At 58.7% G+C, this 56,179-nt stretch carries 53 protein-coding genes, 1 other RNA gene and 1 pseudogene (1 of these 55 cut by a window edge); 36 read left to right on the top strand and 19 right to left on the bottom strand.

Annotated elements, in window-relative coordinates:
- Positions 1-684 carry the final stretch of a 4-hydroxy-3-polyprenylbenzoate decarboxylase gene (ubiD, locus tag E3W21_RS15630; RefSeq protein ID WP_056738783.1) on the top strand. The gene continues 783 nt to the left of window position 1, outside the view, so the window shows 684 of its 1,467 coding nt (coding positions 784-1,467); its start codon lies beyond the left edge, outside the window; it ends in the stop codon at positions 682-684.
- The gene (locus E3W21_RS15625) at positions 684-1,652 is read left to right on the top strand and encodes a CDP-6-deoxy-delta-3,4-glucoseen reductase (protein ID WP_134420833.1); all 969 of its coding nucleotides are present in this window, start codon (positions 684-686) and stop codon (positions 1,650-1,652) included. The genes ubiD and E3W21_RS15625 overlap by 1 nt, the downstream gene beginning before the upstream one ends.
- Positions 1,653-1,666: 14 nt before the next feature.
- On the opposite strand, the gene E3W21_RS15620 is transcribed toward E3W21_RS15625, so the two are convergent.
- Entirely contained in the window at positions 1,667-2,143 is a 477-nt protein-coding gene (locus tag E3W21_RS15620; protein ID WP_166793830.1) for a sn-glycerol-3-phosphate transporter, read from the bottom strand.
- A 351-nt stretch (positions 2,144-2,494) separates the two neighbouring features.
- Here E3W21_RS15620 and E3W21_RS15615 point away from each other — a divergent pair, with 351 nt between their 5' ends.
- Positions 2,495-3,163 carry a gamma-glutamylcyclotransferase gene (locus E3W21_RS15615; protein WP_129440131.1) on the top strand — a complete coding sequence of 223 codons (669 nt, stop codon included), beginning with the start codon at positions 2,495-2,497 and terminating at the stop codon, positions 3,161-3,163.
- On the opposite strand, the gene glpT is transcribed toward E3W21_RS15615, so the two are convergent.
- The gene (glpT, locus tag E3W21_RS15610) at positions 3,139-4,488 is read right to left on the bottom strand and encodes a glycerol-3-phosphate transporter (RefSeq protein ID WP_129440133.1); all 1,350 of its coding nucleotides are present in this window, start codon (positions 4,486-4,488) and stop codon (positions 3,139-3,141) included. The two genes, E3W21_RS15615 and glpT, sit on opposite strands and share 25 nt — an antisense overlap.
- 327 nt (positions 4,489-4,815) lie before the next feature.
- Between glpT and E3W21_RS15605 the strand changes: the two genes are divergently transcribed.
- A complete protein-coding gene (locus E3W21_RS15605) occupies positions 4,816-5,430 on the top strand; it encodes an energy transducer TonB (RefSeq protein ID WP_134420831.1) in 615 nt (204 codons plus the stop codon).
- 61 nt (positions 5,431-5,491) lie between these two features.
- On the opposite strand, the gene E3W21_RS15600 is transcribed toward E3W21_RS15605, so the two are convergent.
- Positions 5,492-6,469, bottom strand: a complete 978-nt coding sequence (locus E3W21_RS15600) for an NADPH:quinone oxidoreductase family protein (protein ID WP_134420829.1) — start codon at positions 6,467-6,469, stop codon at positions 5,492-5,494.
- Positions 6,470-6,619: 150 nt separating this feature from the next.
- On the opposite strand from E3W21_RS15600, the gene E3W21_RS15595 reads away from it, so the two are divergent.
- Complete coding sequence (locus tag E3W21_RS15595) at positions 6,620-7,027, top strand: flagellar basal body-associated protein FliL (RefSeq protein ID WP_033060630.1); 408 nt, start codon at positions 6,620-6,622, stop codon at positions 7,025-7,027.
- Between the two features lie 106 nt (positions 7,028-7,133).
- Here the strand turns inward: E3W21_RS15595 and E3W21_RS15590 are convergent, their stop codons facing one another.
- Positions 7,134-7,583 (bottom strand): EVE domain-containing protein, encoded by a 450-nt coding sequence (locus E3W21_RS15590; RefSeq protein ID WP_134420827.1) that lies wholly within the window; start codon positions 7,581-7,583, stop codon positions 7,134-7,136.
- A 201-nt stretch (positions 7,584-7,784) separates the two neighbouring features.
- On the opposite strand from E3W21_RS15590, the gene E3W21_RS15585 reads away from it, so the two are divergent.
- Positions 7,785-7,937: a hypothetical protein gene (locus tag E3W21_RS15585; protein WP_008024268.1), complete on the top strand. Its 153-nt coding sequence runs from the start codon at positions 7,785-7,787 to the stop codon at positions 7,935-7,937.
- A gap of 34 nt (positions 7,938-7,971) precedes the next feature.
- Here the strand turns inward: E3W21_RS15585 and E3W21_RS15580 are convergent, their stop codons facing one another.
- The 4 genes from E3W21_RS15580 to E3W21_RS15565 all read right to left on the bottom strand — a co-directional run bounded on the left by E3W21_RS15580 (position 7,972) and on the right by E3W21_RS15565 (position 9,396).
- A complete protein-coding gene (locus E3W21_RS15580) occupies positions 7,972-8,577 on the bottom strand; it encodes a 5-formyltetrahydrofolate cyclo-ligase (protein ID WP_129440141.1) in 606 nt (201 codons plus the stop codon).
- Between the two features lie 86 nt (positions 8,578-8,663).
- Positions 8,664-8,842: non-coding RNA, 6S RNA (gene ssrS, locus E3W21_RS15575), on the bottom strand.
- A gap of 30 nt (positions 8,843-8,872) precedes the next feature.
- A complete protein-coding gene (locus tag E3W21_RS15570; RefSeq protein WP_007942435.1) occupies positions 8,873-9,190 on the bottom strand; it encodes a cell division protein ZapA in 318 nt (105 codons plus the stop codon).
- Positions 9,187-9,396, bottom strand: a complete 210-nt coding sequence (locus tag E3W21_RS15565) for a TIGR02449 family protein (RefSeq protein ID WP_007982902.1) — start codon at positions 9,394-9,396, stop codon at positions 9,187-9,189. Before E3W21_RS15565 ends, E3W21_RS15570 begins: the two co-directional genes overlap by 4 nt.
- 128 nt (positions 9,397-9,524) lie before the next feature.
- Here E3W21_RS15565 and E3W21_RS15560 point away from each other — a divergent pair, with 128 nt between their 5' ends.
- From E3W21_RS15560 to gcvH, 8 genes are all read left to right on the top strand, one after another.
- On the top strand, positions 9,525-10,085 hold the full coding sequence (locus E3W21_RS15560) for a YecA family protein (RefSeq protein ID WP_129440143.1): 561 nt from the start codon (positions 9,525-9,527) through the stop codon (positions 10,083-10,085).
- A gap of 27 nt (positions 10,086-10,112) precedes the next feature.
- On the top strand, positions 10,113-11,447 hold the full coding sequence (gene pepP / locus E3W21_RS15555) for a Xaa-Pro aminopeptidase (protein WP_134420825.1): 1,335 nt from the start codon (positions 10,113-10,115) through the stop codon (positions 11,445-11,447).
- Positions 11,444-12,631 (top strand): 2-octaprenyl-6-methoxyphenyl hydroxylase, encoded by a 1,188-nt coding sequence (ubiH, locus tag E3W21_RS15550; RefSeq protein ID WP_033060622.1) that lies wholly within the window; start codon positions 11,444-11,446, stop codon positions 12,629-12,631. Before pepP ends, ubiH begins: the two co-directional genes overlap by 4 nt.
- 66 nt (positions 12,632-12,697) lie before the next feature.
- Entirely contained in the window at positions 12,698-13,915 is a 1,218-nt protein-coding gene (locus E3W21_RS15545) for a 2-octaprenyl-3-methyl-6-methoxy-1,4-benzoquinol hydroxylase (RefSeq protein ID WP_166793838.1), read from the top strand.
- A 221-nt stretch (positions 13,916-14,136) separates the two neighbouring features.
- Complete coding sequence (locus E3W21_RS15540) at positions 14,137-15,141, top strand: extracellular solute-binding protein (RefSeq protein ID WP_129440151.1); 1,005 nt, start codon at positions 14,137-14,139, stop codon at positions 15,139-15,141.
- Positions 15,142-15,283: 142 nt separating this feature from the next.
- Positions 15,284-16,900: an iron ABC transporter permease gene (locus E3W21_RS15535; RefSeq protein WP_134420821.1), complete on the top strand. Its 1,617-nt coding sequence runs from the start codon at positions 15,284-15,286 to the stop codon at positions 16,898-16,900.
- Positions 16,901-17,056: 156 nt separating this feature from the next.
- Positions 17,057-18,139 (top strand): glycine cleavage system aminomethyltransferase GcvT, encoded by a 1,083-nt coding sequence (gcvT, locus tag E3W21_RS15530; RefSeq protein WP_134420819.1) that lies wholly within the window; start codon positions 17,057-17,059, stop codon positions 18,137-18,139.
- Positions 18,140-18,189: 50 nt separating this feature from the next.
- On the top strand, positions 18,190-18,573 hold the full coding sequence (gcvH, locus tag E3W21_RS15525) for a glycine cleavage system protein GcvH (RefSeq protein ID WP_111448365.1): 384 nt from the start codon (positions 18,190-18,192) through the stop codon (positions 18,571-18,573).
- A 129-nt stretch (positions 18,574-18,702) separates the two neighbouring features.
- On the opposite strand, the gene E3W21_RS15520 is transcribed toward gcvH, so the two are convergent.
- Positions 18,703-19,842 (bottom strand): DegT/DnrJ/EryC1/StrS aminotransferase family protein, encoded by a 1,140-nt coding sequence (locus E3W21_RS15520; protein ID WP_134420817.1) that lies wholly within the window; start codon positions 19,840-19,842, stop codon positions 18,703-18,705.
- 141 nt (positions 19,843-19,983) lie between these two features.
- Between E3W21_RS15520 and gcvP the strand changes: the two genes are divergently transcribed.
- The gene (gene gcvP, locus E3W21_RS15515; protein ID WP_134420815.1) at positions 19,984-22,857 is read left to right on the top strand and encodes an aminomethyl-transferring glycine dehydrogenase; all 2,874 of its coding nucleotides are present in this window, start codon (positions 19,984-19,986) and stop codon (positions 22,855-22,857) included.
- A 67-nt stretch (positions 22,858-22,924) separates the two neighbouring features.
- Here gcvP and E3W21_RS15510 read toward each other — a convergent pair whose 3' ends face one another.
- The 4 genes from E3W21_RS15510 to E3W21_RS15495 form a co-directional block, all read right to left on the bottom strand.
- Entirely contained in the window at positions 22,925-23,590 is a 666-nt protein-coding gene (locus E3W21_RS15510) for an outer membrane protein (protein WP_129440162.1), read from the bottom strand.
- Positions 23,591-23,803: 213 nt separating this feature from the next.
- Entirely contained in the window at positions 23,804-24,121 is a 318-nt protein-coding gene (locus E3W21_RS15505; RefSeq protein WP_134420813.1) for a DUF2388 domain-containing protein, read from the bottom strand.
- Positions 24,122-24,194: 73 nt separating this feature from the next.
- Positions 24,195-25,979, bottom strand: coding sequence for a GspE/PulE family protein (locus tag E3W21_RS15500; RefSeq protein ID WP_134420811.1), 1,785 nt, complete (start codon positions 25,977-25,979; stop codon positions 24,195-24,197).
- 90 nt (positions 25,980-26,069) lie between these two features.
- Positions 26,070-26,408, bottom strand: a complete 339-nt coding sequence (locus tag E3W21_RS15495; RefSeq protein ID WP_134420809.1) for a hypothetical protein — start codon at positions 26,406-26,408, stop codon at positions 26,070-26,072.
- A 126-nt stretch (positions 26,409-26,534) separates the two neighbouring features.
- Here E3W21_RS15495 and E3W21_RS15490 point away from each other — a divergent pair, with 126 nt between their 5' ends.
- A complete protein-coding gene (locus tag E3W21_RS15490) occupies positions 26,535-26,999 on the top strand; it encodes an Lrp/AsnC family transcriptional regulator (protein ID WP_046045137.1) in 465 nt (154 codons plus the stop codon).
- A 115-nt stretch (positions 27,000-27,114) separates the two neighbouring features.
- On the opposite strand, the gene E3W21_RS15485 is transcribed toward E3W21_RS15490, so the two are convergent.
- The gene (locus tag E3W21_RS15485; RefSeq protein ID WP_129440168.1) at positions 27,115-28,482 is read right to left on the bottom strand and encodes an inorganic triphosphatase; all 1,368 of its coding nucleotides are present in this window, start codon (positions 28,480-28,482) and stop codon (positions 27,115-27,117) included.
- 156 nt (positions 28,483-28,638) lie between these two features.
- Here E3W21_RS15485 and argE point away from each other — a divergent pair, with 156 nt between their 5' ends.
- Together argE and argA are read left to right on the top strand one after the other, a co-directional pair.
- The gene (gene argE / locus E3W21_RS15480) at positions 28,639-29,808 is read left to right on the top strand and encodes an acetylornithine deacetylase (RefSeq protein WP_134420807.1); all 1,170 of its coding nucleotides are present in this window, start codon (positions 28,639-28,641) and stop codon (positions 29,806-29,808) included.
- Positions 29,809-30,074: 266 nt separating this feature from the next.
- Entirely contained in the window at positions 30,075-31,373 is a 1,299-nt protein-coding gene (gene argA, locus E3W21_RS15475; protein WP_134420805.1) for an amino-acid N-acetyltransferase, read from the top strand.
- Positions 31,374-31,484: 111 nt separating this feature from the next.
- Here the strand turns inward: argA and tauA are convergent.
- Positions 31,485-32,205 (bottom strand): annotated as a pseudogene (tauA, locus tag E3W21_RS15470) (taurine ABC transporter substrate-binding protein).
- A gap of 350 nt (positions 32,206-32,555) precedes the next feature.
- Between tauA and E3W21_RS15465 the strand changes: the two are divergent.
- The 9 genes from E3W21_RS15465 (at position 32,556) to E3W21_RS15420 (ending at position 41,560) form a co-directional block, all read left to right on the top strand.
- Positions 32,556-33,884: an OprD family porin gene (locus tag E3W21_RS15465; protein WP_134420803.1), complete on the top strand. Its 1,329-nt coding sequence runs from the start codon at positions 32,556-32,558 to the stop codon at positions 33,882-33,884.
- A gap of 354 nt (positions 33,885-34,238) precedes the next feature.
- Positions 34,239-35,618 carry an OprD family porin gene (locus E3W21_RS15460; RefSeq protein ID WP_134420801.1) on the top strand — a complete coding sequence of 460 codons (1,380 nt, stop codon included), beginning with the start codon at positions 34,239-34,241 and terminating at the stop codon, positions 35,616-35,618.
- Between the two features lie 295 nt (positions 35,619-35,913).
- On the top strand, positions 35,914-36,552 hold the full coding sequence (locus tag E3W21_RS15455; protein WP_134420799.1) for a peroxiredoxin: 639 nt from the start codon (positions 35,914-35,916) through the stop codon (positions 36,550-36,552).
- Between the two features lie 330 nt (positions 36,553-36,882).
- Positions 36,883-37,476 (top strand): NADPH-dependent FMN reductase, encoded by a 594-nt coding sequence (ssuE, locus tag E3W21_RS15445; RefSeq protein ID WP_134420795.1) that lies wholly within the window; start codon positions 36,883-36,885, stop codon positions 37,474-37,476.
- A 101-nt stretch (positions 37,477-37,577) separates the two neighbouring features.
- The gene (locus E3W21_RS15440; RefSeq protein WP_134420793.1) at positions 37,578-38,543 is read left to right on the top strand and encodes a sulfonate ABC transporter substrate-binding protein; all 966 of its coding nucleotides are present in this window, start codon (positions 37,578-37,580) and stop codon (positions 38,541-38,543) included.
- Between the two features lie 25 nt (positions 38,544-38,568).
- Positions 38,569-39,717, top strand: a complete 1,149-nt coding sequence (gene ssuD, locus E3W21_RS15435) for an FMNH2-dependent alkanesulfonate monooxygenase (protein ID WP_134420791.1) — start codon at positions 38,569-38,571, stop codon at positions 39,715-39,717.
- A gap of 8 nt (positions 39,718-39,725) precedes the next feature.
- Positions 39,726-40,508, top strand: a complete 783-nt coding sequence (gene ssuC / locus E3W21_RS15430) for an aliphatic sulfonate ABC transporter permease SsuC (RefSeq protein WP_033060593.1) — start codon at positions 39,726-39,728, stop codon at positions 40,506-40,508.
- A complete protein-coding gene (gene ssuB / locus E3W21_RS15425) occupies positions 40,505-41,311 on the top strand; it encodes an aliphatic sulfonates ABC transporter ATP-binding protein (RefSeq protein WP_134420789.1) in 807 nt (268 codons plus the stop codon). Before ssuC ends, ssuB begins: the two co-directional genes overlap by 4 nt.
- A gap of 33 nt (positions 41,312-41,344) precedes the next feature.
- The gene (locus E3W21_RS15420) at positions 41,345-41,560 is read left to right on the top strand and encodes a molybdopterin-binding protein (protein WP_003229256.1); all 216 of its coding nucleotides are present in this window, start codon (positions 41,345-41,347) and stop codon (positions 41,558-41,560) included.
- Positions 41,561-41,623: 63 nt separating this feature from the next.
- Here the strand turns inward: E3W21_RS15420 and E3W21_RS15415 are convergent, their stop codons facing one another.
- The 3 genes from E3W21_RS15415 to E3W21_RS15405 all read right to left on the bottom strand — a co-directional run bounded on the left by E3W21_RS15415 (position 41,624) and on the right by E3W21_RS15405 (position 44,656).
- Positions 41,624-42,388: a hypothetical protein gene (locus E3W21_RS15415; RefSeq protein WP_134420787.1), complete on the bottom strand. Its 765-nt coding sequence runs from the start codon at positions 42,386-42,388 to the stop codon at positions 41,624-41,626.
- 15 nt (positions 42,389-42,403) lie between these two features.
- Positions 42,404-43,036 (bottom strand): TetR/AcrR family transcriptional regulator, encoded by a 633-nt coding sequence (locus tag E3W21_RS15410; RefSeq protein WP_129440199.1) that lies wholly within the window; start codon positions 43,034-43,036, stop codon positions 42,404-42,406.
- 243 nt (positions 43,037-43,279) lie between these two features.
- Positions 43,280-44,656, bottom strand: a complete 1,377-nt coding sequence (locus tag E3W21_RS15405; RefSeq protein ID WP_134420785.1) for a glutamine synthetase family protein — start codon at positions 44,654-44,656, stop codon at positions 43,280-43,282.
- Between the two features lie 278 nt (positions 44,657-44,934).
- Here E3W21_RS15405 and E3W21_RS15400 point away from each other — a divergent pair, with 278 nt between their 5' ends.
- From E3W21_RS15400 to E3W21_RS15365, 8 genes are all read left to right on the top strand, one after another.
- Positions 44,935-45,711 (top strand): gamma-glutamyl-gamma-aminobutyrate hydrolase family protein, encoded by a 777-nt coding sequence (locus E3W21_RS15400; protein WP_134420783.1) that lies wholly within the window; start codon positions 44,935-44,937, stop codon positions 45,709-45,711.
- A 36-nt stretch (positions 45,712-45,747) separates the two neighbouring features.
- Positions 45,748-47,106 (top strand): glutamine synthetase family protein, encoded by a 1,359-nt coding sequence (locus E3W21_RS15395; protein ID WP_134420781.1) that lies wholly within the window; start codon positions 45,748-45,750, stop codon positions 47,104-47,106.
- Positions 47,107-47,164: 58 nt separating this feature from the next.
- Positions 47,165-48,529 carry an aspartate aminotransferase family protein gene (locus E3W21_RS15390; protein ID WP_129440206.1) on the top strand — a complete coding sequence of 455 codons (1,365 nt, stop codon included), beginning with the start codon at positions 47,165-47,167 and terminating at the stop codon, positions 48,527-48,529.
- 197 nt (positions 48,530-48,726) lie between these two features.
- Positions 48,727-49,824, top strand: a complete 1,098-nt coding sequence (locus tag E3W21_RS15385) for a polyamine ABC transporter substrate-binding protein (protein ID WP_129445100.1) — start codon at positions 48,727-48,729, stop codon at positions 49,822-49,824.
- Positions 49,825-50,061: 237 nt separating this feature from the next.
- Positions 50,062-51,159, top strand: a complete 1,098-nt coding sequence (locus tag E3W21_RS15380; RefSeq protein WP_134420779.1) for a polyamine ABC transporter substrate-binding protein — start codon at positions 50,062-50,064, stop codon at positions 51,157-51,159.
- A gap of 70 nt (positions 51,160-51,229) precedes the next feature.
- Positions 51,230-52,372 carry an ABC transporter ATP-binding protein gene (locus E3W21_RS15375; RefSeq protein ID WP_129440210.1) on the top strand — a complete coding sequence of 381 codons (1,143 nt, stop codon included), beginning with the start codon at positions 51,230-51,232 and terminating at the stop codon, positions 52,370-52,372.
- A 35-nt stretch (positions 52,373-52,407) separates the two neighbouring features.
- Positions 52,408-53,289 carry an ABC transporter permease subunit gene (locus E3W21_RS15370; protein WP_178084141.1) on the top strand — a complete coding sequence of 294 codons (882 nt, stop codon included), beginning with the start codon at positions 52,408-52,410 and terminating at the stop codon, positions 53,287-53,289.
- Positions 53,286-54,176 carry an ABC transporter permease subunit gene (locus E3W21_RS15365; RefSeq protein WP_134420775.1) on the top strand — a complete coding sequence of 297 codons (891 nt, stop codon included), beginning with the start codon at positions 53,286-53,288 and terminating at the stop codon, positions 54,174-54,176. The genes E3W21_RS15370 and E3W21_RS15365 overlap by 4 nt, the downstream gene beginning before the upstream one ends.
- Positions 54,177-54,325: 149 nt before the next feature.
- On the opposite strand, the gene E3W21_RS15360 is transcribed toward E3W21_RS15365, so the two are convergent.
- Positions 54,326-54,967 carry an HD domain-containing protein gene (locus E3W21_RS15360; protein ID WP_129440214.1) on the bottom strand — a complete coding sequence of 214 codons (642 nt, stop codon included), beginning with the start codon at positions 54,965-54,967 and terminating at the stop codon, positions 54,326-54,328.
- A 270-nt stretch (positions 54,968-55,237) separates the two neighbouring features.
- On the opposite strand from E3W21_RS15360, the gene E3W21_RS15355 reads away from it, so the two are divergent.
- A partial coding sequence (locus E3W21_RS15355; RefSeq protein ID WP_134421238.1) for a GlxA family transcriptional regulator occupies positions 55,238-56,179 on the top strand: 942 nt, incomplete at its 3' end.

Raw genomic sequence — 56,179 nt, 5'->3', positions numbered from 1 at the left:
GTGCCGGCGACCGCCGAGATCATCCTTGAAGGCGTGATCCATCCGGGCGAGATGGCCGACGAAGGTCCATACGGCGACCACACCGGCTACTACAACGAAGTCGACAGCTTCCCGGTGTTCACCGTCGAGCGCATCACCCATCGTATCAAACCGATTTATCACAGCACCTACACCGGCCGTCCACCGGATGAACCGGCGATTCTCGGCGTGGCGCTGAACGAAGTGTTCGTGCCGATCCTGCAGAAGCAGTTCCCCGAGATCACCGACTTCTACCTGCCGCCCGAAGGCTGCTCGTACCGCATGGCCATCGTGACCATGAAGAAGTCGTATCCCGGCCATGCCAAGCGGGTAATGCTCGGTGTCTGGTCGTTTTTGCGACAGTTCATGTACACCAAGTTCGTTATCGTCACTGACGACGATATCAACGCACGCGACTGGAACGACGTGATCTGGGCCATCACCACGCGCATGGACCCCAAGCGCGACACGGTGATGATCGACAACACGCCGATCGATTACCTGGACTTCGCCTCGCCGGTTTCCGGCCTGGGTTCGAAGATGGGGCTCGATGCCACGCATAAATGGCCGGGCGAAACCACTCGCGAGTGGGGCCGGGTGATCGTCAAGGACGAAGCCGTTACCCAGCGGATCGATGCCATCTGGAATCAGTTAGGAATAGATTGATGCGTGTAACCTTGCAGCCCTCCGGAGCAGTGCTACAGATTCTGCCCGGCGAGCGGATTCTCGATGGCGCGCGGCGTCTGGGTTACGAATGCCCGCAAAGCTGTCGAAACGGCAATTGCCACGTGTGCGCCGCACTGCTGGTGGAAGGGCGGGTCGAACAGGAAGGCGGTGTGCGCGACCATGGCGAGTTCTACACTTGCATAGCAGAGCCGCTGGAAGACTGCATCGTGCTGTGGGATGGCGTGCTCGCGCTGGGAGAATTGCCGGTGCGCAGCTTGTCGTGTCAGGTCATTGAATGCAGGGACGTCGGCGGCGATACCTGGCGTGTGCGACTGCGAGCGCCAGCCGGCAAGTCGCCGCGTTATCACGCCGGTCAGTACTTGATGATCGAGCGCGAGAGCGGCGAGAAATCCGCGTTCTCCCTGGCCTCGGCACCGCATGGCGGGCGTGATCTGGAAATCCATGTACTGGCGCGCGAAAGCAGTGCGCTGAGCTTGATCGACCAGTTGCAACGCAACCCGATGGTGCGGATCGAAATGCCGTTCGGCGACACCCATCTGGCGGAACTGCCGGACGGTCCGCTGGTGCTGATTGCCGCGGGCACCGGCATGGGCCAGATCCATAGCCTGATCGAACATTGCCGTGCCACGGGCTTCAAACATCCGGTGCATCTGTATTGGGGCGTGCGTCGTCCTGAAGACTTTTACGAGATCGAACATTGGGATGAATGGCTGAAACTGCCCAATCTATTCCTGCATAAAGTCGTCAGCGATCAATGCGGCTGGCAGGGGCGTTGCGGGATGTTGCATGAGGCGGTGTGTGAGGACTTCCCGGATCTGAAATCCTTGCATGTCTACGCCAGCGGCTCTCCGGCCATGGTCTACGGCACACTGGATGCTTTGGTCGAAGCTGGGATGGACGCTCATCAAATGCGCGCCGATGTATTTGCTTACGCCCCGCGATCGTAGGTGGGCGAACCGTTTTAGAAGCGCACCCCGGTCGTCACCATGACGGCATTGAAGCCGAGCAACACCAGCTCGGCTGCCAACGGTCCGTAGTGTGCACCTATTGAAGGAATGATCACCGGCGCGACGCCGAAGTGATTCAGGGGGATCTTGTCCTTAGACTTGCCGCTGTAACCTTGTAGCAAGCCACCACTCAGTTTGAAGTACACGGGATAGTCGGCGCTCTCGTAGCGTTTGCCCGCATACGCATAATTTGAACGCTGGCTGAACGAGTTGCGAAAAGTTGCGCCACCAAACAACCAACCGGACGCTTGCTCACGCTCAAGGCCGATGAGCTCCTGATTGTTATTGTGATCGGAGTCGTCGGAGTAGTGTTTGGTAAAGACGCTGGCCTGCAAATACCAGGAGCCCGTGTCTTTCTCGGAGGTATCTTCTGCCCGCGACTGCAGCGCCATAAGCACCAGAAGTAATCCGTAAATCCATGGTTTTTTCATTGTTCAGGCCTGTAAGGCAGTTTGGCTTGCGCCTGTGGGTGGCCGTTATACGCCATACATACTGCAACGGACAGGCGGGAAAACTGAAGGATGTGTAGGAAGTTTCTCCTAAGTGGGCTTTATCCTAGACGCGCTAATGCTTATGTATATTTCATTCCGGTATTTAAGAATTTTTCTAAATGATATTAGGGTATATGGGCAGGCCTTCAGCTTTTGCATTTGATTGCTTATGGCTGCTCCGGAAGGTCGACCGTCTCTTAGCACTTTTCGTTTTAGTATTACTGCTATATGTTCTATGACGTGAATGTTGCTTATATTTTGTAATGATTGCAGGGCCGAAATTTCATCGCCATGAGTGCCATTGAATCTGCTTTTTTGAATCTGGCTTACCCTCCGCGGCTCGATCTGGGGCCGCAGCTCACGCACGAACAATTACTCAGCTCGATGCAGTCGACGATGGCGCGCCACAAGGGCGGGCCGGTGTGGCTGTTCGCTTACGGCTCGCTGATCTGGCGTCCCGAATGCGCAGCAGTGGAGCGAGTGCGCGGTCGTGTGCATGGCTACCATCGCGGTTTGTATTTGTGGTCCCACGAACATCGCGGCACGCCCGAAGTGCCTGGGCTGGTATTTGGCCTGGATCGCGGTGGTTCTTGCAGCGGCTTCGCCTATCGCTTGCCTGAAGAACAACTTGAAGCGTCTCTTTACGCACTTTGGCAGCGCGAAATGCCATTCCCGTCCTACCGTCCACACTGGCTCAACTGCCGTCTTGAAGACGGAAGTCAGGTTCAGGCGTTGGGGTTTGTATTGGAGCGGCATCTGCCCAGCTATGCGGGCAACTTGCCGGATCACGTGCTGAGCCACGTGTTCGAAAACGCTTGCGGGCGTTACGGCACGACTCGCGATTATGTCGAGCAGACCGCCCACGCCCTGCGTAGCCACGCCATGCCAGACCGGAATCTGGAGGCGCGGCTCAAGCGCTGCAAATCAAAGGCCGATCAGGCGATTGCTTCGCGACTCTGACTGGCGACTTGTTTGTGCCACAGCGTCGGCGCAAGGAAGGCCATCGCCAGTAAGCATGCGCCGATCAGCAGCACGAAACCGCCGTCCCAGCCGAAGTGGTCCACGGTGTAGCCCATCGCTGCACTGGCCGCGACCGAACCACCCAGATAACCGAACAGGCCCGTGAAGCCCGCTGCCGTACCGGCGGCTTTCTTCGGTGCCAATTCCAGCGCTTGCAAGCCGATCAGCATCACCGGGCCGTAAATCAGGAAGCCGATCGAGACGAGCGCGATCATGTCGACTGTCGGGTTGCCCGCCGGGTTGAGCCAGTACACCAGGGTCGCAACAGTCACCAATGCCATGAACACCATGCCGGTCAGGCCACGGTTGCCACGGAAGATCTTGTCCGACATCCAGCCGCACAACAGCGTGCCCGGAATACCTGCCCATTCGTAGAAGAAGTAGGCCCACGAAGTTTTATCCACGTTGAAGCCCTTGGCTTCTTTCAAGTAGGTCGGTGCCCAGTCCAGCACGCCGTAGCGCAACAGGTAGACGAAGACGTTGGCCAGGGCGATGTACCAGAGCATTTTGTTGCGTAGCACGTATTTGACGAAGATTTCCTTGGCGCTGAATTCTTCTTCGTGGCTGGCGTCGTAGCCTTCCGGGTAGTCGTTCTTGTACTTCTCGATGGGCGGCAGGCCCACCGATTGCGGGGTATCGCGCATGGTGACGAAGGCAAACACCGCCACCGCCATGGCCACCGCCGCCGGCACGTAAAACGCTGCGTGCCAGTCATTGAACAGGCCCATGCCGAGCAGGAACAGCGGGCCGATCAGGCCGCCACCGACGTTATGCGCCACGTTCCACAAGGACACTACGCCGCCGCGTTCCTTCTGCGACCACCAGTGCACCATCGTCCGCCCACTCGGTGGCCAGCCCATGCCCTGGGCCCAGCCATTGATAAAGAGCAGGATGAACATGATGGTCACGCTGGACGTTGCCCAGGGCGCGAAACCGAAAATGAACATCACACCGGCCGATACCAACAGGCCGAAGGGCAGGAAGAAGCGCGGATTGGAACGGTCGGACACGATGCCCATCAGGAACTTGGACAGGCCGTAGGCAATGGCGATAGCCGACAGCGCCAGGCCCAGCTCACCGCGGGTATAGCCCTCTTCGATCAGATAGGGCATGGCCAGGGAGAAGTTTTTGCGCAGCAGGTAATAACCGGCGTAGCCGATAAAAATACCGGCGAAGATCTGCCAGCGAAGGCGTCGGTAGGTGTTGTCTATTTTTTCTTCAGGCAATGGAGCCTGATGTGCGGCAGGACGAAAGAAAGCAAACATTCAAGAGCTCCAGATTTCTTGTTTTGACTGCGGATGCGAATGTTACAGTTTCGTTACCGAAAATAGCACCGGTTCGCATCGGTCAAATAGCGGAAATGCTGGAGATTTCATGTTCTTTTATGAACATGTCGCTCAGGTATAAATGTAGGGCGTTGTGGGAAACGTTACTTGCAGGTCTACGTGACGCATTTTGGTCCAGGGTAGGACGAGGCTTTGGGAAATGTCCTTCGATTGAATGGGAAGTCATGGCGTTCTGTTGCAGATCACCGAGCTTTAACCTTTGTGCAGATGCCGGGTCTGGCATATCGGTCGTGAAGGGGAGGGGTTATGCGGTGGTTTGCGTGTGTGCTTTTGTTGGTTGTGTCGGATGGTGTTCGGGCCGAGGAAGTGTTTCTGGTCCCGGAAAACAATCCCAAACCGATTTACCCCAGGGCGCTTTTCAGGGCCGGGATAACAGGTGAAGTTCGAGTCAGGTTCACTGCCAATGCCGATGGCTCGGTCAGCAATGTGAGCATTTTGCAAAGCGATCATCCTGATCTGGCCGAAGCGACGCGGAAGGCGCTAGCGCAGTGGCGCTTCAAACCATGGACGGTAGAAGGCGACATGCCCGACGAGCAGGAAGTGATTGCGCCGATGGTTTTCAGACTGGATCTGGACACGCCCATTCATACCAACCAGTGGCTCAAACAACTGAGATGTCGTGACCTCAATGAGGCGCTGGTCGATTTTCCGGAGTACGCGTGGGTTGATTCAAAAGTGTTTGATTACACTCGCGCCTATCTGTCGAACGTGATTTATACGACACAGTTGCAGAACGAGCAGCGTCTGGCCTTAATTGCCAAATTGAATAAGCGGGTACCGAGAATCGTCAGGGATTGCCGGGCGAGCCCAGCCCGCAAATACATGAGTTTGCTACCGGAGGATATTCGGAAGTTGTTTTAGTCCCGGACAATAAAAAACGGCCTGAACAACTTCATTTGAAGTCCAGACCGCTTCTTTGGGCTCAGCGAACCTGAACCACCACTTTCCCAACCGCTTTGCGCTGGCCAAGATCATTGATCGCCTGCGCCGCTTTGCTCAGTGGATATACCTGCGACACCAACGGCTTCAACTTGCCCTCGGCAAACCATCCAAACAATTGCTGGAAGTTCGCCGCGTTGTCTTGAGGCTGGCGCTGGGCGAATGAGCCCCAGAACACGCCGACCACCGCTGCGCCTTTGAGCAGCGCGAGGTTCACGGGGAGTTCGGGGATGCGACCGCTGGCAAAGCCGACCACCAGCAGGCGCCCGTTCCAGGCAATGGCGCGGATGGCCTGGTCGAAGAGGTCGCCACCCACCGGATCGTAGATCACGTCGGCGCCCTGGCCATCGGTCAGGCGCTTGATTTCGTCCTTGAGACTGGTTTCGCTGTAGTTGATCAGCTCATCGGCACCGGCAGATTTGGCCACCGCGAGTTTTTCGGCGCTGCTGGCGGCGGCGATCACGCGGGCGCCCATGGCTTTGCCGATTTCCACGGCGGCCAGACCGACACCGCCGGAAGCGCCGAGTACCAGCAAGGTTTCACCCGGTTGCAGGTTGCCCCGTTGCTTGAGCGCGTGCATCGACGTGCCGTAAGTCATGCTGAACGCGGCGGCGGTGTTGAAGTCCATCGATGGCGGGATGGGCAGCACGTTGTAGCCCGGCACCGCGACCTGTTCGGCGAAACTGCCCCAGCCGGTCAGCGCCATGACCCGATCGCCTACCCTGAGGTGGCTGACCTTTTCGCCTACTTCGCTGACCACGCCAGCCGCTTCGCCGCCTGGAGAAAACGGGAAGGGCGGCTTGAACTGATATTTGCCCTCGATGATCAACGTGTCCGGGAAATTCACCCCGGCGGCGTGCACGTCCAGCAGGATTTCATTCTTCTTCGCGACAGGACTGGCGACGTCTTCCAGCACCAGCGATTCGGCAGGGCCGAAGGCTTTGCACAGCACGGCTTTCATCAGGGCTATTCCTTTGGGAGTGATGGCCGATAAGTGTAGGTGTGTGAGTCGATGGGTCAACGAGCATGCCCGGCCCTGATAGTCAGCCATAAGCTTGTGCTTGAGCGGCGGGTCGTTATGCTAGGCCGCAAACCGGATAAGGAGCGAATTGTGAAAGCGTGGATCATGTTGTTGCTGGCCCTGTCTCTGCCTGTGGCAGCGATGGCCGAAGAAGCCAAAGAAGGTGCAGCTCCAAAGGTCAATTACATCACCCTGAGCCCGCCGTTCGTGGGCAACTACGGGCTGGACGGGACGCCAAAGCTCAAGGTCTACAAGGCCGATGTGGCATTGCGAGTGACCGGTGATGAGGCGACCAAACTGGTGAAAGCCAATGAGCCGTTGATTCGTAATCAACTGGTGGCGTTGTTTGCCCAGCAGACAACTGAAGCGATGAACAACGTCGAGGCCAAGGAAAAGCTGCGTCAGGAAGCCCTGAAGCAGACCCAGCAAATCATGAACGACGAAACCGGCAAGCCTGTGGTTGAGGATCTGTTGTTCAACAACCTCATTATCCAGTGAGTCTTGGTTTGTCTGAATGATTGCCAAGATCGCAGCCTTCGGCAGCTCCTACAGGGAACCGCGCTCGGAGTAGGAGCTGCCGAAGGCTGCGATCTTTTGGCGTCCGTCAGCGCAACGCAATAACAGCAGCCCACTGCTCGGCCGTCACTGGCATCACCGACAGTCGCGAGCCTTTCTGCACCAGCGGCATCTCGGCCAGCGCCGCCTGCTGTTTCAGATAATCCAGCTTAAGCACTTTGGGAAACGTCTCGACATGCGCGACATCGATCGCGCTCCAGGCGTTTTTCTCTTGCGTGGCTTTCGGATCGTAGTAATGACTCTCCGGCTCCAGCGCCGTCGGGTCTGGATACGCGGCTTCGACGATTTTTCCGATCCCGGCGATCCCCGGTTCGGGGCAGCTGGAGTGATAGAAGAAAAACTCGTCGCCCACCGCCATGGCCCGCAGAAAATTACGTGCCTGGTAGTTGCGAACCCCGTCCCAGCGCGCCTTGCCAAGCGTCTCCAGGCCCTTGATCGAGAGCTCGTCGGGCTCGGATTTCATCAGCCAATAAGCCATGGTTTTTGCTCCTTGCGAAGTGGGTGGGCAAGTTGTCGGGGAATTTTATGACAAACCGACGGTCGGTTGACGCCAGCGTTTGCGTGTCGGTTCACGTTGTCGCAAAATGCCGGCCTTCTAAGCTTGACGCTGCTGCACGGCCTACACCTACAACGGAAACCGCTGCTGTCATCGTGTTGATGTGCCTTTGGGGGGCAATCGATGAAACGCAAACCGGATTTACTATGGATTTTGGTTATTTTGTTCGGCCTCGGCGTCGTGACCACCGGCTATGCCCAAAGCCTGTGGAGCAACAAGACCGACGCTCCGATCGAAATCGCGCAGCAACAACAGCCGTCGGCCTTCAAACGCTGAAACTGTCTTCGGACGCCGCTGATTCCAGTGGCGTCTAGCCGGCGAAATACCGCGCCTTGTCTGTCACCGTTCCCTGTAACGGCACATCCCAGCTCGCTTGAGCCAATCGTTCGACCTTCTGACATTCATGGGCCAGCCCCAATAGCGTCGGCTTGCGCCAGTTTTTACGTCGTGCCAGGTACGCCAGGCTTCGATCATAGAAACCGCCGCCCATGCCCAGGCGTCCGCCGACATCGTCAAACCCCACCAATGGCAACAGCACCAGATCGAGCGCCCAGACTTTGCGTTGCCGGGCGAGGTTGTGCCGGGGTTCGAGAATACGAAAGCGGTTGGGTTTGAGTTTTTCACCGGGGCGAATTCGCTGGAACACCATTTTGGTTCGTGGCCAGGCGCTGAGCACCGGCAGATACGTTGCCTTGCCTCGACGCTGAGCGGCACGCAGCAAAACACGCGGATCGATTTCACCGTCGGTGGGTAGATAAAGGGAGATGTGTTTTGCGCGGCGAAACAGCGGGTGCTGAGCCAATTGCGTGTACAGCCCGCGAGCGGCCTGGCGCTGCTGACTGGGTGTCAGTGCGCGGCGGGCCTTGCGCAGCATGCGTCGAAGTTGCGGGCGGGGCAGCAGCGCAGGTTCGGTCATGAATTCGGGCTTCGGCAGTGCGGGTACATAAAGCGTACCCGTAAAAAAGCCGATGCCGGTATTTAAACCGGCATCGGACTGGAATCAGGCTCCCCGGATGTACCGCTGTCGACTTAGCCCTTGAACCCGAAAGTTCAAGGTGGAAGATGCAGTAGGCTTTAAGGCTTTCCGTCTAGCGGACATGCACACCAGCCCAACGTGCAACCTCCAGGGTATAGCAAATCGGCTCAGGGACATCGCCAACTGGCAAGCACCCCAGGGAGTGATGCGAGTATACCCCAAGCGGTTTCGCGTTTCAGCCCTTGGTGACGTCCGGATCGGTTGCGAGCACCAGATCGACGCGATCCAGCAGGTCGCGAACCTGCTCGCGGGTCGAGCCGCTGGCCTGCACATCCGGGCGTTCTTCCTTGTGCAGAAGGTCGTGCGTGATGTTCAGGGCGGCCATCACGGCGATGCGATCGGCGCCGATGACTTTGCCGCTGCTGCGGATTTCGCGCATTTTGCCGTCCAGGTAACGGGCGGCGCTCACCAGATTGCTGCGCTCTTCCTGGGGGCAGATGATCGAATATTCTTTATCGAGGATCTGCACGGTAACGCTATTGCTTGAACTCATGAGTCTTGCTCCAGGGCCTTGAGGCGCGAAATCATTGATTCGACCTTACGCCGGGCGATTTCGTTCTTTTCAATGAGGTGAGCGCGTTCCTCGCGCCAGGTCTTTTCCTGAGCTAATAGGAGTCCGTTTTGACTCTTTAGTTGCTCGACGCGGGTAATTAGCAGTTCGAGTCTGGCCATTAGCGCTTGCAGGTCGGTGTCTTCCATTGGGTCCACTGAAATTGTGTCAGATGGGTGATAGCTGGCGGACAGCCTTTAATAGTCTTGGCGAGTCTGTCGATGTAGGATACAAGGCCTTCATTCTAGACATAGCGCCGTCTGGCGCCTAGCTGCCCATGCCCATTCAGAATTCCCCGTACCAAGCCTTCGCCAAACTGCTGACTTCCAGCGGTCATAATGCCTCGCCTGCCGAACTGCATGGCCTGCTGCTCGGCCGCAGTTGCGCCGGTGCCGGTTTCGATGCCGAAGGTTGGCTGATTGATGCCGCCGAGCTGCTCGAAAGCGAGCCGCAGGATAATGTCCGCAACGCCTTGATTGGCTTGCAGGAGATGGTCAAGGGCGAGCTCACTGGCGACGACGTGACCGTCGTTCTGCTGCTGCCGACCGATGACGAGCCGCTGGCCGACCGCGCCGCCGCACTGGGCCAATGGTGCCAGGGCTTCCTCAGCGGTTTCGGCCTGAACTGCCGTGACAGCAGCATGCTGAGCACCGAGGCCACCGAAGTACTTCAGGATCTGGCGGCTATTTCACAGGTGCAAGACGCCCTGGAAGAGTCCGACGACGGCGAAAGCGATTACATGGAAGTGATGGAGTACCTGCGCGTCGCGCCGCTGCTGCTGTTCACCGAAACCAAAAAGCCGGACGCGCCCGCTGCCGCCAAACCGTCGTTGCATTAATCGCGTGCCAGGGAAAGCCATCTGCCCATGATTCATATCCCGAAATCGGAATACAGCCGTCGCCGCAAGGCCCTGATGGCGCAGATGGAACCCAATAGCATCGCCATCCTGCCCGCCGCCGCCGTTGCGATCCGCAACCGCGACGTCGAGCACGTCTACCGTCAAGACAGCGACTTCCAGTACCTCAGCGGTTTTCCCGAGCCTCAGGCGGTCATCGTTTTGATGCCTGGGCGTTCACATGGCGAATACATATTGTTCTGCCGTGAACGCAATGCCGAACGGGAGTTGTGGGACGGCTTGCGCGCCGGGCAGGAAGGCGCGATTCGCGACTTCGGCGCCGACGACGCCTTCCCCATCACCGACATCGACGACATCCTGCCGGGCCTGATCGAAGGTCGCGACCGGGTGTATTCGGCCATGGGCAGCAACCCGGAATTCGACCGGCACCTGATGGACTGGATCAACGTGATCCGCTCTAAAGCGCACCTCGGCGCCCAGCCGCCGAACGAATTCGTTGCTCTGGATCACCTGCTTCACGACATGCGCCTGTATAAATCGGCGGCAGAAGTGAAAGTGATGCGCGAAGCCGCACGGATTTCCGCCCAGGCACACATCCGCGCGATGCAGGCCAGCCGAGTCGGGCTGCATGAGTTCAGCCTCGAAGCCGAGCTCGACTACGAGTTCCGCAAGGGCGGGGCGAAAATGCCGGCCTACGGTTCGATCGTCGCCGCTGGGCGCAACAGCTGCATCCTGCATTACCAGCAGAATGACGCAGTGCTCAAGGACGGCGATCTGGTGTTGATCGATGCCGGTTGCGAGATCGATTGCTACGCCAGCGACATCACCCGCACCTGGCCGGTCAACGGCAAGTATTCAGCGGAACAGAAGGCGATCTACGAGTTGGTGCTGGCGTCGCAAGAAGCTGCGTTTGCGGAAATCGCCCCGGACAAACACTGGAATCAAGCCCACGAAGCCACGGTCCGGGTGATTACTGCCGGGTTGGTGAAGTTGGGCCTGTTGCAGGGCGACGTCGACGAGTTGATCGCCAGCGAAGCCTATAAAGCGTTTTACATGCACCGCGCCGGCCACTGGCTGGGCATGGATGTGCATGATGTCGGCGAATACAAGGTCGGCGGTGAATGGCGCGTGCTGGAAGTCGGCATGGCGCTGACCGTGGAACCGGGCATCTACATTGCCCCGGGCAACCAGAACGTAGCGAAGAAATGGCGCGGCATTGGCGTGCGCATCGAGGACGACGTAGTGGTCACCAAAAGCGGCTGTGAAATCCTGACCAAAGGCGTACCGAAAACGGTCACCGAGATCGAAGCCTTGATGGCCGCCGCGCGGGCACAAGCGGCATGAGTCGAGTCAATCTGGCAATCATCGGTGGCGGTCTGGTCGGCGCCAGCCTGGCGTTGGCACTTCAGGCCGGAGCCAAGGCTCGTGGCTGGAAGATCGTGCTGATCGAACCGTTCGCCCCCGGCGATACTTATCAACCGAGCTACGACGCCCGTTCTTCGGCGTTGTCCTACGGTGCCAAGCAAATTTATCAACGGTTGGGCGTGTGGCAGGAAATCTCCCGCCGCGCCGAGCCGATCAAGCAAATTCATGTGTCCGACCGTGGGCGCTTCTCCACCGCGCGATTGTCGGCGATGGAAGAGGGCGTTCCGGCGCTGGGTTATGTGGTGGAAAACGCCTGGCTCGGCCAATGCCTCTGGCAGGGGCTGGACAAGGACGTGATCAGCTGGCGTTGCCCGGCGGAAGTCACGCGCATGGAGCCGCTGATCGATGGCTATCGCCTGACCCTCAACGACGAAACCACTCTGGAATGCGATCTTGCGGTGCTGGCTGATGGCGGCCGTTCCGGCCTGCGCGAGCAACTGGGGATCGGCATCAAAAAGCGCCCGTACAACCAGAGCGCGTTGATTGCCAACATCACACCGAGTGAAGCGCACAACGGCATGGCCTTCGAGCGTTTCACCGATGACGGGCCGATGGCCTTGTTGCCGTTGCCGGAAAACCGCTGCGCACTGGTCTGGACTCGATTGGGAATGGACGCGCAACGGCTCGCGGCCCTCGATGAAAAGAGCTTCCTCAGCGAGTTGCAAGGCGTGTTCGGTTATCGCCTCGGCACTTTGAAGCAGGTTGGTGCGCGGCATTTGTACCCGCTGACATTGATCGAGGCCGAAGAGCAGGTGCGTCCGCATCTGGCGATTCTCGGCAATGCTGCCCACAGCCTGCACCCGATTGCAGGGCAAGGTTTCAACCTGTCTTTGCGTGATGCTCAAGCGCTGGCCGATGCGTTGCTGGCCAGCGAAACATCTCCCGGAGACTTTGCGACCTTGCAGGCCTACCGCGAGCGTCAGCGTCTGGATCAGAACCTGACCGTGGGTTTCTCCGATCAGGTCACCCGTTTGTTCGGCAGCACTCAACCGCTGGTTTCCTTGGGCCGCAACATCGGTCTGCTCGGTCTCGATCTGCTGCCGCCGGCCAAACGCTGGTTCGCGCGGCAGGCCATGGGTTTGGGTACGCGTCCCGATGCTTAAGTGGCGGTCGGAAAATCCCTTTATATGCGGCTCAAGCCGCAAGCGAGACAGGCTTAAAGCATGGAAATGCGCGCAGATCTGCTGATTGTCGGGGCCGGAATGGTCGGCAGTGCCCTGGCGCTGGCGTTGCAGGACAGCGGGCTGGAAGTCCTGCTGCTGGACGGTAGCCCGATGAGCGTCAAACCCTTCGATGCCCAGGCTTCGTTCGAGCCGCGAGTGAGCGCCTTATCGACTGCCAGCCAGCGGATTCTCGAACGTCTGGGCGTCTGGGACGGCATCGCCAATCGGCGCAGCAGCCCTTACACCGACATGCACGTTTGGGACGGCAGCGGCACCGGGCAGATTCATTTCTCGGCGGCCAGTGTGCATGCCGATGTGCTGGGGCATATCGTCGAGAACCGCGTGGTCCAGGACGCCTTGCTCGACCGTTTGCACGACTGCGACCTTGGAATGTTGGCCAACGCGCGCCTGGAGCAAATGCGTCGCTCCGGCGACGACTGGCTGCTGACCCTGGCCGATGGCCGCACCTTGCGCGCACCTTTGGTGATCGCAGCGGATGGCGCTAATTCCGCCGTTCGGCGTCTGACCGGTATGGCGACGCGCGAGTGGGACTACATGCACCACGCGATCGTCACCAGCGTGCGCAGCGCCAAGCCTCATCAAATGACTGCCTGGCAGCGTTTCACCGACAACGGTCCGCTGGCGTTTCTGCCGCTGGAGCGTGACGGTCAGCAGGATTGGTGTTCGATCGTCTGGTCGACCACCCCGAGCGAAGCCGAACGCCTGATGGCGCTGGATGACGAAGGTTTCTGCAAAGAGCTGGAGCGGGCCTTCGAAGGCCGACTGGGCTCGGTGCTCAGCGCCGACCCGCGTCTGTGCGTGCCGTTGCGGCAGCGTCATGCCAAGCGTTATGTGGCTGAAGGATTGGCGTTGATCGGTGATGCGGCCCACACCATTCACCCATTGGCCGGGCAGGGCGTGAACCTTGGTTTTCTCGATGCCGCCGTGCTGGCCGAAGTGCTGTTGCAAGCGGCCACGCGTGGCGAGCGCCTGGCAGATGTGAAAGTGCTCAGCCGTTACGAACGTCGGCGCATGCCCCACAACCTGGCGTTGATGGCGGCGATGGAAGGCTTCGAGCGTCTGTTCCAGGCCGATCCGTTGCCGGTGCGCTGGTTGCGCAATGCCGGGTTGAAGATGGTCGACCAAATGCCCGAAGCCAAGGCGCTGTTCGTGCGTGAAGCGCTGGGATTGATCGGGGATCTACCGGCACTCGCCAAGGCCTGAGATTTTCATTGCGGCAGATGGCCTCTTCGCGAGCAAGCCCGCTCCCACATGGGAATTCATTTCAACTGTGGGAGCGGGCTTGCTCGCGAAGACGTCGGTACATCCACCACACATTCCAACTTGTGCAACATCTGGTAACTCCTCCGCAAACTGTTCGATTGAGAACCTAAATGTGAGTCCATATCATTTGGCTTCAATTTTTCAATCGAGAGATCGCTCCCATGTTGGTACCGAAGCGTCTACTGACCGCACTCGCCTTGACCGTGATTGGCAGCACCGCAGCCCAGGCCGCTGACGAGGTGGTGGTTTACTCCTCGCGTATCGACGAGCTGATCAAACCGGTCTTCGATGCCTACACCGCGAAAACCGGCGTGCAGGTGAAGTTCATCACCGACAAGGAAGCGCCGCTGATGCAGCGGATCAAGGCCGAGGGCGAGAACGCCACCGCGGATCTGCTGCTGACCGTCGATGCCGGCAACCTCTGGCAGGCCGAGCAAATGGGCATCCTGCAACCGTTCACTTCCAAGGTGATCGACGCCAACATCCCGCTGCAATACCGCTCATCCGCCCATGCCTGGACTGGCTTGAGCCTGCGGGCGAGGACCATCGCTTACTCCACCGATCGGGTGAAACCCGGTGAGTTGACCACCTACGAAGGTCTGGCCGACAAGAACTGGGAAGGTCGCCTGTGCCTGCGCACAGCGAAGAAGGTCTACAACCAGTCACTGACTGCCACCATGATCGAAGTCCATGGCGCCGACAAAACCGAGAAGATTCTCAAGGGCTGGGTGAGTAACCTGTCCACCGACGTATTCTCGGATGACATCGCGGTGCTGGAGGCCATCAACGCGGGTCAATGCGACGTCGGTATCGTCAACACGTACTACTACGGCCGTCTGCACAAGCAGAAGCCTGACCTGGCGGTGAAGTTGTTCTGGCCGAACCAGAGCGACCGTGGCGTGCACGTGAACCTGTCGGGTATCGGCCTGACCAAACATGCTCCGCACCCGGAAGCGGCCAAGGCCTTGGTGGAATGGATGACCACACCTGAAGCGCAGAAGATCTTTGCTGACGTGAACCAGGAATTCCCGGCCAACCCTGCGGTTCAGCCTTCTGCAGAAGTGGCGAGCTGGGGCAAGTTTGTCGCCGATACCTTGCCTGTGGAAATTGCCGGCAAGCGTCAGGCTGAAGCGATTCGCATGATGGATCGGGCGGGCTGGAACTGACGCTGCACCTTTAAAGATCAAAAGATCGCAGCCTGCGGCAGCTCCTACATTGGGATGATGTACACCCGATAGGAGCTGCCGCAGGCTGCGATCTTTTTGCGTATGACGCACATTTCGCTGATTTTCCTCAGAGAGCTTTTCCTTGGCCCACCCCGCCCAACGCCGCTGGTATCCCCTGGTCTTCGCCATCGCTGCGCTGGTCCTGCTGCCACTCAGCGTTTTGCTGTTGTCCTGGCAAACCATCGATCATCAGATCTGGTCCCACCTCTGGGATACCCAGATGCCGCGCCTGCTGGGCAATACCCTGACCCTGGTACTCGGTGTCGGTATCGGCGTGACGCTTTTGGGCGTGAGCCTCGCCTGGCTCACCAGCCTCTGCGAATTCCCCGGTCGGCGTTGGCTGGACTGGGCGCTCATGCTGCCATTCGCCATTCCCGCCTACGTGCTGGCATTCGTCTTCGTCGGCCTGTTGGATTTCGCAGGCCCCGTGCAAACCCTGTTGCGTGAATGGTTCGGCTCGGGCTTGAGGCTGCCGCGCGTGCGCTCCACTGGCGGCGTGGTTCTGGTGCTGGTGCTGGTCTTCTATCCCTATGTTTATCTGTTGGCGCGAACTGCGTTCCTGGCGCAGGGCAAAGGCTTGATGGAAGCGGCGCGAGTCTTGGGGCAATCCCCGTGGCAAGCGTTCTGGCGAGTCGCTTTGCCCATGGCGCGCCCGGCCATCGGTGCTGGCGTGGCGCTGGCGCTGATGGAAACGCTGGCGGATTTCGGTGCGGTGTCGGTGTTCAACTTCGACACGTTCACGACCGCCATCTACAAGACCTGGTACGGATTTTTCAGCCTCTCCACCGCCGCGCAACTGGCCAGCCTGTTGCTGCTGGTGGTGATGGTTGTGCTGTACGGCGAGCGCCGTGCTCGCGGGGCCAACCGGGCGAGCAACGAACGGCCACGGGTCAAGGCGCTGTATCACCTGCACGGTTTCAAAGCGCTGGCGGCCATGAGTTGGTGCGGTTTGGTGTTCGCCTGCGCTTTCGTCATTCCAGTGCTTCAACTGGTGGTGTGGTTCTGGCAGCGCGGGCGTTTCGATCTGGATGAACGTTACGCGGGGCTAATCGTCCATACCTTGTACCTGGGCGGCATGGCGGCGCTGATCACCGTCAGTGTTGCTTTAGTGCTGGCGTTTGCCCGGCGTCTGGCTCCGACCCGAGCGATCCGCACCGGCATCAGCCTGGCCAACCTCGGCTACGCCTTGCCAGGTTCGGTGCTGGCGGTGTCGATCATGCTGGCGTTCAGTTACCTGGACCGCGAACTGGTAATCCCGTTGTCGGGTTGGCTGGGGGGCGCCGGCAAGCCATTGTTGCTGGGCAGCCTCTCGGCGTTGTTGCTGGCGTATCTGGTGCGCTTCATCGCGGTGGCTTATGGGCCGCTGGAAAGCAGTCTGGCGCGAATACGGCCATCTTTGCCCGAAGCGGCACGTAGCCTTGGCGTCAGTGGGCCACGACTGTTTTTCAAAGTGTATCTGCCGTTATTGCTGCCAGGAACGTTGAGCGCTGCGTTGCTGGTGTTCGTCGATGTGCTCAAGGAAATGCCCGCGACCCTTCTGATGCGCCCGTTTGGCTGGGACACGCTGGCGGTGCGCATCTTCGAAATGACCAGCGAAGGCGAGTGGGCGAGGGCCTCTTTGCCGGCCTTGACTCTGGTTTTGGTCGGCCTGCTACCGGTCATCGGATTGATTCGACGTTCAGCGCATCGAAACGCCTAGGTGCCAGTCCTACACCTTGAGGCTACAATGCGCGGCATTCGGTGCGGTCCGTCCTACGGATCAGGTAGCTGAAATCGGCTGAAAGCCTTCTATTTCAAGGCTTTCACCCCGTGCAGCACCGGCCCGCACCTTCGCCACGCCCGGAAGGAGAAACCCATGGGACAGCGCACGCCTCTGTATGACCTTCATCTCGCCCTCGGCGCGAAGATGGTCGATTTTGGCGGTTGGGATATGCCTTTGCATTACGGCTCGCAGGTCGAGGAACACCATCAGGTGCGTCGCGATTGCGGGGTTTTCGATGTATCCCACATGACCGTGATCGATGTCAGCGGCCCTCAGGCCAAGGCCTGGCTCCAGCATTTGCTGGCCAATGACGTCGAACGTCTGCACAGCCCTGGCCGTGCCTTGTACAGCACCATGCTCAACGAGCGCGGCGGCATCGTCGACGACATGATCGTCTACCGTCTCGACGAAGGTTATCGGCTGGTGGTCAACGCCTCCACCCGTAATCAGGACCTCGCCTGGATGCAGGCTCACCTCGATGGTTTCAAGGTGCAGCTCAACGAACGCTCCGAGTTGGCGATGCTTGCCATTCAAGGTCCTCAGGCCCGGCACAAAATCTCCGAACTGGTGACCCAGTCCCGCGGCAACCTGATTCAGATGCTCAAGCCTTTTGAAGGCCAGCCCGACGGTGACTGGTTCATCGCGCGCACGGGTTACACCGGCGAAGATGGCCTGGAAATCGTTCTGCCGGCCAGTCAAGCGCCAGGATTCTTCAACGATCTGGTGGGCGCAGGCATCTCGCCGATCGGCCTCGGGGCGCGCGATACTCTGCGGGTCGAAGCCGGCATGAACCTCTACGGTCAGGACATTCATCAAGACGTATCACCACTGGCCTCCAACATGGCCTGGAGCATTGCCTGGGAACCGGCTACTCGCCAGTTCATCGGTCGCAGCGCTCTTGAAGCCGAACGGGCGGGTGGCGTGCAGCACAAACTGGTCGGTCTGGTCCTTGAGGAGCGTGGGGTTTTGCGCGCTCATCAAGTGGTCCGCATCGCCAATGTTGGCGAAGGGGAGATCACCAGTGGTAGTTTCTCTCCTACGCTTAGCAAGTCGATAGCACTGGCGCGCGTGCCGATGGCGACAGCCGACCGCGCAGAAGTGGAAATCCGTGGCAAGTGGTACCCGGTCCGAGTGGTCAAACCGACCTTCGTACGCCATGGCAAAACCTTGATCTAACCTTTTCTGGCGGGCAACGACCGCTGACAATTCTCTTGAGGACACAGAACATGAGCGATATTCCTGCCGACCTGCGTTTTGCCGAAAGTCATGAGTGGGCCCGTCTCGAAGCCGATGGCAGCGTCACCGTGGGCATCAGCGATCACGCTCAGGAAGCCTTGGGCGACGTGGTGTTCGTTGAGCTGACCGAAGTCGGAACAGTCTTTGCTGCCGGTGATCAATCCGGTGTGGTGGAGTCGGTTAAAGCCGCTTCGGACATCTACTCCCCGGTTGCCGGTGAAGTGATTGCCATCAACGAAGAACTGAGCGCTAACCCTGAGTTGCTCAACTCCGACCCGTACGGCGCCTGGATCTTCAAGCTCAAGCCAAGCAACGCGGCTGACCTGGACAAGCTGCTCGACGCAGCAGGCTACAAAGCCGCTATCGGCGAGTAATCTTCGTCCTGCGAAATCCATGTGGGAGCGGCGGTGCGACGATTCGACTTGCTCGCGAAGGCGGTGTATCAGTCAACATTCATTTCGACTGATACACCGCCTTCGCGAGCAAGCCCGCTCCCACAGGTTTTATGGCTTTAGAACGGCTTTCACCGCCGCCACCGAACGCTCAACATCCGCTTTGTTCATGGCGGTAAACATCGGCAGTGAAACAATCAGGCGACCGACCCGCTCGGCGACCGGAAACATCCCTTCCTTAAACCCGCGCTCGCGATAAAGACTCAGCAGGTGGATCGGCGGGTAGTGATAGCCGATACCAACCCCCAGTGCCTGCATCTGCTCCATGAAGGTAGCCCGCGCCGGTTGGCCATCCTTACGCTCTGGCAGCACCAGCTGAAACAAATGCCAGTTGCTGTTCTCGAAATCCGCCGGGGGTAGTTGAGCCCCATACAACGCTTCGAAATCCTCGCCAAAACAAGCGAAATAGTGCCTGGCCAGTTCACGGCGATGAGCAGTGATTGCTTCGATGTGAGCAAACTGCCCCAGACCGATGGCCGCCGCTACATCGGTCATGTTGAACTTGCCGCCCAGCACATCGACATCCAGACCATCGAAGCCGCTGCGGGTGACGCCCTGTAAACGGTACTTTTGCCCCAGTCGCACTTCCTCGGCATTGTTCAATACAAGGCAACCGCCCTCTGACGAGGTGACGTTTTTGTTCGCCTGGAAACTGAAGGACACGAAATCGCCGGTCGAGCCAATGCGCTGGCCGTTCCAGCTCGAACCCAAGGCTTGCGCGGCGTCTTCGACAATCCGCAACCCGTGTTTTTTGGCGATCGCATACAACCGGCTCATGTCCACCGGCAAACCGGCGAGGTACACCGGAATGATCGCTTTGGTGCGCGGGGTGATTGCCGCTTCCAGCTGATCCAGGTTGATGTTGCGGGTAATCGGGTCGATGTCGGCAAACACCGGCGTGGCGCCGACTTCCAGAATGACGTTGGCGGTGGCCACCCAGGAAATCGGCGTGGTGATCACTTCATCGCCCGGTCCGACCCCGGCAATGCGCAGGGCGATTTCCATGGTGCAGGTGCCGGAATTGAAAGTGAGTACCGGGCGCCCGCCAAAAAACTCCGAGAGTTGTTGTTCAAAGGCCTGGACCTTGGGGCCGCTGGTAATCCAGCCCGAGCGCAACACGTCGCCAACAGCGGCAATCGTGGCTTCGTCGATGGTGGGTTTGGAGAACGGCAGCAAAGGCAGTTGGCTCATAAATACAGTTACCTGATCAGCGGACATTGGGCACATGCCGAGCATGATGATCCGCAATGGCCGTTGGCGCCAGGTATCGACTGCTATGCTGGTTTGACCGTGTTGCATCGACGTTGAGCGCCAGTCAAGAGAGAGCCCGTCATGTCCCAGTTGCCGTCCTTGAGCCAGTTACGCGACTCCAATGCCTTCCTTCGCCGCCACCTCGGGCCCGATGCCGCCGAGCAACAGGCGATGCTCGACAGCCTCGGCCTCGGCAGCCGGGTCGAGTTGATCGAGCAGACGGTGCCGCCAGGAATCCGCCTGAACAGGCCGCTCGACCTGCCACCCGCGCTCGACGAAGAAGCCGCACTGGCCAAACTGCGCGGTTACGCCGAGCAAAACCAGGTCTGGACCAGCCTGATCGGCATGGGTTACCACGGCACCCTCACACCGACCGTCATTGTGCGCAACGTGCTGGAAAATCCCGGTTGGTACACCGCGTACACGCCGTATCAACCAGAGATCGCCCAAGGGCGGCTCGAAGCGCTGCTGAACTTCCAGCAATTGACCATCGACCTCACCGGCCTGGAACTGGCCAACGCCTCGCTGCTGGACGAAGCGACGGCGGCGGCAGAAGCCATGGCACTGGCCAAGCGTGTCGCCAAGTCCAGAAGCAATCTGTTCTTCGTCGACGAAAACTGTCATCCGCAGACCATTTCCGTGGTACAGACCCGAGCAGAAGGATTCGGCTTCGAGCTCATCATCGACACTGTGGATAACTTGAAACAGCACCAGGTGTTCGGCGCGCTCCTGCAATATCCCGACACCCACGGTGAGATCCGCGATCTTCGTCCCTTGATCGATCATCTGCATGCTCAGCAAGCCTTGGCATGTGTCGCCACCGACCTGCTGAGTCTGTTGTTACTGACGCCGCCGGGGGAATTGGGCGCCGACGTGGTGTTCGGTTCATCCCAGCGTTTCGGCGTGCCCATGGGTTACGGTGGGCCTCACGCGGCGTTTTTTGCCAGTCGCGATGAGTACAAACGGGCGATTCCCGGACGGATCATCGGCGTGTCGAAGGACGCTCGCGGCAACATAGCCCTGCGCATGGCCCTGCAAACCCGCGAGCAACATATCCGCCGGGAGAAAGCTAACTCGAACATTTGCACCGCGCAGGTGCTGCTGGCCAACATTGCCAGTTTTTATGCGGTCTACCACGGTCCGGAAGGGCTCAAACGCATTGCCCAACGCGTCCATCGGCTGACGAGCATCCTCGCCGCTGGCCTGGAGCGCCACGGCATCACCCGCCTCAACACACACTTTTTCGACACGCTGACGCTGGAGGTCGGTGGCACTCAGACGGCAATCATCGAAAGTGCCAAGGCTGCACAGATCAACCTGCGCATTCTCGGGCGCGGGCAGTTGGGGCTGAGCCTCGACGAAACCTCTGACGAATCCACCGTCGCGAAGTTGTTTGATGTGTTCCTCGGTTCTGATCATGGGCTCAACGTCGACGAACTGGACGCTGAAACCCTTGCTTGCGGCATTCCCGCAGGTCTGCTGCGTACCTCGCCTTATCTGCGTCACCCGGTGTTCAGCGCCCATCACAGCGAAACCGAGATGCTGCGCTACCTCAAGCAACTGGAGAACAAGGACCTGGCGCTCAATCAATCGATGATCCCGCTGGGCTCCTGCACCATGAAGCTCAATGCCACCAGCGAGATGATCCCGATCACGTGGCCGCAGTTCGCCAACCTGCACCCGTTTGTGCCGAAAGAGCAGGCGGTGGGTTATTCGCTGATGATCGAAGAACTGGAGCGCTGGCTCTGCGCTATCACCGGTTTCGACGCGATCTGTATGCAGCCCAACTCCGGGGCCCAAGGCGAGTACGCCGGGTTGCTGGCGATTCGTAAATATCACGAGAGTCGTCATGAGGGCGCGCGGGATATCTGCCTGATCCCGTCCTCGGCCCACGGCACCAACCCTGCTTCGGCGCAGATGGCCGGGATGCGCGTGGTGATCGTCGAATGCGACGAGGCGGGCAACGTTGATCTGGATGACCTCAAAGGCAAAGCCGCAGAGGCCGGAGACAAACTCGCCTGCCTGATGGCGACGTATCCTTCGACCCACGGCGTGTACGAGGAAGGCATCAGCGAAATCTGCGAAGTTATCCACAGCCACGGCGGCCAGGTGTACATGGATGGCGCCAACCTCAACGCCCAGGTCGGACTGGCGCGCCCGGCGGACATTGGTGCCGACGTGTCCCACATGAACCTGCACAAGACCTTCTGCATTCCACATGGTGGCGGCGGGCCGGGCATGGGGCCGATTGGGGTGCGGGCGCATCTGGCGCCGTTCGTTGCCAACCATCCGGTGGTGCCGATCGACGGACCGCTGGCGCAGAACGGCGCAGTCAGCGCGGCGCCTTGGGGCAGTGCGAGCATCCTGCCGATCAGCTGGATGTACATCGCAATGATGGGGCCACAACTGGCGGATGCCAGTGAGGTGGCGATCCTCGCCGCGAATTACCTGGCGCAGCACTTGTCCGGGGCGTTTCCGGTGCTTTACTCCGGGCGCAACGAGCGTGTGGCTCACGAATGCATTCTTGACCTGCGGCCACTCAAGGCGCTGACCGGGATCAGCGAGGAGGACGTCGCCAAGCGGCTGATGGACTATGGCTTCCATGCACCGACCATGTCGTTTCCGGTGCCGGGGACATTGATGGTTGAACCGACCGAAAGTGAATCGAAGGCAGAGCTGGACCGGTTTATCGGGGCGATGCTGAGTATTCGCGCGGAAATCACCGAGGTGCAGAACGGCAACTGGCCAGCCGATGACAACCCGCTGAAACGCTCACCGCATACCCTGGCGGACATCACCGGGGTTTGGGAGCGGTCCTACAGCATCGAGCAGGCGGTGACGCCGGATGCTCACACCAAGGCGCACAAGTACTGGCCGGTGGTGAACCGGGTGGACAATGTCTATGGTGACCGCAATCTGTTTTGCGCTTGCGTGCCGGTGGATGATTACCGCTGACACACCGTTTTGTATTCGGGCAAAAAAAATGCCGCTCATTGAGAGCGGCATTTTTTTGAGTCATGAATCAGAACGACATCCGCGCTTCAACGTAAAGATTCTGTTCTCGAAGCTTGCCCTTTAGTTGTTCGTCCCGCGCATTGATGCGGTTGGTGAAGGTGTTATAGCCGGTTTCAACCTTACCCATGTCGACATAGCGGTAGCCGGTGCCGACGGTAATTTGCCGGGTCAGTTTGAGGTCTGCACCGACGCCCAAGTTGTAGGCGAAATTGTTTTGGGTATTGTTGGCAAATCGACGTGAAGGGTTGGACTGGTAGCCTTCGGAATTGATATGGGCCACGCCTGCGCCGGCCATGGCGTACAGCGATAGGCTTTGGGTCAAGGGGAAGTCCTTATAGGCATTGAACATCAGGCGCTTGGATGAGACCTGCATGTTGTTAACGTTAGCGTTGAATGGCGCCCAGTAACTCTTGAACTCCGAGTCCTGCTTGATGGTGTACTCGCTTTCCAGGCGCCAGCCACCTATGAACTCATAGCCGAGCGCAACGGAACCGCCGACATCTTTGTTGCGCTCCGGACTGACGATACGGTTGTTCACCCTGGGACTTGTGAGCAGGGTGTCGGCAAGTTCTTGCTGGACGCTCTGGATTTTTATCGAGCCGTACAGGCCTTCGGCTTGGGAAACGTGACTGTAGGCGGCCAGCAGAAGTAAAGATAAGACTGGTTTTTTCATGTGAGTCGATTCGCTTGTGGGGGTAATCCGAATCGACAAAGTTTGAGTTCGTACGTCTGGCGCTCATATCAGAGCTTTCATCAGTAGGTCGGTGAAAACTCGACTGCATGTCAGCGTTTTGGCGTTAGCCTACGTAGGAAATAGCTGTGCAATTTCTCTGGTTCAAAAAAATGCCGCTCATTGAGAGCGGCATTTTTTATTCAGCAACAACGCTTATTCCGAAGCGACGGCATTCTTCGCCAGGATCGCGTTCGCCAGTTCCATGTCCGTGGCCTGCAGGCCAGGGTTGTCGGCGCGGACTTTCTGCATCGCGGCCTCCAGGTATGGACCGCGAATGCCGCCGTCACTGGCGACAAAGCTGCCAGCATCGTCCTGGGCGGCGATGATCAGCTTGTGATCCTTGAAGGTCAGGTAGGTCGAACCGGTAGTCGCACCGGACGAGATGACGTTACGCCAAAAGCTATCGGCCATCGCCGAACCGACAGGAAGGGACAACAAGGCGATGGTAGCGACAGCAAGTTTGAGACGCATATTGGGTGACTCCACTGGGTTAACTACGGCGTTGGATTGCCAATCCCCCAATCGAGTTCCATGACGGCCGCGCCTACTTTTGTTCGCTCTGCGGCGTTACTCGCAGCACCTCCTCGATCGTCGTTAAACCTGCCGCCACTTTCTGCGCCCCTGACAACCGCAAACTGCGCATGCCTTCCTTGAACGCCTGACGCCGCACGGCCAGTAAATCGGTGTCGGGGTTGATCAGTGCTTTGACGCCGTCCGTCAGCTGCATGATTTCATAGACCCCGGCGCGGCCGCGGTAACCGGTATCACGGCATTCCAGGCAACCGATGGCGCGATGTGCGTTGTTCGGCAACGGTGCCTGCCAGGGCCGGGTCAAGGTTTGCCAGTCTTCTTCACCCAGCGTCAGCGGCGCCTTGCAATGCGGGCATAAGGTGCGGACCAGGCGCTGGGCCATGACGCCGAGTACCGTGGCTTTGATCAGGTAATGCGGCACACCCAGTTCCAGCAAGCGGCTGATCGCGCTCGGCGCATCGTTGGTGTGCAGCGTCGACAGCACCAAGTGGCCAGTGAGCGCGGCCTGGATCGCCATTTCAGCGGTTTCCAGATCACGGATCTCACCGATCATGATGATGTCCGGATCCTGTCGCATCAGCGCGCGCACACCGGCGGCGAAGGTCAGGTCGATGTTGTGTTGGACCTGCATCTGGTTGAACGCCGGCTCGACCATTTCGATCGGGTCTTCGATGGTGCAGAGGTTGACCTCCGGCGTCGCCAGTTTCTTTAGCGTGGTGTACAGCGTGGTGGTCTTGCCGGAACCGGTCGGGCCGGTGACCAGAATGATGCCGTTGGGCTGGCTCGTCATGTCTTGCCAGCGGCGCAGGTCTTCGGCGGAGAAGCCCAGCTGATCAAAGTCCTTGAGCAGTACCTCCGGGTCGAAGATCCGCATGACCATTTTTTCACCGAATGCGGTAGGCAATGTCGACAGCCGCAGCTCGACTTCGCCACCGTCCGGGGTTTTGGTCTTGACCCGGCCATCCTGGGGTTTGCGTTTTTCCGCGACGTTCATCCGCCCGAGGCTTTTCAGGCGGCTGACGATGGCCATGGTCACTTGCGGTGGGAATTGATAGACGTTGTGCAGCACGCCGTCGATGCGAAAGCGCACCGTGCCTTGTTCGCGCCGGGGTTCGATGTGGATATCGCTGGCCCGTTGCTGGAACGCGTACTGGAACAACCAGTCGACGATGTTGACGATGTGCGCGTCGTTGGCGTCCGGCTCCTGGTCGCTGGCGCCGAGGTTGAGCAGCTGCTCGAAATTGCCCAGGGTGTTCATCTGCTGATCGGCGTTGGTCGCGCCGCTGACCGATTTGGCCAGGCGGAAAAACTCCACGCTGAAGCGCTGGATGTCGACCGGGTTGGCGACCACACGCTTGATCGGCAGTTTCAGCACATGGGTCAGGTCGGCTTCCCAGCCGGTGACGTAGGGCTGGGCGCTGGCCACGGTGACGGCGTCGCGGTCGATAGACACCGCAAGAATCTTGTGGCGCTGGGCGAAGGCGTAGGACATCAGCGGCGTAATCGCTGCAACGTTGATTTTCAGCGGGTCGATACGCAGATAAGGCTGACCGGCCTGCTGTGACAGCCACAGGGTCAGGCTTTCCAGGTCGAGTTGTTTACCGGGACGGCTAAGGTCGTCCAGGTGTTGGCTGGCGATGAATTCCAGCGGGTGCATCTGGCTATTGGCAGCGTGACGGCGTCGGGCATTGAGCGCGTGCTCGGCCGAGTCCTGGCTGATAAAGCCTTGGGCGACCAGTTCACGCAGCAAATCATTGAGATCCAGCCAGCGGTCCTGAATGGCAAGTTGAACGGACATGCGGGCTCCTCATGAACAACAGTTCGCAAAGGATAGTCGCGGAGCCGCAGACCGTTGGGCCACTACCCGACGAAGCCGTGTCGAGTTTTTTCAGCCCGCCGCCTGAGCCGGTTCATTCCATACGCAATCAACCACTTGCAGATCAACCGAACAGACGCTGATCAGGTTACGAAATTTTTCCGCGATCACTTGGGCACGGTGCCAGCTCAGGCCGTCTATCACGATGTCGATCGACAGCAGATCGTCCATCCGCTGCACGTTGACCTGTTGCGGCGTCAGAAACTGCAAAGCGAACAGGTTGAGCGCCCGGCACAGCAGGTCCGGTTCGGCCTCGGCCAACAGTTGGTAATGAACACGGCAGTGGGCGTTGCTGACGTTCCAGACATCGGCGCGGGTGTGCGGGGTGTTCACGGCTTCTAGATGCGGCATGGTCGGTCTCCAAAATCACTGGAGGAATTTTTACATTCGGTGCCGGGCATTTCTTATCTATGATTGGGCTTATTGGCGATTGTTTGAATTGCTTGATTCGGTAAGTTATCAATTAAAGGTTTTTTTATGCATAGCGAGCTGGATGGCTACGACCGCAAGATTCTGGCGTTGCTGCAAGAGGACGCTTCGCTCTCCAGCGCGCAGATCGCCGAGCAGGTGGGGCTTTCGCAATCGCCGTGCTGGCGGCGGATACAGCGGATGAAGGAGGAGGGGATTATTCGGGGGCAGGTGACGCTGCTTGATAGGAAAAAAATCGGGCTTAACACGCAGATCTTCGCTGAAATCAAACTCAACGCTCACGGGCGTTCGAACTTCACCGAGTTCACCGAGGCGATTCGCGGTTTTCCCGAAGTGCTGGAGTGTTATGTGCTGATGGGGTCGGTGGATTTCTTGCTGAGGATTGTTACGGCGGACATTGAGGCGTACGAACGGTTCTTCTTCGAGAAGCTGTCGATGGTGCCGGGGATTCAAGAGGTGAACTCGATCGTGGCGTTATCGGAAATCAAATCCACGACGAGTTTGCCGGTCTGATGTTTTTGCGGTGGATGTGCAGGCCTCATCGCGAGCAAGCTCGCTCCCACAGTTAACCGAGTTGTCTGAATGGACGCGGTCTAATGTGGGGGCGAGCTTGCTCGCGATGGCGGTATTACATACGCAGCAGCATCTTCCACGCACGATTCTGATACACCGCAATCGCCTGCTGCTTGCGCGCATCCAGCGATTCATCGGTGATCGGCTCGTTCGCCAATTGAGCAAGCTGTTTCAGCTCACCGTACAAGCGATCCATTTCCGGGATGTCCAGCACGCTGCGGGCGTGGTGCAGCCAAGCCTGGATGCGCTCGATGCGCGGCAGTTGCTCGGCCAGGTCTTCCGGTTGTTGCTGGTAACGCTGCAGTTGCAGGGAAGTCGCTTCTTCACCCAGCAAACGCGGCAGCCAGCTACCCAATTGCGCAGCGCCCTGGCGATTGCCGCGGACGTTGCGATCGGCAGCCCAGGTGCGGGCCAGCAACCAGCGCGAAGTGTTCAGCGAGAACAGGCCCCAACGCGGGTCTTCCAGTTCTTCGAGGAACTGCTCCGGCGCGGCTTTGCGTACGTCTTCGTCGTCGACACCGGCTTGCACCAGCGGACGCCAGTCTTCGAGCAAGGCATCCAGCGCGACGCGCAGGTCGTGCGTCGACTGACGCGGTGCGGCTTGACCCAGGCTGCTCAGCAGCGCGCGCAACTCAGCCAGGTTTTCGACCCAGTCCAGCAACAGGCGCCAGTGACCATTGAAGCGATACTGCTCGGCGAGACGCTGGCTGCTGCTCAGCAAGTGCCAGCTCAGCGCGGCAAAAGCGTCGTCCAGCGGGGTTTCGGCGGTGATCTGTGGCGCCGGCAGGCTCAACGAGTAGCTGTTGGCGTCGTACAGGCGATAACCGCGCTCGGCCTTGCTGATGTCACATGGCATCAGGGCCAGGGTCGCGGCCAGTTCGGCGGCCAGTTCCAGCAGGGCGGCCGGCTCGCCTTCGCGCAGTTCAAGTTCCAGCTCGCAGATTTCTTCTTTCTGCTTGCCCACGATCACGTGACCCAGATCCAGTGCGGCTTCGATGACCACTTTGGTCTTGCCACGGCCCCAGGCGATTTCAGCGCGTTCGCGGACGAAATCGGTGGTGAAGATCGGCTTCAGGGTTTTCTTGTCCAGCTCGGCCAACTCTTCAGGCCAGCATTCGCCGTCGAGTTTCTTCACGTCGAGCTTGGCTTTGGGCAGGTTCCAGTCGTATTCGTTACGCTCGGACAAACCGGCGACGCTCTGGCCGCGGGTCTTGAGGGTCTGAATCACTTCTTCACCATCGCGGCGCAGGCGCAGGGCAACCTTGGCGCGGGCCAGGTCGCGCTCAGGCGTGTCGAAGTACTGGTTCATCAACTCACGGCGTTCCCAGCCACTTTTGTTGCGTTTTTTCAGGAGCGGGTGCTCGCGCAGGGCAGCGAGGGTTTCTCGGCTGACGCGGAGTTTGATTTCGGTTTCTTTCTGCATGGCCGGAAAATCCAGGATCGGGAGCGCAGCCGGGGGAATGTGTGGCTGCCAAGGTCGTGCAGTGTACAGGACTCACAAGTCCTACGCGCCGCGGCGGTTTATTCCTGTCGCCAGATGGTTCTATGATGGGGTTCAAGTCGGGAGTTGGAGTCAGCGATGCTTTTGCCGTCCATGAAAGATCAATTCGCTGCGCTGATCGCTGCGCCGTCCGTCAGCTGTACGCAGGCCAGCCTCGATCAATCCAACCGTCCAGTGATTGACCTGTTGGCAACGTGGCTCGGTGATTTGGGTTTTGCCTGTGATATCCAGCAGGTCAGCCCCGGCAAATTCAACCTGCTGGCCAGTTTTGGTTCCGGCCCCGGTGGCTTGGTGCTGGCCGGTCACAGCGACACGGTGCCGTTCGATGGCGCGTTGTGGCAAACCGATCCGCTGAAGCTGACCGAAGTCGACGGCCGCTGGGTCGGGCTGGGCAGTTGCGACATGAAGGGATTTTTCGCGCTGGCGATCGAAGCCGTCATACCTCTGCTCGATCAGCCGTTCAAGCAACCGTTGTTGATCCTTGCTACCTGTGATGAAGAAAGCTCAATGTCCGGTGCTCGCGCCTTGGCCGAAGCCGGGCGGCCGCTGGGTCGTGCGGCGGTGATCGGCGAGCCGACCGGGCTCAAGCCGATCCGCATGCACAAAGGCATCATGATGGAGCGCATCGACATCCTCGGTCAGAGCGGCCACTCCTCGGATCCGCGCCTCGGCCACAGCGCCCTCGAAGCCATGCACGATGCCATCGGTGAACTGCGTGGTTTGCGCCTGTTGTGGCAGCGTGAATTCCGTAATCCACAGTTCAGCGTGCCGACGCCGACCCTGAACTTCGGCTGCATCCATGGCGGCGATAACCCCAACCGTATTTGCGGCCAGTGTTCGCTGGAGTTTGATCTACGCCCGTTGCCGGGCATGGACCCTAACGCCCTGCGCGCGGAGATTCTGCAGAAGCTCAAGCCCATTGCCGAGTGGCATCAGGTGAAGATCGATTACGCGCCGCTGTTTCCTGAAGTGCCGCCGTTCGAGCAAGCCGAGGATGCAGAATTGGTCCGGGTCGCGGAAAAGCTCACCGGCCATCGTGCCGAAGCAGTGGCGTTCGGCACCGAAGCGCCTTATCTTCAGCGTCTTGGCTGCGAAACACTGGTGCTCGGCCCTGGCGACATCGCCTGTGCGCACCAACCGGGGGAATACCTCGAAATGTCACGTTTGCAGCCTACGGTGCATCTATTACGTCAACTGATTGAATATTACTGCCTGACACCGGCCAAAACGCCAATGCCAGTCAATTGAGCACAAATCCATGTGGGAGCGGGCTTGCTCGCGAAGGCGGTGTGTCAGACACATCAGATGCGACTGACACACCGCCTTCGCGAGCAAGCCCGCTCCCGCAGGGTCTGTGCTATGACAGACATGTCGGTTAAATTACCAATGTCCCAACCCGTATTCATGAGGAGAGCGCGCGTGTCGCCAAGCCTGTTCCGACGATAACCATCAGCCCGCTGTGCGTTTTCTGTTTCGCCCATTTTTTGGCTGCTATTTATTACAGGCCCAGGTTCATGCCCGAATACGTTAATTGGCTTCGTCATGCTTCGCCTTACATCAACGCCCACCGCGATTGCACCTTCGTCGTCATGCTGCCCGGCGACGGCGTGGAGCACCCGAACTTCGGCAATATCGTCCACGACCTGGTGCTGTTGCACAGCCTGGGCGTGCGACTGGTGCTGGTTCACGGTTCCCGTCCGCAAATTGAAACCCGCCTCGCTGCGCGCGGCCTGACCCCGCATTACCACCACGGGATGCGCATCACCGATGCCGCGACGCTGGAGTGTGTGATCGATGCGGTTGGCCAGCTGCGTATCGCCATCGAAGCGCGGCTGTCCATGGACATGGCTTCATCGCCGATGCAGGGCTCGCGTCTGCGGGTGGCTAGCGGCAACCTGGTAACCGCGCGGCCGATTGGCGTGCTGGAAGGCGTCGACTATCACCACACCGGCGAAGTGCGTCGGGTTGACCGCAAGGGCATCAATCGCCTGCTGGATGAGCGTTCCATCGTGCTGTTGTCGCCACTGGGTTACTCGCCGACCGGTGAGATTTTCAACCTCGCCTGCGAAGACGTCGCCACCCGCGCCGCCATCGATCTGGGGGCGGACAAACTGCTGTTGTTCGGCGCCGACCTGGGTCTGATCGATGAACACGGTCGTCTGGTTCGTGAGTTGCGTCCGCAACAAGTGCCGGCGCATCTGCAGCGTCTGGGCAGCAACTATCAGGCTGAGCTGTTGGATGCGGCCGCTGAGGCCTGCCGCGGCGGTGTGGCTCGCAGTCATATCGTCAGCTACGCCGAAGACGGCGCGCTGCTGACCGAACTGTTCACCCGTGACGGTGGCGGTACTCTGGTGGCCCAGGAGCAGTTCGAGGTTGTGCGCGAAGCGGCGATCGAAGATGTCGGTGGTTTGCTGGATTTGATCAGCCCACTGGAAGAGCAGGGCATTCTGGTGCGGCGTTCCCGCGAGGTGCTGGAGCGTGAGATCGAGCAGTTCAGTGTGGTCGAGCGCGAAGGCATGATCATCGCCTGTGCGGCGCTGTATCAGATTGCTGATTCGGATGCGGGGGAGTTGGCGTGTCTGGCGGTGAACCCGGAATACCGCCATGGCGGTCGTGGTGATGAGTTGCTGGAGCGCATCGAAACCCGCGCCCGGGCGCAGGGGCTGAAAACCTTGTTCGTACTGACGACCCGGACCGCTCACTGGTTTCGCGAGCGTGGGTTTGTGCCGAGCAGCGTAGAGCGTCTGCCGTCGGCGCGGGCGTCGCTGTACAACTATCAGCGTAATTCGAAGATCTTCGAAAAAACCTTGTAACCGCAGGGCCCCCATCGCGAGCAAGCTCGCTCCCACAGTGGTTTTGTAAACGCCAAAGATCCCTGTGGGAGCGAGCTTGCTCGCGATCGGCTGCGCAGCAGCCGTCAGCAATCATTGGGTGACAAACTTCGCACTGACATACGGCGAATAATCCGGCAGCACCGTCTCGACCTTCCCTTGTTCCTTCAAGAACTTCGCCGTCTCACCAATCGCTTTGGCCGTGCCGCCGTCCAGCAGCGCGGTGGTCTGTTGGGCTTTAGCATCCGGGAACGTGGAACCGGCCAGCAACTCCGGCACATCGACGGCGTTGGCACCGGTCAGTTTGGCGATTTTCTGCACCGGTACCGAGTCAGCGGTCCAGCTGTCTTTATGCGCGGCATAGTCGGCGAACGAGTCCAGCGTGACCTTGGCGAATTTGGCCACAACCTCTGGGTGCTTCTCGGCGTAATCCTTGCGCGCGACCAAGACTTCGATGCCGCTGCCGTTGCGTACCACGAGGGCTTCAGCGGCGTTGATCTGGGCTGAAACGATGAACGCGACAACGCGGCAGATTGCGCGAAGCAGCCGCCGCCAGCGGACTGGAGCCGAGGTTGCCAATCTGCACGTCACCGGAAGCAATGGCCGTAACCACTTCCGGGCCGCTATTGAAACGACGTCAGTCAATTTTCTGGCCTATGGTCTTCTCGTACAGTCCATCTGCCTGGGGGACCTTGCTGGGGTCGATACCGGTTTGATAACCGACCGTGAGGTTCGCCGCGTGAGCGCTAAAAGATATTATTAGTGATACACAAACTGTAACAATTGGACCGGATAGTGCGCGTTTGGTCGTCATGGCGCTGCCTTTCGATAGGGATTGATCGTGAATTGCATCAAAGCTAATCGATCTAAAAAAAGGCTAATAAATACCATTTAGGAATTAGCTTATGAGCCGGTGCCCGTGTCCCGGCTCAAGGGGTAGTGCGGAGCTAAATTCCTAAACGGTATGAAAAAGAATTGGATAATTCTTTTTGGGTTTATGGCCCGGCAAGGAATGAATTTACTGGGGATTAGACTATGGTCGTAGACACACAAAGTTACGATTGACTTGTGAGTCACGGTCTGGCGCTAATCGCGCATCTTAGGATCCCGGGCATACGACCCAGGGCCAGGAACACAAGAATTAGAAACGAGAGGAGTGAAACAATGAACAAGTCCACCTTGGCTCTGGCCGTGGCCGTCGGGGTTTTGGCGCAGCAGGCAGGCGCCGCGGGTTTCATCGAAGACAGCAAGGCTTCCGTCAGTTCTCGCACCATGTATTTCAACAACGATAACCGTGACGGCGGTGCGGATCAGAGAGAGACTGCTGAAGGCCTGAAATTCGACTATCTGTCCGGTTTTACCCAAGGCACTGTCGGCTTCGGTATCGACGCCCAAGCCCTCGTCGGTATCCATCTGGACGGCGGCAAAGGTCACCACCCAGCCAACAACAACACGTTCTTCCCAAGCGACAGCGATGGTTCGGCTGTGGACGAATGGAGCCGCGCGGCGGCCAACGTCAAGGCACGCTTCTCGAAGACCGAAGCCCACCTGGGTGGTGCTCTGCAGCCGAACATGCCGATCCTGGTAGCGAACGACAGCCGCCTGCTGCCACAGACCTTTGACGGTGGCACCATCACCTCGAAGGAAATCGACAACTTGACCCTCAACGCGGGTCAGTTGGAGCACTCGGCGGGTCGTGCATCTTCAAACTCCACCGGCCTGGCCGTGGCTGGCGGTACTCATGACAGCAACCAGTTCCGTTACGCTGGTGCTGACTGGAAGGTCACCAAGGACCTGACCCTGCAGTACTACCACTCGAACTTGAAGGATTACTACAAACAGGATTTCCTGGGCCTGATTCACGTTTTCCCGATCAACGCCAACCAGTCCTTCAAGACAGACCTGCGCTATTTTGACAGCAGCTCCGACGGTAAGAACGGCGATCCGGGTTATTTCTTCAGTAACAACGGTGGTTATGCCAAGAACAAAAATGAGGTCGATAACAAGACCTGGAGCGCCATGTTCACCTACACCCTGGGTGGCAACGCCTTCCTGCTTGGTCATCAGCGCGTTAACGATGACGGCGGTTTCGTTTACTTGAACCAGGGCAACGTAGTTGATGGCAATGGTCATGCGGAAGGGAATGGTGGCACGAGCTTCTACCTATTCACCGATGCCATGATCAACGGTTTTGTCCGTGCCGGTGAAAACACCACCTTCGGTCAATACAGCTTCGACTTCGCCGCGCTGGGTGTTCCTGGCCTGAAAACCTCGATCGCTTACCTGCATGGCGACAACATCAAGTCCGCCACTGGCGGCAGCGATATGTCCGAGTGGGAGCGTGACATGCGGATCGACTACACCATCCAGCAGGGCGCTCTTAAAGGTTTCGGCGTAACGCTGCGTAATGGCGTCTACCGTGGCAGCGAAACCAACATCGCTGATCAAGACCAGACCCGTCTGATCTTCAACTACACCTACAGCTTCTTGTAATAGCCGTCAGAAAAAGCCTCGCCCGCCGGCGAGGTTTTTTTTGTGCTTTTTTCAATATTCCAAATTGAGCTTATGTAGTAATTTTTTATTCTTTTTAGCTTTTAAGTCAAACGCCTAAAGTGGGTGGCTTATGAGCCGATACCTTGTGTCCCGACTCAGAGTAATAGCGCGAAGCTATATTCCTGAATGGCATGAAAAATGATGAAATAATTCTTTTTGTGTTTATTATGCGGGCCAAAATCACAGGGGGCAGGCCATCGTCGTAGTCACACGGTCTGGCACTGACCGAGCATTTCAGGATCCAGGGCATTCGACCCAGGACCTCAAGAATTAGAAACGATAGGAGCGAAACAAATGAACAAGTCCACCTTGGCCCTGGCTGTGGCCGTAGGGGTTTTGGCGCAGCAGGCAGGCGCCGCCGGTTTCATCGAAGACAGCAAGGCTACTTTGGGGCTGCGTAACTTCTACATCAATAACGATAACCGTGACAGTGCTGCTGGCACTCCTGCCAACAAGGCTGCCGGTGTTCAGAGCAAAGCTGAAGAATGGGGCCAAGGCTTCGACCTGCGCTTCATCTCCGGCTACACCCAAGGCACCGTCGGCTTCGGTATCGATGCTATCGGCCTGTTGGGCGTGCGTCTGGATACAGGCGGCGGCACTAACGGCGCTACTGCTGCCTCTTACGGCGGCACTGTTTTCCCAAGCGAATCCAACGGCAAAGCGGTTGATAACTTCTCCAGCCTCGGCCTGACTGCCAAAGCCAAGATCTCCCAGACCGAACTGAAGTTGGGCACTCTGCAGCCAAAACTGCCGGTTATCGTGACCAACGATGGCCGTCTGCTGCCGCAAACCTTTCAAGGTGGTCAGATCACCTCGAACGAGATCAAGGATCTGACACTGGTTGGTGGTCAGATCGAACACGCCAAGGGTCGTAACTCCAGCAACAACGAAGAGTTGTCGATTGCTGGTGCGAACACGCGCGGTACTGGCTTCCGTGACAGCAACAAGTTCATCTACGGTGGCGGTGACTACAAAATCACCAAAGACCTGACTGCCCAGTACTACTACGGCAACCTGGAAGATTTCTACAAACAACACTTCCTGGGTCTGGTTCACAACTGGGCAATCGGTCCTGGTGTGTTGAAGTCTGACTTGCGTTACTTCAACAGCTCTGACGATGGTGCCAACGGCCACGACTCGGCTTACTTCAGCAACGGTAACTACCAAGGCTTCAAAGCGGGTAAAGGCAAGGTCGACAACAACTTGTACAGCGGCCTGTTCCTGTACACCGTTGCCGGTCACACCTTCGGTGGTGGTTATCAGGTCAGCAACGGCAGCAGCGACTTCCCTTATTTGAACCAGGGTGACGGCGCGTCGGCTTACCTGACTACCGACATGCAGATCCAGAAGTTCGCCCGTGCCGGCGAACGTACCTGGCAAGCTCGTTACTCGTATGACTTCGCCAAGGTTGGCCTGCCAGGCGCTACTGCCGGCATCGTTTACCTGCGCGGTGACAACATCGACACTATCGCCAACACCACCGCTCACCCGGTTTCCGGTAGTGGCCGTTCCGAATGGGAACGCGACCTTACCCTGGCGTACGTAGTCCAGGAAGGCGCACTGAAAAACCTGGGCTTCACATGGAAAAACGCCATGTGGCGCAACGACGTCCCAGGCCAACGCGACCAGGACGAAAACCGTCTGATCGTCAGCTACTCGATCCCGCTGTTGTAATAGCACTCGCGTAACTGAAGTAAAAAAAGCCCCGCCCGGCATCTCGCCGGGCGGGGCTTTTGCGTTTTCAAGTCAGGCTCACCCCCGTAAACCCTCCTCGAAATTTCCCTCTTTGTGCAGCAACTCAAGGCCTTCTCGAACCTTGTGGGCGATAGTCGTCCCGACCGCCGTCGAGGTCCAGTGAACACATTTTTAATATTCATTTGCGATCTAAACAAATCGATATTTATTCTTTTTAATGAATAAAAAATGCAGGCACAGTTGACCTCAACAAGCACTCACCAGGAGCAGCACCATGAGCCTCAGACTGGGCGATATCGCCCCCGACTTTGAACAGGATTCCAGCGCCGGCACCCTCCGTTTCCACGAATGGCTGGGCGATAGCTGGGGCGTGCTGTTTTCCCACCCGGCGGACTTCACCCCGGTGTGCACCACCGAGTTGGGCTTCACCGCCAAGCTCAAGGACGAATTTGCCCAACGTAGTGTGAAAGCGATTGCCCTGTCCGTGGATCCGGTGGACTCGCACCACAAGTGGATCGAGGACATCAACGAAACACAGAACACCCTCGTCAACTTCCCGATACTTGCCGACGCCGACCGCAAGGTCTCGGACCTCTACGACCTGATTCACCCGAACGCCAACGACACCCTGACCGTGCGTTCGCTGTTCGTGATCGACCCGAACAAAAAGGTTCGGCTGACCATCACCTACCCAGCGAGCACCGGCCGTAACTTCCACGAAATTCTGCGAGTGATCGACTCGCTGCAACTCACCGACAACTACAAGGTGGCCACCCCGGCCAACTGGCAGGACGGTGATGAAGTAGTGATCGTGCCGTCGCTCAAGGATGAAGACGAAATCCAGAAACGTTTTCCCAAGGGCTATCGCGCGGTGAAGCCGTACCTGCGTCTGACGCCACAACCCAACAGATAAACCATCAATTGCGGTGTGGCTGAAGCCGCCTTCGCGAGCAAGCCCGCTCCCACATTGGAATGCGGTCAACTGTGGGAGCGGGCTTGCTCGCGATGACGGCCGGCCAGGCACCGCAGAATCCAGATTGAACCGTATCCACAAAGCAGGGGATTTCAGGCCGTTTTTACGGCCTGTTTTTTTGCCCGGTAAAAGCCATTTCATATAGAACCGTAAAGAATAGCCAAATGAATAAATATGATTTATGGATATAAAAATCACCTGTTAAGGTCACTTCCATCAAAGCGAGATCGCAAACCGCGAATCGCTAACACCGTTCAAGGAATCGTCTGAATGCTGGTCGTCTCACTCGGTGGCAGCCCCAGCCAACGCTCCCGTTCCGGGGTGCTGCTGGAGCGCTCCCAACGCTGGTTGCAGGAGCAAGGTGTGGAAGTGGTGAGTTACCAGGTACGGGACTTCCCGGCCGAAGACTTGCTGCATGCGCGCTTCGACAGCCCGAAGGTGATCGACCTGCTGCAACAGATTGAAAACGCCGATGGCCTGCTGATCGCCACGCCGATCTACAAAGCGTCGTTCTCCGGCGCATTGAAAACCGTGCTGGACCTGCTGCCCGAACGCGCCCTGGCCCACAAGGTGGTGTTGCCAATGGCCACCGGCGGCAGCATCGCCCACATGCTGGCGGTGGATTACGCGCTCAAGCCAGTGTTGTCGGCGTTGAAGGCCCAGGAAATGCTTCACGGGATTTTCGCGGTAGACAGCCAGATCGCTTACGGCGACGGCAGCGCCCAGGCGCAGTTGGCACCGGAGCTGGAAGAACGACTGAATGAATCGCTGGAGCTGTTTTTCAGCGCCATGGCGAGGCGGCCCAAGCCGATCGATCCGAACCTGTTGAATGAACGTTTATTGAGTGCTCGCTGGAGCATTTAAGCCAGCACTCAAGCCACACCTGAATTTGATCCACTCACCTTACTCAGCCGCTAACGGCCAAGCAGGTGCAGCCAAAACCCAACTGCAAAAAGGAGAGCGCTATGCGCACTGTCATTTTGCGTCGTGGTCTGGTCGCTCTGTTTGCTGCGGCTGTGTCCTTCGGCGTTATTTCTCAAGCTCAAGCCGAGACGCTAAGAATCGGTTATCAAAAGTACGGCACCCTGGTGCTGCTCAAAGCCAAAGGCACACTCGAAAAACGCCTCGCCGCCCAAGGTGTGGACGTGCAATGGACTGAATTCCCCGGCGGCCCGCAACTGCTCGAAGGCCTGAACGTCGGCTCCATCGACTTCGGCGTTACAGGCGAAACTCCTCCCGTATTCGCTCAAGCAGCCGGCGCCGATCTGCTCTATGTCGCCTACGAACCACCAGCGCCGCACAGCGAAGCGATCCTGGTGCCGAAGGACTCGGCGATTAAATCGGTGCAGGACCTCAAGGGCAAGAAAGTCTTCCTGAACAAAGGCTCCAACGTTCACTACCTGCTGGTCCGCGCACTGGAAGATGCCGGCCTCAAATACACCGACATCCAGACCGTATTCCTGCCGCCGGCCGATGCCCGCGCTGCGTTCGAACGTGGCAGCGTCGATGCCTGGGTGATCTGGGACCCGTACCAGGCTGCCGCCGAACAGCAACTGCAAGCACGCACCCTGCGTGATGGCCAAGGCATCGTCGACAACCATCAGTTCTACCTCGCGACCAAGCCTTATGCGCAGAAAAATCCTGAGGTGATCAAGACCTTGGTGGAAGAGGTGCGCGCGGTCGGCGAATGGTCCAAGGCCAATCCCGAGGACGTGACTAAACAAGTCTCGCCACTGCTCGGTCTGCCGGCAGATATCACCCTGACGTCGGTGAAACGCCAAGGCTACGGCGCGTTGTTCCTCACGCCTGAAGTGGTCGCCGCGCAACAGAAAATCGCCGACAGCTTCTACCAGCTCAAGCTGATTCCAAAGCCGCTGAGCATCAAAGACGTGATCTGGACGCCTCCGGCGGCCGTTGCCAAAGCTCAGTAATTCGAATCCCTAAGGAGACCACTCCATGAGCCTCAATATCTTCTGGTTCCTGCCTACCCACGGCGACGGCCATTACCTTGGCACCGCCGAAGGCGCTCGCGCCGTCGACCACGGTTATCTGCAACAAGTTGCGCAAGCAGCGGATCGTCTGGGCTTCGGTGGGGTGCTGATCCCTACCGGTCGCTCTTGCGAAGATTCGTGGCTGGTGGCCGCGTCGCTGATCCCGGTGACCCAGCGTTTGAAATTCCTCGTCGCCCTGCGCCCCGGGATCATTTCCCCGACGGTGGCAGCGCGTCAGGCCGCGACGCTGGATCGCCTGTCCGGCGGCCGTGCGTTGTTCAACCTGGTAACCGGCGGTGATCCGGAAGAATTGGCCGGCGACGGTTTGTTCCTGACTCACGAAGAGCGCTATCAAGCCTCGGTGGAATTCACCCGCATCTGGCGCCGCGTGCTGGAAGGCGAAACCGTCGATTACGACGGTCAGCACATCAGCGTGAAGGGCGCCAAATTGCTCTACCCGCCGATCCAGCAACCGCGTCCGCCGCTGTACTTCGGCGGTTCTTCGGAAGCGGCGCAAGACCTCGCGGCAGAGCAGGTCGAAATGGTCCTGACCTGGGGCGAACCACCGGCCGCCGTTGCCGAGAAGATCGAACAAGTACGCGCTAAAGCCGCAAAGCTCGGTCGTACCGTTCGCTTCGGCATTCGTTTGCATGTGATCGTTCGTGAAACCAATGCCGAAGCCTGGCAAGCGGCGGATCGGTTGATCTCTCATCTGGACGACGAAACCATCTCCCGTGCCCAAGCCTCGCTGGCGCGCTTCGATTCCGTTGGTCAGCAACGCATGGCCGCGCTGCATGGCGGCAGCCGTGACAACCTGGAAGTCAGCCCCAACCTGTGGGCCGGTGTAGGTCTGGTGCGCGGCGGTGCCGGCACAGCGTTGGTGGGCGATGGTCCGACCGTGGCCGCCCGCGTGAAGGAATATGCGGACCTGGGCATCGACACGTTCATCTTCTCCGGTTACCCACACCTGGAAGAGTCGTACCGCGTCGCCGAATTACTGTTCCCGCACCTGGACATCGAACGTCCGGAATTGCCGAAAAGCGCCGGTTACGTCAGCCCGTTTGGTGAGATGGTCGCCAACGACATTCTTCCCAAAGCCGCGTCGCAGAGCTGAGGCGCGCCATGAAGAAACTTATCCATAGCCTCGCGCCTTGGGCGTTGCCGGTGTTGTTGCTGGCGGTGTGGCAGTTGTCGGTGTCGGCGGGCTGGTTGTCGACACGGATTCTGCCGGCGCCAATCGCCGTCATCGAAGCCGGCGTCAGCCTGGTGCGCAGCGGTGAAATCTGGACTCACCTGGCGATCAGCGGCTGGCGTGCGGCGCTGGGCTTCGCCATCGGTGGAAGCATCGGTCTGACCCTGGGCTTCATCACCGGCCTGTCGAAATGGGGCGAGCGCCTGCTCGACAGTTCGGTGCAGATGATCCGCAACGTGCCGCACCTGGCGCTGATTCCACTGGTGATCCTGTGGTTCGGCATCGATGAGTCGGCGAAGATTTTCCTGGTGGCATTGGGCACGTTGTTCCCGATCTACCTCAACACCTATCACGGCATCCGCAACGTTGATCCGGCGCTGGTGGAAATGTCCCGCAGTTATGGTTTGTCCGGTTTCAGCCTGTTCCGTCAGGTGATTCTGCCGGGGGCGCTGCCTTCGATTCTGGTCGGCGTGCGGTTCGCGCTGGGCTTCATGTGGCTGACGTTGATCGTCGCGGAAACCATTTCCGCCAGCTCCGGCATCGGCTACCTGGCGATGAATGCCCGGGAGTTCCTGCAAACCGACGTGGTGGTACTGGCGATTCTTTTGTACGCCGTGCTCGGCAAACTCGCCGACCTCGCGGCCCGTGGACTTGAACGCGTGTGGTTGCGCTGGCACCCGGCCTATCAGGTTGTTAAAGGAGGTGCGGCATGACGGCTCAACAACCTCCACGCCTGCTGCGCGGGATTCCGCTTGCGGCGCGCAAACTGCAAAAAACCTTTGGCTCGCGGCAAGTGCTGCGCGAGATAGATCTGCACATCCCGGCCGGTCAGTTTGTCGCCGTGGTCGGTCGTAGCGGTTGCGGCAAAAGTACCTTGCTGCGCTTGCTCGCCGGTCTCGACAAACCCACGGGCGGTGAATTGCTGGCCGGTTCCGCACCGCTGAGTGAGGCGCGGGAAGACACTCGATTGATGTTCCAGGAAGCACGTTTGCTGCCGTGGAAAAAGGTCATCGACAACGTCGGCCTCGGGCTCAAGGGCAACTGGCGGCCACAAGCGCTGGAAGCGTTGGAGTCGGTCGGTCTGGCCGACCGCGCCAATGAATGGCCGGCCGCCTTGTCCGGTGGCCAGAAGCAACGTGTGGCCCTGGCCCGCGCGCTGATCCATCAACCGCGGTTGCTGTTGCTGGACGAACCGCTGGGCGCGCTGGATGCACTGACCCGAATTGAAATGCAGCAGCTGATCGAACGGCTCTGGCAGAAGCACGGTTTCACCGTGTTGCTGGTCACCCACGATGTCAGTGAAGCGGTGGCGATTGCCGATCGGGTGATCCTGATCGAAGAGGGCGAAGTCGGCCTCGACCTGCACGTTGAGCTGCCGCGCCCTCGGGTTCGCGGCTCCCATCGGCTGGCGGCGCTGGAAACCGAAGTCCTCAATCGCGTGCTGGCGTTGCCCGGCGAACCACCGGCACCGGAACCTGTTTCACCATTGCCCACGCAATTGCGTTGGGCTCAATAACTCAAGCCTTATCCAACGACGGGAATCAACATCATGACAATCAAAGCCATCAACGTTCGCAACCAGTTCAAAGGCTCCATCAAGGAAATCGTACTCGGCGACGTGCTGTCCGAAATCGACGTACAGACCGCTTCCGGCATCGTCACCTCGGTGATCACCACTCGCTCGGTGAAAGAGCTGGAACTGGTGGTCGGAAGCGAAGTGATCGCGTTTGTGAAATCCACCGAGGTGTCGATCGCCAAGTTGTAAGCGCGTGCATTGCGCTCAACCCCGAAGGGTGTGAACCCTTCGGGGTTTTTTATGCGCGGGTGTTCAGGGCTCGGGTGCGCAGCGCCAACCGGCGGCGGGCGCGTAGGAACCGAGTGAAGACAATAGGCGTGGGTCGCTGAATAGCTCGCTTGCGTTTGGATCGATGTCTGCCGGCAACAGTGGCTGGCCGGTCAGCATGGGCAGTGTGGAATAGTCGATGTGCCACAGGGTTTGCCCGGCGTGGTGACGGCCGAAAGAGAGTTCGCAGGCAAGCTGCGGCTGAGCGGTGGCCGAGTCGATGTGTTCGCGCAAATGACCGCCGGGTTCCAGCGCGACAACCCGGCTGGCGGCGAACAGAAAGTAGTCACCGGCCAGCACCAGGCAGGCCAATCGCGCCGGATCATCGACCGCCTGCAACCACTGACCGCGACAGGTGCCGCGAGAGTCCGGCAGCCGCTCCCAGATCTCGTAGTAGCTGTCGTCCAGGGCGGTTTCGATCAGGCGTTCGCTGGTTTCGAAATGCATGCGCCCGATGTCTTCTTCGGTGCTGACCGGCTGGTAGTCGAGTTTGCGATGCCACTGGCAAATGTCGCCGTTGACCTCGGTTACGCCGGCGAAGCCTTTTTGCTCGCTCAGGGTCAGCAAGTCAGCGTGACTCAGTTGCTCCAGCGGCAGCGCCGCAAGCGTTGCCGGCGGGATGCGCAGGTCGGCAAACAAGCGCGGGGTTTGCAACCAGTACACGGCTGTTTCGCTGTCGACGCGCCCCGACTGGAATTTGATCAGGCGTCGTTGCCACACGCCAAGGTAGTTGTGTGGAACGTGTGCCATGAACACCTCGTTGCGTTATGCGTCGCGCTTGGACAGGTAGGGCGGCAAATACAGACCCAGATAGGCGTCGAATACCCGCATGCCTTCTTCGGCCATGCGTGGGGTGATCTGTCCGTGTTGTTGCACCGAGCGCGCATAGACGCGGTCGCCGAGCTCCATGGCCAGGGCAAACACATCAACGTCCGTCGGCAGTCTCGGCAGCTCGAAGTGGTGGTCGAAGAGTTTGTGCATCAGGTCGCCGAGTTCGATGTCGTGCTGGCGGTCGGCCTGGGTGACTTCGGTCAGCCCGTGCTGGGCAAGAATGAGCTGTCGGGCGGCGGCGTCTTCGCTGTAGATCGCGAGCATGCGTTGTTCCACCATTCGCGACAGATCGCGCCAGCCGTTGAGGGCGTCATGGTCGATGGGCGCTTGCAGGCAGGCACGGAACGCAGCATGGACGTCGGCCGTCAGGGCTTCGAGCAGCGCCGGGACGCTGGCAAAGAAGTGGTAGACGGAGGAGGGCGGGATCTCCGCGCGTTCGGCGACGCTATAGATCGACAGACTGGCCACGCCCTCGGCAGCCAGCAGTGTGCGGGCGGCATCGAGTATCGAATCGATCCGGGCCTGGCTGCGGGCGCGGGGTTTGCGAATGGTGGCGGTGCGCGTCATTGAAGTCTCCTGCGGGGCAGCGGGCATTGTACGAGCAGGGTTTGATGTTGTCTGCCCGGACGCCTTCGCGAGCAAGCCCGCTCCCACATTTGATCTCCAGTGAACATAGTGTTTGTGTACGGCAGAGATCAAATGTGGGAGCGGGCTTGCTCGCGAAGCAGGCGCCTCGGTCCCGCTGAAAAAAAGCCATAAAAAAACGCCGCAGGCCTTTTCAGCCTGCGGCGTTGTTTTTACTGCAACCGCTTAAACGGTATGCAGGTACCAGTTGTACTCGAGGTCGGAGATGGAGTGTTCGAACTCTTCCAGCTCGCTCTCTTTACATGCGACGAAGATATCGATGTATTTCGGATCGATGTACTTGGCCATGACTTCGCTGTCGTCCAGCTCACGCAATGCATCGCGCAGGTTGTTCGGCAGGCTTTGCTCGTTCTGCTCGTAGGAGTTGCCTTCCACGGGTGCGCCCGGCTCGATCTTGTTGGTCAGGCCGTGATGCACGCCTGCCAGGACCGAAGCCATCAGCAGGTACGGGTTGGCATCCGCGCCGGCAACGCGGTGTTCCAGACGGACCGCGTCGGCGGAACCGGTTGGCACACGTACCGCAACAGTACGGTTGTCCAGACCCCAGCACGGGGCATTCGGCACGTAGAACTGTGCGCCGAAACGACGGTAGGAGTTGACGTTCGGGCACAGGAAAGCCATCTGCGCCGGTAGGGTCTCGAGCACACCGCCGATCGCGTGACGCAGTGCGGCGTTCTGCTCGGGATCCTCACTGGCAAAAATGTTTTTGCCGTCTCTATCAAGAATCGAGACGTGGACGTGCAGACCGTTACCCGCCTGGCCCGGGTAAGGCTTGGCCATGAAGGTGGTGTCCATCTCATGGTCGTAGGCGATGTTTTTGATCAGACGCTTGAGCAGAACTGCGTAGTCGCAGGCTTTGATCGGGTCGGCCACGTGGTGCAGGTTCACTTCGAACTGCGCCGGGGCACTTTCCTTGACGATCGCGTCGGCAGGGATGCCTTGCTCTTTCGCACCTTCCAGAATGTCCTGGAGGCAGTCGACGTATTCGTCGAGGTCGTCGATCAGGTAGACCTGTGTCGAGTGCGGGCGTTTGCCGGACACTGGCGAGCGTGGCGGTTGCGGACGACCGTTCACGTTCTCCTGGTCGATCAGGTAGAACTCCAGTTCGAACGCGGCGCAGATGGTCAGGCCCATCTCGTCGAACTTGCGCACGACATTGGCCAGCACTTCTCGCGGGTCGGCAAAGAACGGCTGGCCTTCCAGTTCGTGCATGGTCATCAACAGTTGCGCGGTAGGGCGCTTCTGCCAAGGCTCGTTGCACAGGGTGTCAGGGATTGGATAGCAGATTCGGTCAGCATCGCCGATGTCCAGACCCAGGCCGGTGCTTTCCACCGTCGAGCCATTGATATCCAGAGCAAATAGAGAGGCCGGCAGGTTGATGCCTTTCTCGTAAACCTTGTGGAGACTGGTGCGTTCAATGCGCTTGCCGCGCACCACACCATTCATATCCGCAATCAGAAGGTCAACGTACAGAACCTCAGGATGTTCCTTAAGGAACGCGTTCGCTTCGTTAAGCTGAACGGCACGCGGGGGTACCGACATGATGCAACACCTTTGTTGTTAAAAATATCAATCATTGATCTCTTCGGGTTTCAGTCAACCCGAACGGCATGCCGAAGTCAAGCGAGGCCTTTTTTGCCCTAAAAAAGCACCCGTGGGGCTTTTTTGAGGCACTTTGGGGCGTTTTTATGCCTTTGAGCGCTTTAGCGTCTGCGGGCTTGAGCGGGCCGTGTTGTATTTTTTACGGGGGTGTTGTGTAAAAAAATGAACAAGGCTAAGCTCGATTCAAACCCATAACACCAATAATACCGGGGTGCTTCATGTCTCGCCTGCCGTTAATCGGCGTCACCGCCTGCTCTAAGCAGATCGGTCTGCATGCTTATCACATCAGTGGCGACAAGTACGTCCGCGCCGTGGCCTCAGCGGCCAAGGGGCTGCCGGTGATTCTTCCGTCCCTGGCTGATTTGCTGGCACCGTCCGATATTCTGGACGGTCTGGATGGCATCCTCTTTACAGGCTCTCCTTCCAATATAGAACCGTTTCACTATAGCGGCCCAGCCAGCGCACCGGGCACTGCTCATGATTCTGCACGCGATGCCACCACCCTCCCGTTGATCCGCGCTGCAGTCGAGGCCGGTATTCCCGTACTCGGTATTTGCCGCGGCTTCCAGGAAATGAATGTGGCGTTCGGCGGCAGCCTGCATCAAAAAGTCGACGAAGCCGGTCCATTCATGGATCACCGTGAAGACGATAGCCTACCGCTTGAAGGACAGTATGCGCCAAGTCACCCAGTGCACATTCAACCGGGTGGTGTGCTCGCAGGTCTGGGCCTGGCGAGCGAGATACACGTCAATTCGATTCATGGTCAGGGCGTTGAACGTCTGGCGCCGGGCCTTTGCGTCGAGGCCTTGGCTCCCGACGGGTTGATCGAGGCAGTCTCGGTCCCGCAGGGCAAGGGTTTTGCTTTGGGAGTGCAATGGCATCCCGAATGGCAGGTAAGCTCAAACCCGGATTACCTTGCGATCTTTCAGGCATTTGGCGATGCCTGTCGTAAGCGCGCATTACAACGCGACGCCGATGCGTCAAACAACGCCTGACTTATAAGAGTCAGGAAACTCAGCCTAGAGGCATTTATGAGTAACAACCTCGACCAGCTCACCGATTGGTTGAAAGACCACAAGATCACAGAAGTCGAATGCATGATCGCCGACTTGACCGGGATCACCCGGGGCAAGATTTCGCCGACCAACAAGTTCATTGCCGAAAAAGGCATGCGCCTGCCCGAGAGCGTTCTGTTGCAGACCGTGACCGGCGACTATGTCGAAGACGACATCTATTACGAACTGCTCGACCCGGCCGACATCGACATGATCTGCCGCCCCGACCAGAACGCGGTATTCCTGGTGCCCTGGGCCATCGAGCCCACCGCTCAGGTGATCCACGACACCTACGACAAGCAAGGCAACCCGATCGAGCTGTCGCCGCGCAACGTGCTCAAAAAGGTGCTGAAACTCTATTCCGACAGGGGCTGGCAGCCGATCGTGGCGCCAGAAATGGAGTTCTACCTGACCAAGCGCTGCGAAGACCCGGACTTCCCGCTGCAACCGCCGGTTGGCCGATCCGGTCGCCCGGAAACCGGTCGCCAGTCCTTCTCGATTGAAGCGGCAAACGAATTCGATCCATTGTTCGAAGACGTCTACGACTGGTGCGAATTGCAGGAGCTGGACCTCGACACGCTGATCCACGAGGACGGCACGGCGCAGATGGAAATCAACTTCCGTCACGGCGATGCCCTGTCCCTGGCCGACCAGATCCTGGTGTTCAAGCGCACCATGCGCGAAGCCGCGCTCAAGCACAACGTGGCAGCCACTTTCATGGCCAAACCCATGACCGGCGAGCCGGGCAGTGCGATGCACTTGCACCAGAGCATCATCGACATCGAGACCGGCAAGAACGTCTTCTCCAATGAAGACGGGACCATGAGCCAGCTGTTCCTGAACCACATCGGTGGTTTGCAGAAACTGATTCCCGAGCTGTTGCCGCTGTTCGCGCCTAACGTCAACTCGTTCCGCCGCTTCCTGCCGGACACCTCGGCACCGGTGAACGTGGAGTGGGGCGAGGAGAACCGCACCGTGGGCCTGCGGGTTCCGGATGCCGGGCCGCAAAACCGTCGGGTGGAAAACCGCCTGCCGGGTGCCGACGCCAACCCGTACCTGGCGATTGCCGCGAGCCTGCTCTGCGGTTACATCGGCATGGTCGAAGGCTTGAACCCGAGTGCGCCGGTAGTAGGGCGTGGCTATGAACGCCGCAACCTGCGCCTGCCACTGACCATCGAAGACGCGCTGGAACGCATGGAACACAGCGCGACTATCGAGAAGTACCTGGGCAAGAAATTCATCACTGGCTACGTCGCGGTCAAGCGGGCCGAGCATGAAAACTTCAAGCGCGTGATCAGTTCGTGGGAGCGGGAATTCCTGCTCTTCGCCGTCTGATGCGCCGGGCTCGGCCGGAAATCGCCGCGCCTTTCACTGAAATCTTAGGAGAATTCGCATGACCAGCAACAACCCGCAAACCCGTGAATGGCAAACCCTGAGCAACGATCACCACCTGGCCCCGTTCAGCGACTTCAAGCAGCTGAAAGAGAAAGGCCCACGGATCATCACCAACGCCAAGGGCGTTTACCTCTGGGACAGCGAAGGCAACAAGATCCTCGACGGCATGGCCGGACTGTGGTGCGTAGCCATCGGCTACGGTCGCGATGAACTGGCCGATGCCGCCAGTAAACAAATGCGCGAACTGCCTTACTACAACCTGTTTTTCCAGACGGCTCACCCGCCGGTGCTGGAACTGGCCAAGGCCATCTCCGACATCGCGCCACAAGGCATGAACCACGTGTTCTTCACCGGTTCCGGTTCTGAAGGCAACGACACCATGCTGCGTATGGTTCGTCACTACTGGGCGATCAAGGGCCAGCCGAAGAAGAAAGTCATCATCAGCCGCAAGAACGGTTATCACGGTTCCACCGTGGCCGGCGCGAGCCTGGGTGGCATGACGTACATGCACGAACAAGGCGACTTGCCGATTCCGGGCATCGTCCATATTGCGCAGCCGTACTGGTTCGCTGAAGGCGGCGAGATGACACCGGAAGAGTTCGGTATCTGGGCGGCCAATCAGCTGGAAGAGAAAATTCTGGAAGTCGGCGTGGACAACGTCGGTGCCTTTATTGCCGAGCCGATCCAGGGTGCCGGCGGCGTGATCATTCCGCCAGACACCTACTGGCCGCGCATCAAGGAAATCCTCGCCAAGTACGACATCCTGTTCGTGGCTGACGAAGTGATCTGTGGTTTCGGCCGCACCGGTGAGTGGTTCGGTAGCGATTTCTACGACCTCAAACCCGACATGATGACCATCGCCAAAGGCCTGACATCCGGCTACATCCCTATGGGTGGCCTGATCGTGCGTGACGAAGTGGTTGCGGTGCTCAATGAAGGTGGCGATTTCAACCACGGTTTCACCTATTCCGGGCACCCGGTGGCTGCTGCGGTGGCACTGGAGAACATCCGCATCTTGCGCGAAGAAAAAATAATCGAGCGCGTTCATGCAGAAACGGCACCCTATTTGCAAAAGCGTCTAAGGGAACTGAACGATCACCCGCTGGTGGGGGAAGTGCGTGGGGTGGGTCTGCTGGGGGCGATCGAGCTGGTGCAGGACAAAGCCACTCGCAAACGTTACGAAGGCAAGGGCGCTGGCATGATTTGCCGCACGTTCTGCTTCGAAAATGGCCTGATCATGCGCGCCGTGGGCGACACCATGATCATCGCTCCGCCACTGGTGATTACACCGGCTGAAATCGATGAGTTGGTGACCAAGGCACGCAAGTGTCTGGACCTGACCCTGAGTGCATTGCAGGGCTAAGTGCTAGGCTCTGAGCGGGGTGTGAAGTTCGCATTTCGCTCAGAGCAAACGAAGGAAAGGTCTTTCCTTGAAAGCCTGCCTTGGATCTTGCCAGACTACCGGTTGTTTTAGTTGCCCAGGAATAGGCCGCTGGCTCTTGGTTAACAAGAACGTGGTTAAAAAGAAAAATTGGAGCATTACGCATGAAGGCATTAGGTATGAAGATAGCTGGCAAGACCCTCCTCGCCATGTCCCTGATGGGCGTGATGGCGGGCGCAGTTCAGGCGGACGATAAAGTTCTTCACGTGTACAACTGGTCCGATTACATCGCACCGGATACCGTCAAGAAGTTCGAAGCCGAGTCGGGGATCAAGGTTGTTTACGACGTATTCGACAGTAACGAAACCCTGGAAGCCAAGTTGCTGGCAGGCAAGTCCGGTTATGACATCGTCGTACCGTCGAACAACTTCCTGGCCAAGCAGATCAAGGCCGGCGTTTACCAGAAGCTGGACAAGTCCAAGCTGCCTAACTGGAAAAACCTGAACCCTGACCTGCTCAAAGCGGTATCGGTGAGTGACCCGGGCAACGAACACGCTTTCCCGTACATGTGGGGTTCGATCGGTATCGGCTTCAACGCCGAGAAGGTCAAGGCTGCACTGGGTGCCGATGCACCAACCAATTCCTGGGATCTGATCTTCAAACCTGAAAACGCCGCCAAGTTGAAGTCGTGCGGTATCAGTGTCCTGGACTCGCCAACCGAGATGATTCCGGTGGCGTTGCACTACCTGGGCTATCCAACCGACAGCCAGGACAAAAAACAACTGGCTGAAGCCGAAGCGCTGTTCCTGAAAGTCCGTCCTTCGATCGCCTACTTCCACTCGTCCAAGTACATCTCCGACCTGGCCAACGGCAACATCTGCGTAGCCGTGGGTTATTCGGGCGACATCTACCAGGCCAAGACCCGCGCGGCTGAAGCCGGTGACAAGGTGAAAGTCAGCTACAACATTCCGAAAGAAGGTGCGGGCAGCTTCTACGACATGGTCGCCATCCCTAAAGATGCCGAAAACGTCGAAGGCGCCTACAAGTTCATGACCTTCCTGCAGAAGCCGGAAATCATGGCTGAAATCACCAACGCCGTACGCTTCCCGAACGGTAACGCGGCAGCCACCGCATTGGTCGATAAAGACATCACCGCCGACCCAGGCATCTACCCGCCGGCAGACGTGCTGGCCAAGCTGTACGCGATTGCCGACTTGCCGGCCGCGACCCAGCGGATCCTGACTCGCAGCTGGACCAAGATCAAATCCGGTAAGTAAGTAAAACCCTGTAGCAGCTGCCGAAGGCTGCGTTGAGGTCCGAAGGACCTCCGCTTTTCGACAGCACAACGGCTTCGCAGTTGAACGCAGCCTGCGGCAGCTGCTACAGGGATCTTCATAAAGTTTGCTGGAACGGTTTTTCGAGGGTAAGTTGCGCGCCGGTTTTGTTGCCAGGCAGCCATGGCTGTCATGTAACGCTGGGCAACTTGGGCCCAACTAATTTTAGAGGACCTCCACGTGCCTATTTTTTCTTTGTTGCGCAATGCACTGCTGGTTGGCGCTGGACTGACGCTTGCCGTTAGTGTCCAGGCCGCTGGCACTGTGCATATTTATAACTGGTCGGACTACATCGGTTCGACGACCCTGGCAGACTTCCAGAAAGAGACCGGCATCAAACCGGTTTATGACGTCTTCGACTCTAACGAAACCCTGGAAGGCAAGTTGCTGGCCGGGCGTACCGGTTATGACGTGGTCGTGCCGTCCAACCACTTCCTTGGCAAGCAGATCAAGGCTGGTGCTTTTCAGAAGCTCGACAAGTCCAAGCTCACCAACTATGCCAACCTCGACCCGGTGCTGCTCAAGCGCCTGGAGCAAAACGATCCGGGTAACCTGTACGCCGTGCCGTATCTGTGGGGCACCAACGGCATCGGTTACAACGTCGACAAAGTGAAGGCTGTACTGGGCCTCGACAAGATCGATTCCTGGGATGTGGTGTTCGAGCCGGAAAACATCAAGAAACTGCACAGCTGCGGCGTGGCGTTCCTCGACTCCGCCGATGAAATGATGCCCACGGTCCTCAACTACATGGGCCTGAACGCCAACAGCACCAATCCCGAAGACTACAAAAAGGCCGAAGCCAAGTTGCTGGCGGTGCGGCCTTACGTGACCTATTTCCACTCGTCCAAATACATCGCGGACCTGGCCAACGGCGATATCTGCGTCGCGATCGGCTTTTCCGGCGACATGTTCCAGGCCAAGGCCCGCGCGGCTGAAGCCGGCAAAGGCATGAACATCGCCTACTCGATTCCGAAAGAGGGCGGCGCGCTCTGGTTCGACATGTTGGCGATCCCCAAAGATGCGGCCAACGTCAAGGAAGCCCATGCCTTCATCAACTATTTGCTGAAACCTGAGGTGATCGCCCAGGTCAGTGATTACGTGGGCTACGCCAACCCTAATCCAGGGTCGGACAAGCTGATGGAACAATCCATTCGCACCGACAAATCGGTTTATCCACCGCAAGCCGTCCTCGACAAGACTTACGTGTCTATCGAGTTACCACCAAACATTCAACGTTTGATGACCCGCAGCTGGACCAAGGTCAAGTCGGGTAAATAGCTACAAGGCTCAAACTATCCAAAGTTCGCTCGCCTCGGGCGAACTGCAAATTTTGTTGGGAGTTTCGTAAATGGCAGTTGCCTCCGGCGCCTATAAGAAAGCCCTCGAGGGCGACCAGTCACCTAAACAGGTGTTGGTCAAAATCGACCGGGTCACGAAGAAGTTCGACGAGACGATTGCCGTGGACGATGTGTCCCTGGAAATCAAGAAAGGCGAGATTTTCGCCCTGCTCGGCGGTTCGGGATCGGGCAAATCCACGTTGCTGCGCATGCTCGCAGGCTTCGAACGGCCCACGGAGGGGCGCATTTTCCTCGATGGCGAAGACATCACCGACATGCCGCCGTACGAGCGGCCGATCAACATGATGTTCCAGTCCTACGCTTTGTTCCCGCACATGACCGTGGCGCAGAACATCGCCTTCGGCCTCAAGCAGGACAAGATCCCCGCCGCTGAAGTCGATGCGCGCGTGGCCGACATGCTCAAGCTGGTACAGATGAGCCAGTACGCCAAACGCAAGCCGCATCAGTTGTCCGGTGGCCAGCGTCAGCGTGTGGCCCTGGCGCGTTCCCTGGCCAAGCGGCCGAAACTGTTGCTGCTCGACGAACCGATGGGTGCTCTGGACAAGAAGCTGCGTTCGCAAATGCAGCTTGAGCTTGTCGAGATCATCGAGCGGGTCGGCGTAACCTGCGTCATGGTGACCCACGACCAGGAAGAGGCCATGACCATGGCCGAGCGCATCGCGATCATGCACCTGGGCTGGATCGCCCAGATCGGCAGCCCGATCGACATCTACGAAACCCCGACCAGCCGTCTGGTCTGCGAGTTCATCGGCAACGTCAACATCTTCGACGGTGAAGTGATCGACGACGCCGAAGGCCACGCGACCATCACCTGCAAGGACCTGGACCGCCAGATTTACGTGGGCCACGGCATCAGCACGTCGGTGCAGGACAAATCCGTGACCTACGCGATCCGTCCGGAAAAACTGCTGGTGACGCCGACCATGCCGACCTGCGAATACAACTGGTCCAGCGGCAAGGTGCACGACATCGCCTACCTCGGTGGCCACTCGGTGTTCTACGTCGAACTGCCGAGCGGCAAGATCGTCCAGTCTTTCGTCGCCAACGCCGAGCGCCGTGGCCAGCGCCCAACCTGGGGTGACCAGGTGTACGTGTACTGGGAAGACGACAGCGGCGTGGTACTTCGCTCATGAACATGCGCAAACTCAAACGCCGCCTCAATCGAATAATTCCCGGTGGCCGTCAGCTGGTCATCGGGGTTCCGTTCATTTGGCTGTTCATGTTCTTCATGTTGCCGTTCTTCATCGTTCTGAAGATCAGCTTCGCCGAAGCCGACGTGGCCATTCCGCCGTACACCGAGATCTACAGCTACCTCGACCAAAAAGTGCAGTTGCTGCTTAACCTGAGCAACTACGCGATGCTGGCCGGCGACGAGTTGTACATCGCCGCTTACCTCGGCTCGCTGAAGATGGCGTTGATCAGCACCATCCTCTGCTTGCTGATCGGTTACCCGATGGCGTACGCCATCGCGAGTGCCCGCAAAGAGATGCAAACGGTGCTGGTGCTGCTGATCATGATGCCGACCTGGACCGCGATCCTGATCCGCGTTTATGCGTGGATGGGCATCCTCAGCAACAACGGTCTGTTGAACGGCTTTTTGATGAGCATGGGCTGGATCAGCGAGCCGCTGCAGATCCTCAACACCAACCTGGCCGTGTACATCGGCGTGGTGTATTCGTACCTGCCGTTCATGATCCTGCCGCTCTATGCCAACCTGGTGAAGCACGATGCCAGTTTGCTGGAAGCCGCATCGGACCTGGGTTCGAGCACCTTCAACAGTTTCTGGAAAATCACCATTCCACTGTCCAAGAACGGCATCGTCGCGGGCTGCATGCTGGTGTTCATTCCGGTGGTGGGCGAGTTCGTGATCCCGGAACTGCTCGGCGGTCCGGAAACCCTGATGATCGGTAAAGTGCTCTGGCAAGAGTTCTTCAACAACCGTGACTGGCCGGTGGCGTCCGCCCTGGCGGTGGTGATGCTGGCGATCCTGATTGTGCCGATCATCCTGTTCAACCGTAGTCAGGCCAAAGAAATGGAGGGTAAAGAATGAAGCGCTTCCGTTTCTCAAGTTTGATGCTGGTGCTGGGTTTGCTGTTCATCTACGCGCCGATGCTGATCCTGGTGATCTACTCGTTCAACGCCTCCAAACTGGTGACGGTGTGGGGTGGCTGGTCGATCAAGTGGTACGTCGGCTTGATGGACAACACTCAACTGATGGGCTCGGTGGTGCGCTCGCTGGAAATCGCCTGCTACACGGCGGTGGCGGCGGTGGCGCTGGGTACATTGGCCGCGTTCGTCCTGACCCGTATCACTCGCTTCAAAGGTCGCACGCTGTTCGGTGGCCTGGTCACCGCGCCGCTGGTGATGCCCGAAGTGATCACCGGTCTGTCGCTGTTACTGCTGTTCGTGGCCATGGCGCAGATGATCGGTTGGCCGCAGGAGCGCGGCATCATCACCATCTGGATCGCCCACACTACGTTCTGTGCGGCGTATGTGGCGGTGGTGGTGTCGGCGCGTTTGCGTGAGCTGGACCTGTCCATCGAAGAAGCGGCCATGGACCTCGGTGCGCGGCCGTGGAAGGTGTTCTTCCTGATCACCATCCCGATGATCGCGCCATCGTTGGGTGCCGGCGGCATGATGTCGTTTGCCCTGTCGCTGGATGACCTGGTGCTGGCGAGCTTCGTCTCCGGTCCGGGTTCCACGACCTTGCCGATGGAAGTGTTCTCGGCGGTGCGTCTGGGCGTGAAACCCGAGATCAACGCCGTGGCCAGTCTGATTTTGCTGGCGGTGTCGCTGATGACCTTCTTTGTGTGGTTCTTCAGCCGTCGTGCCGAAGAAAGTCGCAAACGTGCGATTCAGCAGGCGATCGAAGAAGGCGCTGCCGACTCCTGGAAACAACCGGACGTGCGTCGCGCCCAGGCTCCGGAAGCGGCTTAAAGCGTTGGCCACAATTACGTGGTCAACCCCGATCAAAATGTGGGAGCGGCGGTGCGACGATTCGACTTGCTCGCGAAAGCGGTGTGTCAGTCGACATCTCTATCGACTGAAACGGCCTCTTCGCGAGCAAGCCCGCTCCCACATTTGGTTTAGGACATCCAGAGGGATTTGCGGATGATCTCGACGAAGTTCATCGGTTTGAAACCCGGCTCGCTGTCGACCAACACATCCGCGTTTACAGTGCCGAACGTGGTGTCCGGTTTGTGCTTGAAGCCATTGGCAAACGCACACAGGATGCACTCCTTGAACCCTTCGCCACGCGGGTGGGCATGCACGACTTCTTCGCGTTGCGCGCTGGGGAACGCTGCGTAGTCGATACCCAACACATCCATTTCAACGCCAGCAGTCACCATCGCCACGTTAGGCCGCAGGTGTTGCGGCACCCCCGGTGTGGTGTGCAGAGCAATCGACAACCAGACCTGTTCGATATCATCGTCGGACAAACCGTAAGGCTTGAGGAATGCTTTGGCAGCGTTGGCGCTATCAACTTCGAAGCGCTCGTCGTCAGTGCGATGACCTTCCACCAGACCCAAGTCATGGAACATCGCGCCGACGTACAACAGTTCGGGGTTGTAGGCCAGTTGCTTGCGTTCACCGCTCAATGCGCCGAACAGAAACACGCGACGCGAGTGGTGATACAGCAGGTCTGATTCGACGTCGCGAATGTATTCCGTGGTGGCCTTGGCCAACGCGCTGTCGGGGATTTTGATACCGGCAATGGTGCTGCTCATGGTGCTGCCCTCGTGGGGAACGCCGTGGCGGCGCTGATGGGTTCAGTCTGTCCGCGCACCCGAAACCGGACAATCGATCCATGGCTACGATCCCGGCCAATGAGCATGCATATCGCGCCAACCTCGCTTGTTGGGCGAGGATTGGCTAGGGTTGATAGTGATCAGCCAGAAAAGATCGCAGCCTTCGGCAGCTCCTACATGGAAACGGCGCGCACCTGTAGGAGCTGCCGAAGGCTGCGATCTTTTTCACATTCAAGGTGATTTCCTGTCATGCAGAAAACCGTTGCCATCGTGGTCTTCGCCGGCGTTCAGTCCCTGGACGTCACCGGTCCCATGGATGTGTTTTGCGAAGCCAATCGTTTCCTTGAGCCGCCAGATCACTATCGACTGGAGGTGATCGGCGTCGAGCGCGGGGTGATGCCGTGTTCCAACGGTTTGGCACTCAATGCCCATCGGCATTTCAGTGAAGCGCTGGAGGCCTATGACTTGCTGCTGGTGGCCGGTGGGCCGCAGTTACCGTTCATGGATTTCGGTGCGGCATTCGATGCCTGGCTGCGCGATGCCTGCGCGCTGGCGCAACGCTTTGGCTCGATCTGCAACGGCGCGTTCATGCTCGCCCGGGCCGGATTGCTGGAAGGGCGAACGGTCACCACCCACTGGGGCGACGCCGCGGCGCTGGCGCAGTTGTGCCCGTCGACTCAGGTCGAGGCGGATCGCCTTTACGTGGAGGACGGCGAGCTCTACACCTCGGCGGGTGTCACGGCGGGGATTGATCTGTCGCTGTACTTGCTGGCCAGGGATCACGGGCCAGAAGTAGCGCTGAGTGTGGCAAAGCGGCTGGTGGTGTTCACTCAACGCTCCGGCGGGCAGTCACAGTTCAGCCCATTCCTCACGCCTCACGCCGAACCCACTTCTGCCGTGGCACTGGTGCAGCTCTACGTGTTGGCCAACCTGACGGGCGACCTGACGATTTCCGACCTGGCCAACGCCGCCAACATGAGTGCCCGCAACTTTTCCAGGGTGTTTACCAAAGTGGCAAAAATCACCCCGGCGGAATTCGTCGAACGGGCCAGGGTCGATGCGGCGCGGGTGCTGCTTGAAAGCACTCAATCGCCGCTGAAGACCGTGGCTTATCAGTGCGGATTTCGCGATGCCCAGCACATGCGCAGTGTGTTTAATCGCAGGCTGGGCGTGACGCCGCAGCAGTTCAGG

The sequence above is a fragment of the Pseudomonas sp. F01002 genome (genome assembly GCF_004402115.1).
Lineage (GTDB): Bacteria > Pseudomonadota > Gammaproteobacteria > Pseudomonadales > Pseudomonadaceae > Aquipseudomonas > Aquipseudomonas frigoris.
The sequence above is the reverse complement of the archived record's forward strand: the minus strand, read 5'-3'. Positions and strand labels throughout refer to the sequence as shown.

Bases quoted from the DNA above. Each gene is read 5' to 3' on its own strand.
- E3W21_RS15625 (WP_134420833.1), top strand. From the start codon at position 684: ATGCGTGTAACCTTGCAGCCCTCCGGAGCAGTGCTACAGATTCTGCCC.
- E3W21_RS15620 (WP_166793830.1), bottom strand. From the start codon at position 2,143: ATGAAAAAACCATGGATTTACGGATTACTTCTGGTGCTTATGGCGCTG.
- E3W21_RS15615 (WP_129440131.1), top strand. From the start codon at position 2,495: ATGAGTGCCATTGAATCTGCTTTTTTGAATCTGGCTTACCCTCCGCGG.
- glpT (WP_129440133.1), bottom strand. From the start codon at position 4,488: ATGTTTGCTTTCTTTCGTCCTGCCGCACATCAGGCTCCATTGCCTGAA.
- E3W21_RS15605 (WP_134420831.1), top strand. From the start codon at position 4,816: ATGCGGTGGTTTGCGTGTGTGCTTTTGTTGGTTGTGTCGGATGGTGTT.
- E3W21_RS15600 (WP_134420829.1), bottom strand. From the start codon at position 6,469: ATGAAAGCCGTGCTGTGCAAAGCCTTCGGCCCTGCCGAATCGCTGGTG.
- E3W21_RS15590 (WP_134420827.1), bottom strand. From the start codon at position 7,583: ATGGCTTATTGGCTGATGAAATCCGAGCCCGACGAGCTCTCGATCAAG.
- E3W21_RS15585 (WP_008024268.1), top strand. From the start codon at position 7,785: ATGAAACGCAAACCGGATTTACTATGGATTTTGGTTATTTTGTTCGGC.
- E3W21_RS15580 (WP_129440141.1), bottom strand. From the start codon at position 8,577: ATGACCGAACCTGCGCTGCTGCCCCGCCCGCAACTTCGACGCATGCTG.
- E3W21_RS15570 (WP_007942435.1), bottom strand. From the start codon at position 9,190: ATGAGTTCAAGCAATAGCGTTACCGTGCAGATCCTCGATAAAGAATAT.
- E3W21_RS15565 (WP_007982902.1), bottom strand. From the start codon at position 9,396: ATGGAAGACACCGACCTGCAAGCGCTAATGGCCAGACTCGAACTGCTA.
- E3W21_RS15560 (WP_129440143.1), top strand. From the start codon at position 9,525: ATGCCCATTCAGAATTCCCCGTACCAAGCCTTCGCCAAACTGCTGACT.
- pepP (WP_134420825.1), top strand. From the start codon at position 10,113: ATGATTCATATCCCGAAATCGGAATACAGCCGTCGCCGCAAGGCCCTG.
- ubiH (WP_033060622.1), top strand. From the start codon at position 11,444: ATGAGTCGAGTCAATCTGGCAATCATCGGTGGCGGTCTGGTCGGCGCC.
- E3W21_RS15545 (WP_166793838.1), top strand. From the start codon at position 12,698: ATGCGCGCAGATCTGCTGATTGTCGGGGCCGGAATGGTCGGCAGTGCC.
- E3W21_RS15540 (WP_129440151.1), top strand. From the start codon at position 14,137: ATGTTGGTACCGAAGCGTCTACTGACCGCACTCGCCTTGACCGTGATT.
- gcvT (WP_134420819.1), top strand. From the start codon at position 17,057: ATGGGACAGCGCACGCCTCTGTATGACCTTCATCTCGCCCTCGGCGCG.
- gcvH (WP_111448365.1), top strand. From the start codon at position 18,190: ATGAGCGATATTCCTGCCGACCTGCGTTTTGCCGAAAGTCATGAGTGG.
- E3W21_RS15520 (WP_134420817.1), bottom strand. From the start codon at position 19,842: ATGAGCCAACTGCCTTTGCTGCCGTTCTCCAAACCCACCATCGACGAA.
- gcvP (WP_134420815.1), top strand. From the start codon at position 19,984: ATGTCCCAGTTGCCGTCCTTGAGCCAGTTACGCGACTCCAATGCCTTC.
- E3W21_RS15510 (WP_129440162.1), bottom strand. From the start codon at position 23,590: ATGAAAAAACCAGTCTTATCTTTACTTCTGCTGGCCGCCTACAGTCAC.
- E3W21_RS15505 (WP_134420813.1), bottom strand. From the start codon at position 24,121: ATGCGTCTCAAACTTGCTGTCGCTACCATCGCCTTGTTGTCCCTTCCT.
- E3W21_RS15500 (WP_134420811.1), bottom strand. From the start codon at position 25,979: ATGTCCGTTCAACTTGCCATTCAGGACCGCTGGCTGGATCTCAATGAT.
- E3W21_RS15495 (WP_134420809.1), bottom strand. From the start codon at position 26,408: ATGCCGCATCTAGAAGCCGTGAACACCCCGCACACCCGCGCCGATGTC.
- E3W21_RS15490 (WP_046045137.1), top strand. From the start codon at position 26,535: ATGCATAGCGAGCTGGATGGCTACGACCGCAAGATTCTGGCGTTGCTG.
- E3W21_RS15485 (WP_129440168.1), bottom strand. From the start codon at position 28,482: ATGCAGAAAGAAACCGAAATCAAACTCCGCGTCAGCCGAGAAACCCTC.
- argE (WP_134420807.1), top strand. From the start codon at position 28,639: ATGCTTTTGCCGTCCATGAAAGATCAATTCGCTGCGCTGATCGCTGCG.
- argA (WP_134420805.1), top strand. From the start codon at position 30,075: ATGCCCGAATACGTTAATTGGCTTCGTCATGCTTCGCCTTACATCAAC.
- E3W21_RS15465 (WP_134420803.1), top strand. From the start codon at position 32,556: ATGAACAAGTCCACCTTGGCTCTGGCCGTGGCCGTCGGGGTTTTGGCG.
- E3W21_RS15460 (WP_134420801.1), top strand. From the start codon at position 34,239: ATGAACAAGTCCACCTTGGCCCTGGCTGTGGCCGTAGGGGTTTTGGCG.
- E3W21_RS15455 (WP_134420799.1), top strand. From the start codon at position 35,914: ATGAGCCTCAGACTGGGCGATATCGCCCCCGACTTTGAACAGGATTCC.
- ssuE (WP_134420795.1), top strand. From the start codon at position 36,883: ATGCTGGTCGTCTCACTCGGTGGCAGCCCCAGCCAACGCTCCCGTTCC.
- E3W21_RS15440 (WP_134420793.1), top strand. From the start codon at position 37,578: ATGCGCACTGTCATTTTGCGTCGTGGTCTGGTCGCTCTGTTTGCTGCG.
- ssuD (WP_134420791.1), top strand. From the start codon at position 38,569: ATGAGCCTCAATATCTTCTGGTTCCTGCCTACCCACGGCGACGGCCAT.
- ssuC (WP_033060593.1), top strand. From the start codon at position 39,726: ATGAAGAAACTTATCCATAGCCTCGCGCCTTGGGCGTTGCCGGTGTTG.
- ssuB (WP_134420789.1), top strand. From the start codon at position 40,505: ATGACGGCTCAACAACCTCCACGCCTGCTGCGCGGGATTCCGCTTGCG.
- E3W21_RS15420 (WP_003229256.1), top strand. From the start codon at position 41,345: ATGACAATCAAAGCCATCAACGTTCGCAACCAGTTCAAAGGCTCCATC.
- E3W21_RS15415 (WP_134420787.1), bottom strand. From the start codon at position 42,388: ATGGCACACGTTCCACACAACTACCTTGGCGTGTGGCAACGACGCCTG.
- E3W21_RS15410 (WP_129440199.1), bottom strand. From the start codon at position 43,036: ATGACGCGCACCGCCACCATTCGCAAACCCCGCGCCCGCAGCCAGGCC.
- E3W21_RS15405 (WP_134420785.1), bottom strand. From the start codon at position 44,656: ATGTCGGTACCCCCGCGTGCCGTTCAGCTTAACGAAGCGAACGCGTTC.
- E3W21_RS15400 (WP_134420783.1), top strand. From the start codon at position 44,935: ATGTCTCGCCTGCCGTTAATCGGCGTCACCGCCTGCTCTAAGCAGATC.
- E3W21_RS15395 (WP_134420781.1), top strand. From the start codon at position 45,748: ATGAGTAACAACCTCGACCAGCTCACCGATTGGTTGAAAGACCACAAG.
- E3W21_RS15390 (WP_129440206.1), top strand. From the start codon at position 47,165: ATGACCAGCAACAACCCGCAAACCCGTGAATGGCAAACCCTGAGCAAC.
- E3W21_RS15385 (WP_129445100.1), top strand. From the start codon at position 48,727: ATGAAGATAGCTGGCAAGACCCTCCTCGCCATGTCCCTGATGGGCGTG.
- E3W21_RS15375 (WP_129440210.1), top strand. From the start codon at position 51,230: ATGGCAGTTGCCTCCGGCGCCTATAAGAAAGCCCTCGAGGGCGACCAG.
- E3W21_RS15365 (WP_134420775.1), top strand. From the start codon at position 53,286: ATGAAGCGCTTCCGTTTCTCAAGTTTGATGCTGGTGCTGGGTTTGCTG.
- E3W21_RS15360 (WP_129440214.1), bottom strand. From the start codon at position 54,967: ATGAGCAGCACCATTGCCGGTATCAAAATCCCCGACAGCGCGTTGGCC.